Here is a 57,671-nt window from a genome sequence, read left to right as displayed (position 1 = left end):
GTAGTGCGAACAAGTGCAAACCGCAACCTGTTTGCGCCAACGGGACGGAAACGTGGCATTGACCTGCGATGTTCGATAACTACATCGACGTAACTGCAAAGATTCGGCCGACTGCGACGTATGGACTTTGCACCTGTTTGCACGCCAACATGTAGACGTGACCGAGAACAGTGGAACCCGCAAAGACTGGCCGTTTGGGCCAGAGCTGAAGCGGCATCGAGAACGCGCCGGGCTGTCCCAGCGCGAAGCATCGCGGCGCACCGCGCCGCCGGGTTCAGATAAGCCGGCAGTCAGCGCAGGGCGCTGGGCTCAGCTGGAAACGGGATGGCAGATAAACAAAGGGACGCTCATCCCCATAGGGACGACGGCCGCGACGGTTGCCGCGGCGGCCAGGGCGGTGCAGTGGGACGTGGACGATGCCCTGCAGATTGCGGGCTTTCGGCGGGAACACCTACCTGCGCCGCCCCCAGAGCCGACGATCGCCCGCTACTCAGATGACGAACTGATATCCGAAGTAAACCGACGCCTGAAGGAGGCACGGAATGTCATGGAAACTGCATCGCAGACGCGAACACCGCGCGAAACGCGTCAAGACGAGGAGGTAGACCTAGGTGCCAGGACGAGTGAGTCGACGGATGCGGGCGAGACGCGGGGGCGCGACACAGCCAACGAGATCCACGACAGGTTTCGGCGAGCTGTCCGCACGAAGGCTGGCGAGCACCCGCCGCGCCTGCATGAGTGACCAGGTGGTCGGCGGGCGAGTGTCCAACTCGGCAAGGATCAAATCGAGTGTGGCGCTTAGCTCGTCGTCTTCCATCTTCCGGTCCCCTCTGATACTGCGATGTTGCTGTGAGTCGAGAGGGTAGATGGTTGCTCCGACAAGTTTTTGACGACCCAGCAAATTACAATAGGGTGATTTGAACGCCTGGTTAATCCCGTCTGCCACTGGCGAAGAACCCCAAGTTAGCGATATCAGCAAAACAGCGGGGGGGGGGCGTCCAGGCAATCTCTTCCCACTGACCATCCGCAGATGCAGGCCGAAAATCGCCAGCTAACACCCGTCGGCGGTAACCCTGTTTCTCGCACGCACCCACACCTGGAAGCAGGGTTGCCGGGCACCATGGCAGCGAAGAGTGAGCCGCCGCGCGGTCAGCCTCCCCGCCTCGTTGACGCGACCGTTACGGCAAACGTCCACAGGCAACCCACAGTGACCATAGGATCACGTCCATGACTGAGGGGTCCGCGCGCATATCTAAGCCCGCAATCGTCGGGATAGCCTTCGGAGTGGTGATGTTGGTGGCCATGATCGCCGGGGGTGTCTACTACTTCACCCGCGGCCCGTCCGAGGAAGACGTTGCGGCTTTCGTCAAGACGGACATGCAGGGCTACTTCGACAGTGACCCGCAGATGGCCAAGTACCACTTCCCCATCACGGTCAAGCGGGTCGACCTCATTCACACGTCCGGCACGGAGTACAAGGGCATCGCCACGGTGCGCGCCAAGGGGGCCGACCACAACGTTGCGATCACGGTAAATTACGACGGTGAAAAGGGTATGTGGCAGGCAGACCGCGGCGCGTTCCTGTTCCTCTTGACCGGCTGAGCGCGGGGTCTGTATCGGGGGGTGGCGTGGTCACAGTCAGGCCATCTTTACTCATCGTTTATTCATCGCCAATGATGCCACCGACCGCCATTTTGCGCCCTAGCGTTCCCGGTTGATAACACCGTTACAGCAGGTCACAGCACCTGTGGCCACTTCGGTCCATGCCACTCCACGCGTCCTACTTAGAAGCGGTTGGTCGCAGGTTCGATCCCTGCCGGGGGCGCAATCTGTCTTCGCAGCTGAAGCGAGCTGCGAAGATGCACTAACGGCGTTGCCGCCAACCCATGGCCGGGTGCGTGTGCCCACCGGGTACGCACTCGTGCAGCATCGAGAATTCAGCTGCTGCACCCGTACCGGTCACCGGTACGCGGCTTCGGTCCGGTCGTCGCGGGCGCGGAGCGCCCGCAGGCGCCCGTCAGCGCGCGCACGGCGCGATGTCCATGTGACGACGTCGAAAAGATCGTTGGCCCAGATACTTTCGAGAGTCGCCGAAAGCCGGCGCACGTCCGCAGGTTCGACACCACATTTTCCCTTGCCGCAAGACCGGTGTGAACCGGCCTGACACGCGTTAATGTCCTGGTTGTCCTCGCAAACCGGCAGCTTGGAGACGCCATGAGCACCTATCGGACGGTAGTTGTCGGGACCGACGGCTCGGACTCGTCAATGCGAGCGGTTGACCGTGCCGCCCTGATCGCCGCGCAAGACAACGCGAAGTTGATCGTCGCGAGCGCGTACCAGCCCCATGTCGAGAAGGGCGGCTGGTCACGACCGCCGTCCCACGATCACGTCGATGACCCCCGCGCCGCTGACAGCCTCCGCGGCGATGGCTACAAGATGCACGGAGCAGCCCACATCTACGAGATCCTCCAGGAGGCGCGCGACCGCGCGAAGGCGGTCGGGGTCCACGACATCGACGAACGGGCACTCGAAGGCGCGCCGGTCGACGCACTGGTGAAACTTGCCGAGCAGACGAAGGCCGATCTGGTTGTCGTCGGAGACGTCGGGCTGGACTCGGTGGCCGGGCGTCTGCTGGGCTCGGTGCCTGCCAACGTCGCCCGTCGAGCCAAGGTCGACATTCTCATCGTCCACACCGCGGACTAGGACGCGTCGCACGGGTGACCGTGCGCGAGAATCTCGCTCTGACATGAGCACACCCCCGAAACGAGATGACGTTCGTCAGCGGCTCGCGCAGCGCTACCGGCAGTTGGCCGAACTCCGCAAGGAGGGCCTGACCGCGGCGGTCGCCTCCCGCTATCGCGAGATCGACGGCGGGACGCTGGGCACACTCGTGTCGGTCCAGTTGTTCACCACGGTCATCCCCTTGATGATCATCGGATTCGACTACTTCGCCGGCTTCGCCGAAAACGCCAGCCCGGGCGTCGTTTTCAGCCGCGAGGTGGGCCTGGTGAGCCCGCTGACCGACCGGGTGCGCGCGGCGTTCGGGGACTCCTCGGCATTCCGGTCGAGTTGGACGTTCATCGGGGTCGCCGGGTTCCTGGTCTGGGGAATCCCGATGTCCATCACCATCGCCAGCATCTTCGCCAAGGCCTGGCGCCGGGAACAGTTCGGGCTGGGGCAACGGCTGCTGCGCGGCGTCATCTGGTTCGTGCTGTATCTGACCATGCTCGCCGTGCGCGGGCTGATCGCGCTCGACCACGACCACCCCGGTTCGTTCCGGCCGCTGCTGTTCATGATCGCGCTGGTGCCGGTGTGGATCTTCTGGTCGCTCACACCGGTTCTGCTCGTCCGCGACGGCGCGCGGGGCATGCGGTACCTCGCCCTCACCGGACTCGGTGGAGTGCTCATCAACGGAATCGCTCTGCCGCTCGCCGCCCGGGTCGCGTTCCCGCCGTTGCTGCGCGGGTGGGAGGGCTTCGGCCCGATCGGCGTGGCGATGGCCTTGATGACGTGGTGCGGGGTCAGCGGCATCGGGTGGGTGTTGACGGCGTGTGTGGGCGCGGTGGTGTGGGAGCGCGCCGCCCCGGCCGACACCGTCATCGCATCAGAGGTCGACGTCGACTCGGAACTGGCGGAAGACGCGTAGAGCCAACGCTCCCGACCGGGTAGCGTGCCCACCCGTGCATGCCAATGGACTGGACCCCGACGACGAGTACGACCTCGACGAGGATGAGGCGAAGCTGTCCGAAGAGGACTTCAACGCCCACACCCTGGAAATCCGCCGCGCTGACGGCACCGCGGTGGTGACGCTGTCGGCGTTGGGTTCGGGACAGCAGTGGGCCGTGTACATGCAGCCCGGCGGCACGGTGCAGAACGCCTATCTGGGTGAGCCCGGTAGCCCCAGCCTCTGGGTCGACACGAACGACGCCGCGGTCACCCGCGACGACGACGGCACCTACGTCATCACCATCGATTAGTCAGCAAGCTCGTCATCTGCGCCAGAACAAATGGTGGGTGACGCCACTGGGGCTCGGCACGATGTCGTGGTGGAACCGGTCGTCCAACTCCTCCGGTGCGCACCACAGGCGGGAGCCGCCACCCAACTCGATCGGGGACACCGCCACGTGCAGCGTGTCGACGAGGTCGGCATCGAGGAACTGTCGGATGGTGGCGGCACCGCCACCGAGTCGCACATCCTTGCCTTGCGCGGCATTGCGTGCCTGATCCAGCACGGTGGCCGGGTCGGCGTCGACGAAGTGGAACGTGGTGTCGGAGAGGCGCAACGACGGCCGCTGGTAGTGGGTCATGACGAAAACCGGGGTGTGGAACGGCGGCTGCTCGCCCCACCAGCCCTGCCAGTCATGGTTCTCCCACGGTCCGCGGTACGGGCTGAACTTGTTGCGGCCCATGATTTCTGCGCCGATGTTGTTGGCGAAGTCGCGGGTCATGTAGTCGTCCAGACCGCGACTGCCTCCCGGGTCCGTGCGATTGGGCCAACTGGCCGTGGCGCCGGCCCAGGAAAACATGGTTGCGGGGTCGGCATGGCCGAACGGCCGCTCGCGGCTCTGATTCTCACCGGCGCCGAAACCGTCGCTGGAGACGTTGAAATTCTGAACTTTGAGCAGTTGCACCACGCGTTCACTCCCGATCGGTCAGTAGTCGATGTGACTGTGACCCGCGATGGCCGGAGAACTCATCGCGGGCGGCTCACAGAAGTGCTCACCGGAAGGTGAGCTTGAGATGGGCGACCAGGGCTGCACCGTCCACCCGACCACGTGACACGTAACCGACATAGCCGTCCGGTCGGACGACGTACATGGTTGGGTCCGCCGCCGCGTAGGCGCGTGCGAAACCCCCTGCGCTGTCCCAGACCAGCGGCAGGATCGTAGTCTGCGCAGCCGCATCGGGGTGGGCGATCAGGTACGCGTCGACGAGTCCGTGGCAGGCCTCTGCGGCGTCGGCGACCACCTGCTCGATCGCAGCGATGACGTCGTCGTCGCACCGCGGCCCGACATAACAGAGCAGCGTGTGCCGGGGCCCGGCCAGCAACGTGAACAGCCGTTGCGGGGGTACGACCGCCTCGCGCGTCAAACCGCTCGCATCGGGGGCCCGGGTGCCGGGTCGCGGTATCGAAGCGTCGTCGCCGGTGCTGACGATCGGACTGCCTCCGTAGTCGATCAGCAATTGCGCCTCACGTCGCATGACCTGGTCGGGATCGGCGGAGTCCGCACCGATGCCCTGCCGGGCGTGACGGACGGTGCGGCCGACCACCTCCTCCCCCACCGGGCGCCGTTCGGCGTCATAGCTGTCCAACAACCCCTCGGCCGCAACGCCTGACACCGCCAGTGCGAGTTTCCATGCCAGATTCTGCGCATCCTGAATGCCGGTGTTCATGCCCTGCGCCCCGGTCGGCGGATGGATGTGTGCCGCGTCGCCGGCCACGAACACCCGGCCGCGGCCGTAGGCGTCGACGATGCGATGGCTGATCCGGAACACCGACGACCACCGCAGGTTCCTCGCGGTGGTGGGCTCCGGTGCGAGCCGGTCCAGCACCGCCTGGAGGTGAGCCAGCTCCGGGGTGCGCTGCCCCTGAAACCCGTGCTGCACATCACCGTTCGGCGCGACGGCGAGTTCATCGGGAACCAGCATCGACATCCGGTAACGCTTGCGGCCCGGCAGCGGAATGCAGACCAGCAGATCGTCGGTCTGACCGGCGGTCTGGTGCATGGCCCGCACGGTGTATCCGGGCGGCATGGACCAGTCCACCTCGACATCGCCGAGCATGTACTGTTCATCGAACGCCGCGCCCTCGAATGTCAGACCAAGTTGCTTGCGCACCAACGAATGTGCACCGTCCGCGCCCACCAGATAGTGTGTCCGCACGCTCTGCCGGTTCCCGGCGGCGTCCGTCAGTGTCGCGGTGACACCGTCGGCGTCCTGCTCGAATCCGGTCAGTCGCAGGCCCCTTTCTACCGCGACGCCGCGGGAAGTCAACTCCTCGCCGAGGATGCGTTCGGTGGCGTACTGCGGTAGCCCGATGAATTGAAAGGGCACATCGTCAGGAAGGGTCAGGTCCAGCCGCCCGACCTGCTCACCGTTCACATAGACGAGTTGACCACGCAGCTGGACAGCAGCGTCGAGGATCTGCCGCAGCACACCCATCCGCTCGAACAGTTCCAGCGTACGGGGCTGGATGCCAACGGCTTTCGCATACTGCGGCGGTTCCAGCAGCGGGTCGACGATACGACATCCGATACCGTTGCGGGCCAGTTCGATCGCGGCGCTCATGCCGATCGGCCCCGCTCCGGCGATCAGCACATCGGTGTCCTTCACGCCGAGATTATGCTGCCCCCGTGGGCCCGGTATCGGCGATTACCGGATTTCAGCCCTCACGACAGTGCGCGCTGCGGCTGACCGCTGTATTCGCTCAGCGGCCGGATCAGGGCGTTGGAGCCGGCTTGCTCGATGATGTGGGCGGTCCATCCGGTGATCCGGCTCATCACGAAGATCGGTGTGAAGCTGGGAATGTCGAAGCCCATCAGGTGATACGCCGGGCCGGTCGGGAAGTCCAGATTCGGCGCAATCCCGGTGGCGGCACGCATGTCCTGCTCGAGCCGCTCATAGATGTCGAGCCACCGCTGCCCGTCACGGACGGCGGCGACCTGCTGCAGAGCCGTCTTCATGGTCGGCACCCGGGAGTCACCGTTGCGGTACACCCGATGACCGAAGCCCATCACCTTCTTCTTCCGGGACAGCTTGTCGTGCAACCAATCCGCCGCGCGATCGGCGGAGCCGATCTCCAACATGTCGTGCATGACCGCTTCGTTGGCCCCACCGTGCAGGGATCCCTTGAGCGCCCCGATCGCCGCGGTCACCGCACTGTAGATGTCGGACTGCGTCGAGGTGACCACGCGGGCCGCGAAGGTCGACGCGTTGAAACTGTGTTCGGCGTAGAGGATCATCGACTGCTCGAAGGCCTTGACGACCACGGGATCAGGGACGTCCCCGAAGCACATGTTCAGGAAGTTCTCGGAGTAACCCAGGCGTGACTGCGGGCCGATCGGCTCAAGCCCGCGCCGCCTGCGCATGTCGGCTGCCACGATCGTCGGCAGCATCGCGAACATCCGGAGTGACTTGGCATAGTTGGCAGCGGCACTGCTGTCGTCTTCGTCGGGGTCCTCGGCGCCGAGATAGCTGATGGCGGTCCGCACCACGTCCATCGGGTGGCAGTTGTCCGGGAGCTTGTCCACCAGCGACAGCAGCGAGCGGTTCAACCGCCGGGATGCCCGCTCCCGCTGCTCGAACAGGGCCAACTCCCGATCCGAGGGTAGTTCACCGTGCCAGAGCAGATGCGCCACCTGTTCGAAACTGCAGTGCGCGGCGAGATCCTGCACGGGGTACCCGCGATAGGTCAACGTGTTGGTCTCGGGCACCACCTTGGAGATGGCGGTGGTATCGACCACCACTCCCGCCAGTCCCTTGTAGACCTTGGGCTTGCTCTCTGTGCCAGTCACCGCGTTGTCCCTTGCAGCGAGAAGTTGTAGACGTCGGAGTCGAATTGGCTGTACTCGGGGTAGCGCAGCAGCTCGTAAAGCCTGCTGCGATGCTGCATCCGGTCGAGCAGGCCGGATTGAGTACCCGCGGCATCGATTTCGCGTAGACCTGCCTCGACGGCGTACATCGCCAGCCGCAAGGTGGTGACCGGATAGATGACCATGTTGTAGCCGATGTCGGCCAGCTGACGCGCGGTCAGCAGTTCGGACTTGCCGAACTCGGTCATATTGGCCAGCAGCGGGGTGTCGACGGCGGCGCGGAACTGCTCGAATTCGTCGGGCGTGCCGAGTGCTTCGGTGAAGATCAGATCGGCACCGGCATCTGCATAGGCCTTGGCCCGGTCGATGGCCGCGGACATCCCCTCGAGTCCCGCGGCATCGGTGCGCGCGCAGATCACGAAGTTCGGGTCACGCCGGGCCGCCACCGCGGCCCGCAACCGCTTGACCATCTCGGCGGTCTCGACGACGGCCTTGCCGTCGAGGTGACCGCACCGTTTCGGATTGACCTGATCCTCCAGGTGCAGCCCGGCGAGACCGCTGTCTTCGAGTTGCGTGACGGTGCGCGCCGCACTCATCGGTTCACCGAACCCGGTGTCGGCATCGATCAGCGTGGGCAGATCCGTCACCGACGCGATCTGTGCCCCACGTAGGGTGACTTCGGTCAACGTGGTCAGGCCGATGTCGGGCAACCCCAGGTCGGCCGAAAGCACCGCGCCCGAGACATACACGCCCTCGAATCCGATCTCCGTGACCAGCTTGGCCACCAGCGGCGAGAACGCGCCTGGAAAGCGTTGCAGTTTCCCGGATTCCAGGCCGGCGCGAAAGCACGCCCGTTTCTCGGCTGCCGAACTCGCCGATGCCAGCAGGCCGCTCATTGGAAAATCCCCGAGGGCACCGTCGGCGCCTTCTCCAGCACCCGCGCATCGACCCGCACGTTGAGTGCGTTCAGGCCGCCCGGCTTGATTTTGGCGATGCCGTCGACGGCAGACAGGAACCGTTGTTGTTCTTCAGGTTCCACCACACCGTCGGCAAGCTCGGCGAACTTGGCCACGTACTGCTCGCGTTCGAAGGGCCGTGCGCCCAGCGGATGCGCGTCGGCGACGGCGAGTTCGTCGACGATCGTCTCGCCGTTCTTCAGTGTCACCACGGCCCGTGCCCCGAACGCTTTTTCGGCGGGGTCGGTGGAGTGGTAGCGCCGTGTCCACTCCGGATCCTCGACCGTGCTGATCTTGCGCCACAGTTCGACGGTGTCGGGCCGGTGTGCCCGTTCGGGGGCATAGGATCGCTCGTGATGCCAGGTCCCGTCCTGCAGCGCGACGGCGAAGATGTACATCACCGAGTGATCCAGGGTCTCGCGGGAGGCGTCGGGATCGAACTTCTGCGGATCGCCCGATCCGGTGCCGATCACCACGTGGGTGTGGTGGCTCGTGTGCAGCGTGATGGACGAGATCTGGTCGAGATCGCCGATGCGCTCGCGCATCCGGCGCGCCAGGTCGATCGGCGCCTGGCTCTGATACTCCGCGGAATGTTCTTTGGTGTAGGTGTCCAGGATGGCGCGCTTGGGCTCGCCGGGACCGGGCAACGGCACCCGGTAGGTGTGTGCAGGGCCCGACAGCAGCCAGGCGATCACGCCGTCCTCGCCCTCCCAGATCGGGGCCGGCGAACCCTCGCCGCGCATCGCGCGATCAACCGCTTCGATGGCGACCTTGCCCGCCCACGCCGGCGCATACGCCTTCCAGCTGGAGATCAGACCCTTACGGGATTGGCGGGTGGCGGTGGTCAGGTGCAGGGCCTGGCCGACGGCTGCGTAGATGGTCTCCGGGTCCAGCCGCAGCATGGTGCCGAGACCGGCGGCCACCGACGGTCCGAGATGGGCGACATGGTCGATCTTGTGCTCGTGCAGGCAAATTCCCTTCACCAGGTCGACCTGCACCTCGTAGGCCGTCGCGATACCGCGGATCAGGTCCGCTCCGCGCACCCCGAGCTGCTGAGCAACGGCCACCAGTGCCGGGATGTTGTCACCGGGATGCGAGTACTCGGCGGCGAGGAAGGTGTCGTGGAAATCCAACTCCCGCACCGCCACTCCGTTGGCCCAGGCCGCCCATTCCGCCGACACCGTGCCGTCGACGCCGAACACCGCAGCACCCTGGCGGGTCTGGTGGGCCAGGGCCTGGGTCCGCGCGACGGTGACGGGCCGGCGGATCACCGATGCGGCTGATACTGCGGCGTTGTCGATGATGCGGTTGATCACCATCGCCTCGGTCTCCGGCGGCACGTCAACCGGGTCGGCGGCAACCTGGGCGATTTTCCAGGCGAGGTGTTCGTTGCGGGGAAAGTCCTCGGCACTGCGCCGGGTGCGGACGTCGTGAACAAGCATGATCCGCACGGTACGCAGGGCGCTGAACTCAGAAAAGTACCTGTAAATGCGTAATTTTGTGTCCTTGGCAGACGAATTTTGCGAATGTTGTGTAAGGGCTTCGCGGTAGCCTGAGGGCGGTGGCGAAGACATTCGCGGGCGCCCGACTCAGACGGCTCCGAGACGAGCAAGGCCTCACGCAGGTCGCGCTGGCACGCGCGCTCGGCCTGTCCACCAGCTACGTGAACCAGCTGGAGAACGACCAGCGTCCGATCACCGTCCCCGTACTGCTCGCGCTCTCCGAACGATTCGACCTGCCGACGCACTACTTCGCACCCGACGCCGACGCGCGACTGGTTTCCGACCTCCGCGAAATCCTCGTCGACGCGACGGCCGCGCAGATCGAAGAGCTCGTCGCCCGGATGCCCGACGCCGCCCAAACCATGGTGAGTCTGCATCGGCGCCTGCACGACGCCACCGCCGAATTGGAGGCGATGCACGACCGGACGAGCCTCGATGTCCAGACCGGCACCCAGCAACCCATGCCCTTCGAGGAGGTACGCGACTTCTTCTACGACCGTCGCAACCACATCGACGCGCTCGACCGCGCGGCCGAGGAGCTGTTCGCCACGCACCGCTTGCACATCGGCGGGCTCGACAGCCAGCTGGCCGAGCTGCTGTCCGCCAAGTTCGGCATCACCGTGGTGGTCGACGACGGCGGGATCTTGGGCCCCAACGTAAAACGCCGGTACCAGGGCGATGCCCGCACCCTTCACGTGGCGCGATGGCTGCTGCCGGGTCAGCGGGCATTCCAGCTGGCGACGCAGATCGCGTTGCTGTCCCACTCAGATCTCATCGATGCCATCGTCGCCACCGATGACCAGTTGAGTTCTGAGTCAAGGGATGTGGCACGGATCGGGCTGGCGAATTATTTCGCAGGCGCCCTACTCTTGCCGTACCGGATGGTGTTGTCGGCCGCCGAGGAACTCCGGTACGACATCGACCAACTCGCGCGGCGATTCGAAGTCGGATTCGAAACCGTCTGTCATCGTCTTTCGACGCTGCAGCGGCCGGACGCGCGCGGCGTCCCGTTCATCTTCGTCCGCACCGACAGCGCCGGGAACATTTCAAAACGACAGTCCGCGACGGCATTCCACTTCTCTCGGGTGGGCGGGAACTGTCCGCTGTGGGTGGTGCATCACGCCTTTTCCCGACCGGGGCAATTCCTGACGCAGGTGGCCCAGATGCCCGACGGCCGTAGCTACTTCTGGATCGCCAAGACCTCGACGTCGACACCGAGCCGATACCTCGGTACTCCCAAGAGTTTTGCGATCGGCCTGGGTTGCGATCTCGCGCATGCGCACAAGCTGGTGTACTCGGTGGGCGTCGATCTCGACGATCCCGAGGCGACGGTGCCGATCGGTGCCGGCTGCCGGATCTGCGACCGCCCCGCCTGCCCGCAACGGGCCTTCCCGTACGTGGGTCGCCCCGTTCAGATAGATCCACAGACCAGTAGCAATCTGCCGTATTCGGGCACCCTCTAGGGTCGCACGTGACTGCCCGGCCGCCGTGCCGCCGACGAACGTGTTCAGCGGCGACACGACGGCCGGCAGGTCCGAATCAGCTCGATCGCAGCGCCGCGGCCGCAGCGACCATGTGCCGCAGCGAAGCCATCACCTCCGGCGTGGTCCGGGTCTTGAGGCCGCAGTCGGGGTTCACCCAGAGGCGTTCTGCGGGAACGGACTCCAGTGCCTCACGCAGTGATGTCGTGATCTCGTCGACTCCGGGCACCCGCGGCGAGTGGATGTCGTAAACGCCGGGGCCGACACTGTTCGCGAATCCGACATCGTTGAGGTCGGCGAGCACCTCCATGTGCGAACGTGCTGCCTCGATGGATGTCACGTCGGCATCCAGGTCGGCGATCGCGCCGATCACTTCACCGAACTCCGAATAGCAGAGGTGCGTATGGATCTGGGTCGAGTCGGCAACACCTGAGGTCGACAGCCGGAACGCCTCGACGGCCCACCGCAGATAAGCCTCCTTGTCTTTCGACCGCAACGGCAGCAGCTCGCGCAGCGCAGGCTCGTCGACCTGGATGATCGCGATGCCCGCAGACTGCAGATCGACCATCTCGTCCCGGATCGCCAGGGCCACTTGAGCCGCGGTCTGGGCGAGCGGTTGGTCGTCGCGGACGAACGACCAGGCCAGGATGGTCACCGGACCGGTCAGCATGCCCTTGACCGGCTTGTCGGTCAGCGACTGCGCAAACGTGATCCACTCGACCGTCATCGGATTGGGCCGGGCCACATCGCCGTACAGGATCGGCGGGCGTACGCACCGGCTGCCGTAGGACTGCACCCAGCCGTTCTGGGTTGCGAAGAACCCGTCGAGCTGCTCGGCGAAGTACTGCACCATGTCGTTGCGCTCAGGTTCGCCGTGCACGAGGACGTCCAGGCCCAGCTGCTCCTGCAATGCGATGACGCCGGCGATCTCGGCCTTCATGCGGCGCTCGTACTCCGCCGCGTCGATCTTGCCGGACCGCAGGTCCGCGCGCGCCACCCGAATGGCCGAGGTCTGCGGGTAGGACCCGATCGTCGTGGTGGGCAGGGCCGGCAGTTTCAACCGGTCCTGCTGCACCACCCGGCGCTCGTCGGCGGGAGCACGCTTGGCGCCCGACGCGAGAAGGGACGAGATACGCGCCCGGATCTGGCCGTTGTCGAGCCGTGGATCGGCGGTGCGCGATGCGATCGCGGCGTCGGACGCCGCGATCTCCGCGGCGATGGCCTCACGTCCGTTCTTCAGCCCGCGGGCCAGGGCGGCCACCTCGCGGACCTTCTCGGCCCCGAATGCCAGCCAACTGCGCAATGCCGCGTCGATGCCGTCCTCGGCCTCGAGGGTGTACGGCACGTGCAGCGTCGAGCATGACGTCGAGACGGCCACTGCACCAGCGCTTTCCAGCATCCCGACCAGTTTGCCGAGGGCAGCGTCGAGGTCGGTGCGCCAGATGTTGCGTCCGTCGACGACGCCGGCCACCAGCAGCTTGTCGGCGAGTTCCGGCACGGCGGCGACGGGTGCCGAGTCTCCGGCGCTCAGGTCGAAACCGATCGCCTCGATCGGAGTGCGGGCCAACGCCGGGAGAGCATCGGTGAGCTCACCGAAGTACGTGGCGACGAACAACGCAGGCCGGGTGGTCAGCGCACCGAGCCGGGCATAGGTGCGCTCGGTCAGCTCTGGTGCGTCGGGCAGGATGTCGGTCACCAGGATGGGCTCGTCGAGCTGCACCCAGGGGACGCCCTTGTCGGCGAGCAACTCCAGCAGTTCGGCGTACACCGCGACGAGCTCGTCGAGCCGGCCGATGGGGGTGGTGCCACCGTTCACGGCCTTCGACAGCGCCAAGAACGTGATCGGCCCGATGATCACCGGCCGCGCCGGAACGCCTTGCGCAGCAGCCTCTTCCACCTCGCCGAGCACCTTGGCCGGGTTGAGTTCGAAGGCGGTGCCCGGCCCGATCTCCGGGACGATGTAGTGGTAGTTGGTGTCGAACCACTTCGTCATCTCCAGCGGCGCGATCTCGTCGTTGCCCCGCGCGGCCGCGAAGTAGCGGTCCAGGTCGTCAGCTACGCCGGCCACTCGGACCGGTAGTGCACCGACGAGCACGGCGGTGTCGAGCACCTGGTCGTAGTAGGAGAAGGTGTTGACCGGGACGGAGTCCAGCCCCGCCGCGACGAGCGATGACCAGGTGTCGCGACGCAGGGTGGCGGCGACGGAATCGAGTTCTGCGCGGTCGATGCGGCCCGCCCAGTATTTTTCGACCGCGCGCTTGAGTTCGCGGTTCGGGCCGATGCGCGGCGACCCGAGAATGGTGGCGGTGAAAGGTGAAGCGGTTGTGCTCATGACGGCGTCCTTGGGCGTGCGACGGGATGGTCACCGCCAGGAGGCGTCGAGCCGAGCACGGTCGCCCGCCACGAGCGAGCCGCGTTCGGCCACTGCCCATTCCGCGAGGCGATGAACCACCGGGCGCGGCGCGCCCGGTACGGCTGGCAGGTCTTCGGACTCGCAGGCTCGCACGAGATCTCGTGCACCTAGTGGCCGTCGCTTCCCAGCCGCAGTTACCTGCGTGCCAGTGCTGATGACGGCGGTCGTTCCTGCATACCGCTGCGGGACAGTCCCGGATTCCCACCGGGTTCCCTCTCACGTCGCACCTGTCTGAGCGTGCGGCGTTCGATGTCGGCACGGGCCTGGGCCTGTGTCGACAAACCAGCTGCGTGACTCAGACTACCCGTTGCCTGGTCGTGAGCCACCGCTCATCGAGGCATCGCGGCCTTGATCTTGTCGACGATGTCAGCGGCCTGGGTGACCGACGAGCCGTCCGGCTTGCAGGCCTGAATGTCCATGACCAGGTTGGAGGCGGCGGCCAGGGCGCGCTGACAGGCCCGGGTCTGGTCGCCGTTGACGCGGGTGAACGGCATGGTGAGCTCGGAATCGGTCTTGGTGAGGTCGCCGCTCGTCCACCTGGGCAGAGGTTGCCCGTTGAGGGTGATGTTCACATGGTGGTTGGTGCATTTCGACCAGCGGTCCGCGGATTGGTTGAGGAAGTCGGTGGCGTCCTGCGTCGACGGGAAGATGACCACCGACTGCACCACCAGGTTGTTCCAGTCATCGGTGTCGGGCGCACGCAGCAGCACCTGCCGCATGGCGGTCCACTTGGTGCCGTAGATGGCCGACTCGTCAACCTGCCACGCGCCCAAGCAGTTCAGATTGGGCAGCAGGTTGCGATGGTCACCCATTTCGGTGACCGGCGGGTGCGCCACCATCCCTTGGGTTCCCATGAGCGCGTTGATCTGGTCGGTGCTGAGCAGCAGCCCCTCAAGCGCGGACGCGGGCACGTCCTTCGGCGGGCCTTGGGTCTTGTCGCCGTTGCCGGCACAACCTGTTGCCAGCAGCACGAGCATGAGCAACGAAATCGCAAGCCGGATCACGGTTGTCCTTGCTGAAGGCGCGCGTGAGCGCGCTGGGTGAGTACGTGTCGAACGTGGCGAATGCCGGCGGAGAAGCGTGTGTTGGATGAACGCCGTCAGGCGTGCGTGCCCGCGGCAGCGCAGGCCATCTGAGCATTGGTGGCGTCGTTGTTGAGTTGCGTGGCCGTGTCATTCAGCGATTGGCCGCCGGTGCGCAGCCCCATTTTCAGCAGCAGCTTCGTGGCCCCGAAGGACCATGACCGCATCGGGTTGGCGATGTCCGGCGAAAGTCCCGGTGTCCCAGCGGCACTCATCGCCGTCGCGGCTGCTTCGCGCAGGGCGGTCCGACCGCTGGTGTTGGTGGTACTGATGGTCGGGTCCCCGTAGTCAGGACGCTCCAGACCTTCGATCGAATCGGCGAAGTCGCCGTAATACGTCGACGCGGAGTCCAGCGCGTTGGCGAACTGCGAGCAGGCCGCGACGGCGGGCGCGCCAGGGTCATCCGTCGTGGCGACGGGCATGGACACCGGACCCGCGGCCGGCGCACCCGCGGTGACCGGAGGCAGCTCGGGAACGGCGGGAGCCGCGGGTCCCGGGGCACCCGACGCATCTCCAGGGTCCGCGACGGCAGCGGGCATGCCGGCCAACCCAATGCCGAACGCAATGAGCAGCGCCGCAAACCCTCTCTCGTACACCTGAGACGACCTCAAAGCTTCCTCCGTCAATCCGTTGACAATTTGCCCACATTCGGCGTCCGCGCGTCATCGACACGTCAGCCCTACCCCCCGGACTCCCTCACGGTCGGTGGTTCACATGTCCAAAAGGTGAACAGTCGGGTAACCGATCAAATCGAGATGCCATCCATCCCGTGCCGCGGGTGTCGAACTCCGACGGCCGCCGGTAGACCTTCCTTCTAACTGCGCTGTTCCTTATATATCTGTTGCCTGGCTGGCGGAGGGGTGTTGCGGGATGCCCACTAGATGGGAACGAGGCCCGAATTGTTGGCCGCTCGTTCACCGTTTCGAAACTCGACCCGTCCATGATTCGACGCGACAGATCCCCGGCAGTACCGGGATCCGAAGCATCATGTCGTTCCCCGGATTTCAACCACGAGAGGCGCATAAACCCGCATGTTGAATCGTTTCGCCACCCTGGCTGCTGTGTGCATGTTGGCCCCGGTAGCGGTGACGCCCCTCGCGTCGGCCGACCCGCCCCCACCACCGGATCCCGCCGCCCCGTCGCCGACGCCGCCGCCCACCACCACCCCGGCCGACACCGGCGCCGTGCCCTCCTCACCCCCGGAGTCCTCGACACCCCGACGGCTGGCACGTCACCGTCGTCGGATCCAACGAAACCCTGCTCCCGTCGCCCCGCTGACCACCGCGGTGTCCTCCCGCGAATACCTCGTCGGCGGCACCTTCACCGGCAACGTCACCGGCTCGGGCAAAACCAAACTCACCGGCGGCACCCTGGAAGCCGGCGCCCAGATCGGCTGCGGCATCATCACCGACGAAACCGAAATCAACCCCGGCATCAGCTTCACCCCCGGCATCAAAATCCCCTTCACCGGATCCGCCAGCGACATCAACGCCGGCACCGGTATCAGCCTGCAAGGCAAGGTGTACCTCAAACCCGGCACCGTCACCATCGTCCCCATCGACAAAAAGTCGTTCAAGGGCAAGGGAACCCGCGTCACCATCACCGGAGTGCGCATCAAATTCGACCAGTGCGCCGGACAATCGTTCATCCGCACCTACTCGACACTGACCAGCTCCACCGACAACACCGACGACGTCGTCACCTACCTCGGCGTGACCAAGGCCGTCTAAACACCGGCCCCCACGACACCGATGACATCCACCGATCCCTGCCCGGTTTCGACACCCACGAGAGGCACAAGTTCCCGCATGTTGAATCGTCTCGCCACCCTGGCAGCAGTGGCCCTGTTGGCCCCGGTCGCCGTGGCGCCCCTCGCCGCCGCCGACCCACCACCCCACCACCGGCCGACCCGCCGCCGACGGCCCCCCACCGGACAACGGCCTGGTCGCCTCCGCCGAACCCGGCGTCGTCACCACCCCCGACGGCTGGAAACTCACCGTCGCCGCCAGCAACGAAAGCCAACTGCCCATCGCCCCGCTGACCACCGCCGCGTCCTCCCGCGAATACCTGGTCGCCGGCACCTTCACCGGCACCGTCACCGGCGGCGGCTCCACCACCCTCACCGGCGGCACGCTCGACACCGGCTACCAAATCGGCTGCGGCATCGAACTGGGCCAGGTCCGCCTTATTGGGTCGATCGGCCTGAGCACCTCCGGATCCACCCTGGCCGGCATCATCCCCACCGGCGTGAGCATGCCCCTCTCAGGCACCCTGGAAATCCACCCCAAACCCGGCACCGTCACCAACGTCTCAGTGGACAAGAAATCCTTCAAAGCCGCCCCCGTACGCGTCACCCTCAAAGACGTCCACATCAAAGTCGACGGCTGCGTCGGACAATCCTTCCTCCGCTCGTATGCCACCCTCACCAGCTCCACCACCGACACCGACGACGTCGTCGCCTACTACGGCGTCACCAAAGCCGTCTGACGACCTGAGTGAAAGCGAAACACGAAGGCATGAGCGAGAACTCGGTCAAGAACACCATGGCCACCCTCGCCGCAGCCGGGCTGTTCGCGGTCGGCGCGGCGGTTGCCTGCTCGGCAACCGCCGCCGCCGACCCGGCACCGCCACCGGACGTTCCCGGTCCTCCCGCGGTGGCCGCCCCGGCCCCGGCCCCCGAGCCGCCACCCCCGCCCGGACCAGAGGTTCCGATCGTCGGTGCACCGCTCGGGCCGAACGGGCTGTCGGTTCTGGCCCAGAATGGCGATGAGTCGGCACCCGGCAAACTGGGCCTTCCCAACGGAATCGACATGAGCCCGGGCGCCCTGCTCGGGCAGTACACGGTTCCTTCGGCGCCCGGCGCGGGGCCGCCCACCAACGCGCCAAACCTCCGGGCGTTCAACAACGGGAACTTCTTCCCGCAGAACGAGAAACCGTCGGCACCCGGCCAGGGCACCGTCGTCGGCGTCGCTCCGGGTCAGGAGAACGCTGACATCTCCGGGCTCGACTGGCTGCGAGGGATCCACACGCTCTACCGCAACGGCAACCTGCATGGCGGCATGCTCGGCCAGGTGCCCAAAGAGCAACTGGGCGAACCTCTTCCGGGTACCGCACCGCCACCGGGGACCAACATTCCGCAGGGCCTCGGCGAGAATCTGCCGGACCCCGCGAATCCCGCAGGGCCGCCACCGGCCCCGGGCGCACCGGAGATCCCGCCGCCGCCCGGCGCACCGCCGGCCCCATGACACATTCGGGCAGCGTTCGGTGATATCCGGACGCTGCCCGAACGTTTATGCTGGATAGCGCATACGCAGTCCAGCTGTCGGGAGGCCGCGATGTCGGTTCGACCGAAACGCGCTCTGTTCGCGATAATCGCTGCCACCCTTGGCATCTCGCTCGGCTACGCCGCCGGCGCTGCTGCTGACCCTCGCGCAGGTACCCAGTCGGCCGCCGACACCATCGCCGATCTCACCGCCCAGGGCTACAACGTCCAGATCAACTGGGTCAGCGGTGTGAGCAACGAGCCCCTCTCACGCTGCAGGGTCACCGCGGTGCACAACCCCGACCGCTCCCCCGGCACCGTGCCAGCCAATACCACTGTGTACGTGGATGTTTCGTGCCCGAACGAACCCGATGACTCCGGCCCCTGGGGCGGGATCGGTATCGGGTTCGGCTGAGCTGACGTCAGAACGCGGCGCCGTTGGGCGCTGTCGTGGTCTGGTAGGGGTTCGACATCGTGGTCGTGGCGGGAGCGGTGGTCGTCGCCGGCGCCTCTTCCACCGGCGGTGGAGCCTCGACCGGCGGCGGTGGCGGGGTATCGGATGTGGCCACCACGCCCGACGGGCGCGGGTACGACGAGCTCGTCGATGACGTGCGTGACGGCGTCGGCGACGTTGCGGCAGTGGTCGATCCCGGCGAGTCGACAGGTGCGGGTGGCTCGCTGGAGTGCTGCGCGGTCATGACAACCGCCACGATCAATGCCACTATCGCGACAATCCCGCCGAGACCCGCCAGCGCGACCGCAGTAGGGCGCTCGTGCCACGGCGTGGTTTCCGCTTCGCGGTGGTGATTCGTGTCCAACACGGTCAGGAAATTCCATCCGCGACGCGGACGTCGTTGTCGGCCAACATCGTTTCATTATCGGGTAGGAACCTCCGGCGTCGACTACTCGGGGTGCACAAGGGCTACGCTCACGCCATGGCCGAATCCGTGCTGCTCGATATCACCGACCGCATCGCGCTCATCACCGTCAACGACCCCGATCGCCGCAACGCGGTGACGTTCGAGATGTCGGCGGCCCTGCGGGCAGCCGTCGATACCGCCGAAGCCGACCCGGGCGTGCACGCCGTCATCGTCACCGGGGCCGGTAAAGCCTTCTGCGCCGGGGCTGATCTGACCGCTCTGGGCGCCGCCACCGAGGACGGTTTGCGCAAGATCTACGACGGTTTCCTGGCCGTCGCGCACTGCACGTTGCCCACCATCGCGGCGGTGAACGGTGCCGCTGTCGGGGCAGGCCTGAACCTGGCGTTGGCCGCGGATGTCCGGATCGCCGGGCCCGCGGCACTGTTCGATCCTCGCTTCCAGAAACTCGGCATCCATCCCGGCGGGGGCGCCACCTGGATGCTGCAACGAGCGGTCGGACCCCAGGTGGCACGGGCCGCGCTGCTGTTCGGAATGCGGTTCGACGCCGACTCGGCGGTGCGCCACGGCCTGGCGCTGAGCATCTCTGGCGATCCGGTGGGTGCGGCCAGGGAACTCGCGGCGGGCCCCGCAGCGGCACCGCGAGACGTCGTCATCGCCACCAAGGCGTCGATGCGGGCCACCGCCAACCCGGGTGCCATCGACATCGAGCAGCATCGGATCGCCGTCGACACCGAACTGGGACCGCAGGCAGCCTCCATCGAATCACCCGAATTCGCCAGTCGGTTGGCGGCAGCGAAGCGCAAGTAGCGCGGTCTACAGGTCGAGCAGCGCCAGCTCCGGCGTCTCGATCAGGCCCCGCAGCTCGAGCAGAAACGCGGCCGCTTGCGCCCCGTCGGCGATCCGGTGGTCGAAGGCACACGTCAAGGTCATCGTCGGACGGGCCGTCACGGCTCCATCGACGACCACCGGCCGCGGCTTGAGCGACCCCATGCCGAGAATCGCCGCCTCCGGGAAGTTGATCACCGGAACTCCGTCGTCGAGCCCGAGCGCACCGTAGTTCGACACCGTGAATGTCGATCCTGTGAGTTGCTGCGGCGTCAGCGATCCGGCCCGCGCACCGTCGATGAGTCGCGAAACCGTCTGGGCCAGTTCTCGTGTGGTGAGACGCTGGGCATTGGCGACGACGGGCACCAGCAGGCCCCGCGGTGCGGCGACGCCGAACCCGAGGTGCACGGCGGGGTGCTGATGGATGCGGGGACGTTCGTCGGTGGCCACCCACGTCGAGTTCAGGATCGGATGCCGGCGCAGAGCGATCACCAACATCCGCAGCGTGAGGACAAACGGCGTGACGGGCAGTTCCTTGTCCGCGGCGACGATCCGGTCCCGCAGCGCAAGCAGCGCAGTGCAATCCACCTCGACGCTCGCGTGCGCATCCGGTATCTCACTGTGGGCCAGCATCATTCGTCGTGCCATCTCGGCCTGCACGCCGCGCACGTCGAGTAGTTCGGCGCCGTCGGCCGCCGCAAGCACATCGTCGCGGGTGATGATGCCCTCGGGACCGGATCCCGGGGCCAGCGCGGTGAGGTCGACGTGCAGTTCGGCGGCCAGCTTACGCACCGGCGGTTTCGCCCGCGGCCGTCCGGATTCCGGCGCGGGGGCCCGGCGCCGGCTGGCATCCATCGAATCGTCAGTGCCGTAGCCGACCAGGACGGCCTTACGTGTCGTGCCGGTGCCGTTCGTCGGAGTGCTTGCCGGGGCGGATTCGCTGGTCTCGATCCTCGCCAGCAACGCGCCGACGGCCAACGTCTCGCCTGGCGCCCCGCCGAGTTCGAGCACCTGCCCCGCATAGGGGCTGGGAATCTCGACCTCGGCCTTGTTGGTCTCGACCGTACACAGCGTCTGGTTCAACGCGACCGTGTCGCCGATGGCCACGTTCCAGCCGGTGATGGTGGCGTCCTGAAGCCCTTCCCCGAGATCGGGAACCAGGAATTCCCGGTTCACGGCTGGGCCATCGCACGCTCGACGCAATCGAGCAGCCGGTCCACCCCGGGCAACCACAGCTTCTCCAGCCGGGCCGGCGGATACGGCGTGTCAAAACCGGTGGCGCGCAATACCGGTGCCTCGAGGTCGTAGAACAGTTCCTCTGAGATGCGGGCGGCCAGCTCTGACCCGAACCCGAGGGTGCGTGGACCCTCGTGCATCACCACGGCACGCCCGGTCCGGCGCACCGAGTCGGCGATCGTGTCGAAATCCAGCGGGTTGAGCGTCCGCAGATCGACGACCTCCAGGCTCCAGCCACGTTCGGCGGCCAGATCCGCGGCGCTCAGTGCGGTGGCGACCAACCCGCCGTAGGTGAGCACCGTGACGTCGGTTCCGGTGCGCCGCACCGCCGACCGCCCGAGAGGCAGCCCAGGGGTGGCCGTGTCGACGGTTTCGCGCGCCCAGTACCGACGCTTGGGTTCCAGGTAGATGACCGGGTCCGGACAGGAAATGGAGTGCCGCAACAGCCAGTACGCATCCGACGGTGTGGCGGGCACGACCACCTTGAGACCGGCGGTATGCAGCCAGTAACTCTCGGTGGATTCGGAATGGTGCTCCACCGCACCGATCCCGCCGAACGACGGGATGCGGATGGTCACACCCAGATTGACGTCGCCGTGGGTACGCATCCGGTACTTGGCCAGGTGACTGACGATCTGATCGAAGGCCGGGTAGCTGAAGCCGTCGAACTGGATCTCCGGCACCGGGGTGAACCCGCGGATCGCCATGCCGATCGCCAGGCCGACGATGGCCGACTCGGCCAGCGGCGTATCGAAACACCGGTCTGCACCGAAGGTTTCGGTCAAACCCTCGGTCACCCGGAATACCCCGCCCAGGGTGGCGACATCCTCGCCGAACACCAGCACGTGATCGTCGGCCGCCATCGCATCGTGCAGCGCACGGTTGATCGCCTGCACCATCGTGAGTTCGGTGGTCGCCGGCACCGGCCGGAGGATCGGTCCCCATGGCTCGTGCGAATCACCTTGCGCGGCGGGCCGGTCAATGATCTGAGTCATTTTGCTCCTCGCGTCCGCGGTGTCATCGTTCACGCCTCCTTCGCCAACTCCGCCAACAGCTCGTCGCGTTGCCGCGCGAGCTCCGGCGTGATCTCGGCATAGACGGTGTCGAACAACTCGGCGGGGTCGTGATCAGCTCCACCGACGATGGCGTCGCGCAGCTCGGCGCACAGCCGGTGCGACCGCGCGGCAACCCGCTCTTGCAGGCGCTCACTGAACACCCCCACGGATTCCAGATAGGTGCGGTAGCGGGCGATCGGATCGCGGGCCAGCCAGTCCTGCACCTCGTCGGCGGACCGGTAGCGGGTCGGGTCGTCGGATGTGGTGTGCGGACCCATCCGGTAGGTGACGGCCTCGATCAGCGTGGGGCCGCCACCGTGGCGCGCACGTTCGGCAGCCTCGGCCATCACCGCGTAACAGGCCAGCACGTCGTTGCCGTCGACGCGGATACCGGGCATGCCGTAGCCGACGGCCCGGTGGGCGATGGACGGTCCCGCCATTTGGTGGCCGACCGGGACGGAGATGGCCCACTGATTGTTCTGGATGAAGAACACGCACGGCGCCTTGGACACCGACGCCATGTTGAACGCCTCGTGCGCGTCGCCCTCGCTGGTGGCGCCGTCACCCATGAAGGCGACCGTCACCGAGTCCTCACCGAGCCGCTCGGCGGCCATTGCCGCACCCACCGCGTGTAGACCGTGGGTGCCGATCGCGATCGCGATCGGGGCGACGCAGTGGTTGGTGAATTCGAGGCCGCCGTGCCAGGCACCCCGCCACACCGCACCGATCTGCCCCGGGGTGATGCCGCGCAGCAGGAAGGCACCGATCTCGCGGTACTGAGGGAACAGCCAGTCGGTTTTGCGCAGGCAGGCTGCGGCGCCGATCTGAGCGGCCTCCTGGCCCCGGCACGACGCGTACAGCGCGAGTTCGCCCTGGCGTTGCAGGTTGATGAACTCGGTGTCCAGGTCGCGTGTGACGACCATGGACTCGTAGAGCCAGCTCAGCGTTTCGGGCGGCAGATCGCGGCTGTAGCGCGTCTCGGATGTCGGTGACCCGTCGGCCTCGACCAGCCGCACCGGATCCAGATCGACGCTCTGTGGCGTCGCATATGGCTCAGCCATACCGCCTCCTGTTCGGTGACGGCATGTTCCGCCGTCGGTCCGCGAGGTGCTCAGCGCGGCGGCGGTACCAACAAAACCCCTGGTGAGAGGCCGCCAGCTAGTCGCCTGGGTGTGGCGCTAGCTGGACGATCGCTCGGACGTCGCAGCGCTGGGGCATCACCGCCATTATGCGCCCGAATCAGATGTGGTCGCGGTCAACGCTGATAACGGATTGGAGGCGTGTCGGCTACGGCATGCGGGTCGTCCGTCCCCAATGTCTGCTGCGGACGCTGTGACGAGCGTGCAGCTCGACGACGTGACGGAGTGCAAATGCCACAGCAAGCTGCACACTCGTCACAGGGTCTGGATCAGGACATCACATCGGAGCCAGGGCGGCGATGCGCTCCGCGCGCCGCAGCACGGGAGCGTCGACCATGAGACCGTCGTGCTGGAAGACACCGCGTTCGCTGGCCACGCGATCGAGGACGGCCCGCGCCCACTCGATCTGCTCATCGGTCGGGGTATAGCCGGCCCGGATCACCGCGACCTGCGATGGATGGATCGCGACCTTGGCGTCGAAACCGACCGCGACCGCGTCGTCGACTTCCGCCCGCAGTCCGTCGAGATCCTTGATGTCCAAATACACCGAGTCGAGCGCCACCTTGCCGAACGCCTTGGCCGCCAGCAGCGTCTGTGATCGGACGTGCTGGGCCACGTCGCGATAACTGCCGTCGGGCCAGCGGTTGGCGGTGCCACCGGTTACCGCGAACAGGTCCTCGGCGCCCCACATCACCGCGAACGCGTTGTCGGCCTGCACGAGGTCGACGACGTTGAGCGCGCCCAGTGGCGTCTCGATGAGGACCACCACGTCCAATGGCGCCAGCGCGCGCACCTGGTCGACGTGCTCGGATTTGGCCAGCATCACCGTGGTGTAGTCGGTCGCGGCCACGGCCTCGAGGTCGAGTTGGTGGTCGGCGGTGGTGGCCGGGTTGACCCGCACCACGGTGCGAGCCGGGTCCAGTCGGGTGTCGAGCAGCGCCTGCCGCGCGGCGGGGCGGTCTTTGGCCGCGACCCCGTCCTCAAGGTCGAGGATCACGACATCGGCAGCCGCAGCGGCCTTTTCGAATCGTTCGGGCCGGTCGGCCGGGCAGAACAGCCAGCCGGGACCGGCACTTGCGATGCCCACTAGGCCTCCTCTGCGGGACGCATACGGACCATCGTCTTGCGCGACGCGGTCGCCACGATGTCACCGTGCTGGTTGCGCCCGGTGTGTGCCAACGTGACGATGCCCTCCCCCGGACGGCTCTTCGACGCGCGTTTCTCGGTGATCTCGGTCTCGGCGTACAGCGTGTCACCGTGGAAAAGCGGTTTGGGGAAAGCGATTTCGGAGAACCCGAGATTCCCGACGATGGTGCCCTGGGTCAGCTGCGCAACCGAGAGACCGACCAGCGTCGACAACGTGAACATCGAGTTGACCAGCCTGGCATTGAACGGCGGCAGCGCATCGGAGAACGCCGCATCGAGGTGTAGCGCCTGGGTGTTCATGGTCAGCGTGGTGAACAGGACATTGTCGGCCTCGGTGATGGTCCGGCCCGGCCGGTGCAGGTAGCGCACCCCGATCTCGAACTCCTCGAACCACAGCCCACGCTGCTCTATGGTCTTCTTGTCGGTCACAGACCGGCCTCCCGCGCGATCAGCATGAGCTGCACTTCGGTTGTGCCCTCACCGATTTCGAGGATCTTGCTGTCGCGGTAGTGCCGCGCCACCGGATATTCGTTCATGAAGCCGTAGCCACCGAACACCTGCGTGGCGTCGCGGGCGTTGTCCATCGCGGCCTCACTGGCGACCAGTTTGGCCACGGCAGCGGCCTTCTTGAACGGCTTGCCCGCGAGCATCAGTGCGGCGGCGTCGTAGTAGGCGGCCCGGGCGGTGTGCGCGCGGGCCTCCATGCGTGCGATCTTGAAGGCGATGGCCTGGTAGGTGCCGATCGCCGCGCCGAAGGCCTGACGTTCCTTGGCGTACTTGACACATTCGTCGACACACCCCTGTGCGACACCGACCGAGAGCGCGGCGATCGCGATGCGGCCTTCGTCGAGGACGCGCAGGAAGTTGGCGTAGCCCCGCCCGCGTTCCCCGAGCAGATTCTCCGCGGGCACCCGGACATCGTCGAAGCTCAGCGGGTGCGTATCCGAAGCGTTCCAGCCGACCTTGTTGTAGGCCGGTTCGGCCGTGAAGCCCTTGGTCGGCACCGGCACCAGGATCGACGAAATCTCCTTCTTACCACCGGGCTTCTCGCCTGTGACCGCGGTGACCGTGACGAGTTTGGTGATGTCGGTGCCGGAGTTGGTGATGAACTGCTTGGAGCCGTTGATCACCCAGGTGTCGCCGTCGAGCTTCGCGGTGGTCTTGGTGGCTCCCGCGTCGCTGCCGCCGCCGGCCTCGGTCAGGCCGAACGCGCCCAGCGCCTTGCCGCTCGCGAGCAGCGGCAGCCACTCCTGCTTCTGCGCGTCGTTGCCGAAGCGGTACACCGGCATCGCGCCCAGGGACACACCGGCCTCAAGCGTGATGGCGACGCTCTGATCGACCTTGCCGAGTTCCTCGAGCGCGAGGCACAGCGCGAAGTAGTCCCCGCCCATGCCGCCGTACTCCTCGGGGAACGGCAGGCCGAACAGTCCCATGTCGGCCATGCCGTCGATGACCTCGTAGGGGAACGAGTGTTCCTCGTCGTGCTTGGCGCTCACCGGTGCGACCACGCTCTGGGCGAAGTCGCGGACCGTCTTGGCCAGCTGCTCGTAGTGATCGGGCAGGGTTCCGGTGGACAAACTGATGTTCATGCGCGATCCGCCTTCGCTACTCGCTTGCCGGTCATGATTGGGCCTCCTCGATTGCAGCGGTGATTCGGGCCAGCGGCTGACCCACTTTGACCTGGTCGCCCACGGCGACAAGTAGTTCCACGGTGCCGTCGACCGGGGCGGTCAATGCGTGTTCCATCTTCATGGCCTCGACGGTGACCACCATGGCGCCCGCGACGACCGCGTCGCTGTGGTTGACGCCAACGGCGACAACCGAACCCGGCATCGGGCTGGTCAGCTCGGCGTCGCCACTGTGCTCGTCATCGGGACGCACCGGCGCCTCGCGCACCTCCTCGACCGTCCAGACACGCCCGCCGCCGGTCAGCCACAGCCGACCGTCGGTTGCGGCGACCAGGTATTCGGTGCGCAGGCCATCCAACGTGACGGCCAGCAAGCCACCGTCGAAAGCGGCACTGACGGTGTGGTTTCCACCGTTCTCGACGGTCGCCGTGGCGCGGTCCGGGGTTCCGGTGAGATAGACGTGGTCGGTGCGGCCACTGGTCTGCAGCCGGAACGCCGCGGCTGCGCGGCCGCCGACGCGCCAGCCCGACGGCACCTGCCAGAGGCTGTCGCCCGCCTCCGACCAGTGCCGCAGCCACAGGTACGCCGCAGCCGCGATCATCTGTTCGTCTCCGACGGCGGCCGGGGTGAAATCGGGTGCGCGGCGGTCCAGCAGGCCGGTGTCGAGCCGGCCCGCAACCACATCGGGGTCGGCCAGCAGGAAACGCAGGAATTCGGTGTTGGTGGTGACGCCCAGAACCGCGGTGTCGGCCAGCGCCCGGTCCAGCGTGTGCAGCGCCGCGGCGCGGTCGTCGCCGTGGGCGATCACCTTGGCGAGCATCGGGTCGTAGTCACTGCCGACCACGGTTCCGGCCGTCAAACCGGAGTCCACGCGGACACCGGCTCCGGTGGGTTCGCTCAGCCCGAGCACCGGTCCGCCGGTCGGCAGGAAGCCGTTGGCGGGATCTTCGGCGTACACCCGGGCCTCGACAGCGTGCCCGGTCATCACGATGTCGTCCTGACTGAGCATGAGCTTGTCGCCTGCGGCGACCCGAATCTGCTGTTCCACCAGGTCGATACCGGTGACCATCTCGGTGACCGGGTGTTCGACCTGCAACCGGGTGTTCATCTCCATGAAGAAGAACTCGTCGGGCTTGTCGGCCGAGACGATGAACTCCACGGTGCCCGCGCCGGTGTAGTCGACGCTGCGTGCGGTATCGCATGCGGCAGCGCCGATCCGGGCCCGGGTGGCGGGATCCAACAGCGGGGACGGCGCCTCCTCGATGACCTTCTGGTGGCGGCGCTGCAGGCTGCATTCACGCTCGCCGAGGTGGATCACGTTGCCGTGGCCGTCGGCGAGTACCTGGACCTCGATGTGCCGGGGCCGCAACACGAACCGCTCCAGGAACAGCGTGTCGTCGCCGAATGCGGCGGCGGCCTCGCGGCGGGCCGACGCCAGCGCACCCGGCAGTTCAGCGGCCTCGTGCACCACCCGCATACCCTTGCCACCGCCGCCGGCGGAGGGCTTCACCAGTACCGGGAAGCCGACGTCGGGGGCGCCGCCGATGAGGTCGTCGTCGGTGAGTCCCGGACGCGAGATACCAGGCACGACAGGGACTCCGAACGCCGACACCGCCGCCTTGGCGGCGATCTTGTCGCCCATGGTGGCGATCGCGGTGGCCGGCGGCCCGATGAACACGATGTCGGCCGCCTGCAGGGCGGCGGCGAATTCGGCGTTCTCGGAAAGGAATCCATAGCCCGGGTGCACGGCCTGCGCTCCGGTGCGCCGGGCGGCGTCGACAACAGCCGCGATGTCGAGGTAGCTCTGCCGTGCCGCCGCCGGGCCGATGCACACCGCGACATCTGCTTCGAGGACATGCCTGGCCCCGGCGTCGGCCTCGCTGAACACGGCGACCGAGCGGATTCCCATTTCGCGCAGGGTGCGGATGACCCGCACCGCGATCTCGCCGCGGTTGGCGACCAGCACTGTGTCGAAAGTCGTCATCTCTGCCTCACATCCGGAAGACGCCGTAGGAGACCGGCTCGAGCGGAGCCTGGCCCACAACCGAAAGGGCAAGTCCGAGCACGGTTCTGGTGTCAGCGGGATCGATCACGCCGTCGTCCCACAGTCGCGCCGTCGAATAGTAGGGATTGCCCTGGTGCTCGTACTGGGCGCGAATCGGCGCCTTGAATTCTTCGGCCTGCTCGTCGGTCATCTCGCCGCGCACCGTGGCCAGCACCGACGCGGCCTGCTCGCCGCCCATCACCGAGATGCGGGCATTGGGCCACATCCACAGGAAGCGCGGCGAATACGCCCGGCCGCACATGGAGTAGTTGCCTGCACCGTACGAGCCACCGATCACGACGGTCAGCTTCGGCACCCGCGCGCAGGCCACGGCGGTCACCATCTTGGCGCCGTGCTTGGCGATGCCGCCTGCCTCGTAGTCGCGGCCCACCATGAAGCCCGAGATGTTCTGCAGGAACAGCAGCGGCGTCTTGCGTTTGTCGCACAGTTCGATGAAATGCGCACCCTTGAGCGCGGATTCGCCGAACAGCACACCGTTGTTGGCGATGATGCCGACGGGGTGGCCGTGGATGCGCGCGAAGCCGGTGACCAGCGTGGTGCCGTATTCGGCCTTGAACTCGTTGAACCGGCCGTCATCGACGATCCGGGTGATCACCTCGTGCACGTCGTAGGGCACCCGGGGGTCGACGGGTACGACGTCGTAGAGCTCGGTCTGATCGGCGACGGCGTCGACGGCGGGCTCCACCGCCCACGGCGGCTCCTGGGCCGGGCCCAGTGTCGAGACGATGTTGCGCACGATGCGCAGCGCGTCCCGGTCGTCATGGGCCAGATGGTCTGTGACGCCGGAGATCTTGGAGTGCAGGTCGCCGCCGCCGAGGTCCTCGGCGGTCACGACCTCGCCGGTCGCGGCCTTCACCAGCGGCGGGCCACCCAGGAAGATGGTGCCCTGGTTGCGGACGATCACCGCCTCGTCACTCATGGCAGGCACGTACGCGCCGCCTGCGGTACACGATCCCAGCACGGCCGCGATCTGGGCGATGCCCTTGGCGCTCATGGTGGCCTGGTTGTAGAAGATCCGGCCGAAATGCTCCCGGTCCGGGAACACCTCGTCCTGGCGCGGCAGGAACGCGCCGCCGGAGTCCACCAGGTAGATGCACGGCAGCTGGTTCTGCAGCGCGATCTCCTGTGCCCGCAGGTGCTTCTTGACCGTGATCGGGTAGTACGTCCCACCTTTGACGGTTGCATCGTTGGCGACGATGACGCATTCGCGGCCGGACACCCGGCCGATGCCCGCGATCATCCCGGCGCCCGGGCATTCATCGTCGTACATGCCGTTGGCGGCCAGCGGCGCGATCTCCAGGAACGGGCTGCCCGCGTCGAGCAGGCCGTCGACCCGATCGCGCGGGAGCAGCTTGCCCCGGCTGACGTGTCGTTCCCGGGCCCGTTCCGGTCCGCCGAGGGCCGCGGTGGCGAGTTTGGTGCGCAGCTGCGCGACCAACGCCAGATGGTCGTCTGTATGCGATGACAAGGCAGCTCCATTTGAGTTAATGACGACTAACTCGTGGTATGTTAGTCACGATTAACCGAGTTGTCTACCCCCGGAGGCGCCATGCCGAACAGCGCCGTCACCCGACGCAGCCAGGCCAAATCCGATCGCCGCAGCCAGCTGATCGCCGCCGCGGAACGTCTGGTGGCCGAACGTGGCTACCTCGCGGTCCGACTCGAGGACATCGGCGCAGCCGTCGGTGTCAGCGGGCCCGCGATCTACCGGCACTTCCCCAACAAGGAAGCGATGCTGGTGGAGCTGCTGGTCGGCATCAGCACCCGACTGCTCGCCGGTGCGCGCGACGTCATCGCCAAAGACGACGATGCGCGCACGGCACTGGACGACCTCGTCGACTTCCACCTTGACTTCGTGTTCGACGAACCCGACCTGATCCGCATCCAGGACCGCGACCTGGCCCACCTGCCCGATACCGCGGCGCGCCAGGTCCGCCGCTCGCAGCGACAATATGTCGAGATCTGGGTGTCGGTACTGACCCGGCTCGACCCGCAATTGGCCGAGGACGACGCCCGGGTGATGGCGCACGCCGCGTTCGGGTTGCTCAACTCCACCCCGTACAGCGTGAAACCCGCTGCACCCAAAGCGCGTTCACGTGAGGTGCTGCGCCGGATGACGCTGGCGGCGCTGCACGCCACCCGTTAGCCGGCGAACGCCGCGAGCAGCCACTTCGTCATCGCCTCGCCCAGCACGGCCCGGTTCTCCCGTTTGACGATCTCGTGGCCGTCGTCGTCGAACATCAGCAGTTCCACCGTGCGCCCCAGTGCGCGCAGCGCGTCGTACATCTGCTCGGACTCCCCGACCGGCACATTGGTGTCGTGGGCACCGTGCACCAACAGCAGCGGTGCCGTCAGCGCGGGTGCCCGCACCAACGGCGACAACCGCTCCAACAGGTCGCGATCGGCCACCGGGTGCCCGTACTTGGGATGCGCCGCGGCGGCGATCCACGGTTCGGTATTGCGGTAGAAGGTGTTCAGATCGCTCATCCCGCAGATACTGATGCCCGCGGCGAACAGTTCGGGATGAAACGTCAACGCCGCCTGCGTCAGATAGCCGCCGTAGGACCAGCCGCTACATGCGATGCGGTCGGCCCGCGCATGTCCGCGCTCGACGAGATAGCGCACGCAATCGGCCACATCGTCGATGGCTGCGAAACGCAGTTCCCTGTCGTCGGCGTGCATGAACGCCCTGCCGAACCCTCCGGATCCGCGCACGTTCGGCGTCAGCACCGCGATACCGGCCTCGAGCAGCCTCGGATAGAACTCGTTGTAGTCGGGCCGCGCCTGCCCCTCCGGGCCGCCGTGCAGGAAGATCATCGCGCCGATCGGCTCCCGGTCGGGCCGGTACAGCCACGCGTTGAGTTCCAGGCCGTCGCGCGCGGTGATCCGCTCCAAAGTCGGTGTGCCGGTGAGCGGTCCGAGGCTGGGCTGACGGTCGATACGTTCCCATTCCCTCGTCCGCGGGTCGACCAGTTCCACAGTCGGCGGCAGGGACGGCCCCTGCACGGTCATCGCGACCATGGAACCGCCTGCGCTGATGCTCAATTCGCTGGCCACCATGCCGGGCAGCGGGATCGGTTCGGACAGCGTTTCGTCGGCGTACTCCAAGATCTGCAGTTCGCTGCAGCCGTCGATGTTCCACAACATCGCCACCGTCGACAGGTCGTCGCTGACCACGAACTCGTCGAGCTCATAGCCGGGCCGTTCGGCGACGACGTGATACGACACGCCTTCCGCGGTCACCGTGACCTCCATCAGCCGCGCGTGAGACGCGCCGTTCTCACTGCGGATGAGCGCCCGCACATAGCCTTCCGAGCTACCCAACGGATAGTTCTTGGCCGGCTCGATCAGCGCGGTCTCACCCTCCAGACCGCTGCGCATCCGGCGCGGCTGATGATCGTCGAGAATGACGCCTGCGTCAGTGGTGGACCCGGGGTCGAACGGCAGCAGCGCGATCTCCCGCTGACCCCACAGCATGATGAGCTCGCGGTACCCGCGCGGCCCGACCCGCACCAGCGACGCGCCTGCCCAGGAGTCGACGAGACGGCCTGCGGACCGCCGGTCGAGCACAGTGGTGTCACCGGTCGCCGGGTCGATCAGGCACGAGCTGCCGACGCCGTCGTCACCGGTGAGAATCGCGGCCACCTGCGTGCCGTCCCAGCCGATCAGTTCGGCGGTGCCCTCCGGGGCGTCCGGCGGCCAGATGTCGACGCGGCGGGCATCACGGTCGTCAGGATCGGTTGTCACCACCCAGATCTGGCTGCGGGTGCCACCTTCAGGCGCGACCTCACAGGCCAGCCAATGCCCGTCGGCCGAGTGGATGACCCGCGTGACGGGACCCACGATGGGCAGTTCCACGTCACGAGACGAGCTGGCCCGCCAGCCGCGCAGGAACCTCTGCACCGCGCGCGGATAACCACCGTCGTCGACCAGGTGGGCGAACGCCGTCGCATCCGGCGACAACGACGCGCCGTAGTTCACCCGAACGTGCCGCTCCACTCCCCGTACTCCTCTCCGCCACTGTCCGTGCGAGCACACTGAGCGCCCGCACAGGTACCCTGCTGCCATGAGGTGGGCATGACCGATTCACCACGCCGCGAGGGTTCTGATCCGACCCAACCGCTCGGCAGCGGATACCCGGTGGACTATCCGGAGCCGGCCTACGCCGACCAGCCTCCGTACCAGCCACCCGGTTACCCGGCCGGGCCGAATTCGATGTCGAATCCGACCCAGCAACTGCCCCCCTACCCTTCCTATGGGTACGGCCCCAACGCAACCGGCCAGTACGGGACGGGCTACCCGCCGCCGGGTCAGCCGCCTGAGCAGGAGCCCGATGACGATGGGCCGCGGATGTGGCTGTGGATCCTGGCGGCGGTGGCGGTGCTGCTCGTGGTCGGCCTGGTGATTGCCCTGGTCATCATCAACAGCTCGCAGCAGGAAACCGTCGTTGCCCCGCCGGTGAGCCCGCAGCCCAGCGCGACCACCACCCGCAGCACGCCGACCACGACGTCGCACATCCCGAGCCCGACCGCGGCACCACCGATCACCACCCCGACCTCGCCCACAACGTCGTCGGCGCCCGGCGCCACCGACACCGTCACCTACTCGGTCACCGGGGAGGGCCGGGCGATCAACATCACCTACATCGACACCGGCAACATGCTGCAGACGGAGTTCAACGTGATGCTGCCGTGGAGCAAGCAGGTCGAGCTGCCGCAACCGGCCTCCCAGACCGCGAGCGTCACGGTCATCAACTTCGGACCGGAGATCAGCTGTTCGGTGACCGTCAACGGGGTGCAGACCCAGCACCGCACCGGGACCGGCCTGACGGTGTGTGCCGGCGCGGCGCCCTGACGCGCTTACACCGCGTTGTGCACATGCTGCGGCGTGCGCACGGCCACCATGGCCGCCAGGCCGATCGCCAGCACGAGGCACAGCCCGCCCATGCCTGCCCGGTCGGCGCCGAACGCGTCGATGAAGGTGAAGAACAGCCACGGCGCCAGGAACGACACCGCACGCCCCGTCGTCGTGTACAGGCCGAACGCCACACCTTCCTTGCCCTCGGCGGAGATCCGCAACATCATCGTGCGCGCTGACGACAGCGTCGGTCCGATGAACAGGCACAGCATCAAGCCGCACACCCAGAAGGCCACCGGTCCCGACAGCGACAGCAGGGTGAGTCCCACCGCGATCAGACACGCCAGCGAGCCGACGATGACCGGCTTGGAACCGACCCGGTCGTCGAGCATGCCGCCGACGACCGACCCGAATGCCGCGATCACGCACGCACTCATGCCGAACAGGAGCACGTCGGCCTCGGACACGCCGTAGGCGTTGACGCCGAGCACCGCGCCGAACGCGAACACGCCGGCCAGCCCGTCGCGGAACACCGCGCTCGCCAGCAGGTAGTAGACGACGTTGTGATCACGACGCCATTCGCTGCGGATCTCGTCCCACAGCTTGCGATAGGCCCCGAAGAGCCCCACCCGTTCGACCGGTAACGCATCGGTCACTCTCGGCACCACCACGAACACCGGCAGCGCGAACAGCACGAACCACGCCGCAGTGAGCAGCATCACCGCCCGCACGTTCTGACCATCCTGCGCCGGGATGTCCAATAACCCACGGGTGTCGCCGTTACCGGCGATGAAGCCGACATAGGCCAGCAGCAAGAGCAGGACGCTGCCGCCGTACCCCAGCGCCAGGCCCAGTCCTGAGATCCGCCCCGAGGTTTCCGGGGTGGACAGTTGCCGCAGCATGGCGTTGTAGGGCACCGTGGCGAGCTCGTTGCAGGCCGCCGTGCACGCCAACAACACCAAGCCCGGTAACAGGTAGCGGTTGTCGTCGCGGATCAGGCTCATCGCCGACGTCAAGATCACCGCCGCACCGGTCATCACCGCGAGCACCCGGCGCCTGCGCTGTGGCGCGTCGACCCAGATTCCGGTGGCAGGCGCCAGCAGCGCCACCACCAGACCCGCGACCGTCATGGCCCGGCCCAGCCAGCTCGCCGGCGTCGTGTCGCCAGGCAGGCCCGCCCCGACGCTGCCGGTCAGGTACACGGAGAAAACGAAGGTGACGACGATCGCGTTCAGGCCCGTCGCGCCGCAGTCCCACAAGGCCCACGCGACCACCCGCGCCCGCCTGGGGTTGATCATGACCGACACTTTATGGCTCCTGGCTACTTCTAGGATGAGCCCCATGCCAGTTCCCGCACCCAGTCCGGACGCCCGCGCCGTCGTCACCGGCGCCTCGCAGAACATCGGCGAGGCGTTGGCCACCGAGCTCGCCGCCCGCGGACACCACCTGATCATCACCGCCCGGCGCGAGGACGTGCTGAACACGTTGGCGCAGCGACTCACCGAGCGCTACGGCGTGACCGTCGAGGTGCGCGGTGTCGACCTCGCCGACCCGGCGGCCCGGGCGACGCTGTGCGATGAGTTGGCGTCCCGGGAGATCTCGATCCTGTGCGCCAACGCAGGCACGGCCACGTTCGGGCCGGTGGTCAACCTCGACCCCGCCGGTGAAAAAGCGCAGGTTCAGCTCAATGTCCTCGGCGTGCACGACCTCGTCCTCGCTGTTCTGCCGGGCATGGTCAAACGCGGAGCCGGCGGAATCCTGATTTCCGGTTCGGCGGCAGGCAATTCGCCGATTCCCAACAACGCTACCTACGCGGCCACCAAGGCCTTCGCGAACACCTTCAGCGAGTCGTTGCGCGGCGAGGTCAAGGGCTCCGGTGTGCACGTCACCGTGCTCGCACCCGGCCCGGTACGCACCGAACTGCCCGATCAGTCCGAGCAGTCACTGGTCGAACGGCTGATCCCGGATTTCCTGTGGATCTCCACCGAGTACACCGCGAAGCTGTCGCTGGATGGCTTGGAGCACAACAAGATGCGCGTCGTCCCCGGCGTCACATCCAAGGCCATGTCGGTGGCCAGCGGCTACGCTCCGCGCGCCATCGTCACACCGATCGTCGGTGCCGTGTACAAGAAGCTCGGCGGCGACTAGCTTCTGCGGCTTTTCGCCGGCCGCCGGTTTCGCCGGAACTGCATTCCCGGTCGTTAAACGTCGCGTTTGACGACCGGGAGTGCAGTTCCGCGGCGGCAAAGGGCGGCGGGCGAAGGCTAGCGGCGGCGGCCGACCCCGAAGATGCTGCGGGTGATTTCCCGCCCCGCGACGGTGGCCGCCGACCGCAACGCGCTCTTGAAGGCCGAGCTCGCCAGCACCTGCTGCACGATGCCCGGCTCGGCACGCTGAGCCGGCGCGGGCATCGGTTCCACCTCACCGGACGCCTCGACGCCTGCGAAGCCACCGGCGTCGCCTTCCTCCGGCGCGGGCGCGGCGTTCAGCTTGGCGTTGAGCAACTCGTACGCCGACTCGCGGTCGACGGTCTGCCCGTAGGTCGCCTGCAGCTGGCTGGCCTGCGCGGCCGCCTTGATCGCGTCGTCGCCGATGGCGGCCATCAACGAGCGCGGCGCTCGCATCCGGGTCCACGCCACCGGCGTCGGCGCGCCCTGCTCGGAGAGCACCGTCACGATCGCCTCACCGATGCCCAGCGACGTCAACGCCTTCTCCAGGTCGTAGACATCGGTCTTCGGATAGGTGCGCACCGTCTTGGACAGCGCCTTCTGATCGTCGGGGGTGAAGGCCCGCAGCGCGTGCTGGACGCGGGCGCCCAGCTGCGACAGCACATCGTTGGGCACGTCGGTGGGCAACTGGGTGCAGAAGAAGACGCCGACGCCCTTGGAGCGGATCAGCTTGACGGTCTGCTCGACCTGCTCCAGGAATGCCTTCGACGCGTCTGCGAACAGCAGATGCGCCTCGTCGAAGAAGAACACCAGCTTGGGCTTGTCGACGTCACCGATCTCGGGCAGTGTCGTGAACAGGTCGGCCAGCACCCACATCAAGAAGGTGGAGAACAGTGCCGGACGCGCCGCCTGCGCGCCCAGTTCCAGCAGCGTGATGACGCCACGGCCCTGGGCGTCGACGCGCATCAGGTCCTTCGGTTCCAGCTCAGGCTCGCCGAAGAAGGTGTCGCCCCCTTCGGCCTCCAGGTTCACCAAAGCTCGCAGGATCACCCCGGCGGTGGCAGGCGACACCGCGCCGAGCGCCTTGAGTTCGGGCTTGCCCTCGTCGCTGGTGAGGTACTGGATCACCGCCCGCAGATCCTTCAGATCCAGCAGCGACAGCCCCTTCTGATCGGCCCAGTGGAAGATCAAGCCGAGAGTCGACTCCTGAGTTGCGTTGAGGCCCAACACCTTTGACAGCAGGATCGGGCCGAAGCTGGTCATCGTCGCACGCACCGGCACGCCGAGACCCGACGTGCCCAGCGACAGGAACTCCGTCGGGAACGCGGTCGCGGCCCAGTCGTCACCGGTGTCCTTGGCGCGCTGCGCGGTCTTGTCGTTGGCCTCCCCTGGCTTCGACACTCCCGACAGGTCACCCTTCACATCGGCCATCACCACCGGCACCCCGGCCGCCGACAGCTGCTCGGCGATCACCTGCAGAGTCTTGGTCTTGCCCGTGCCCGTGGCACCCGCGATCAACCCATGCCGGTTGATCGTCGCGAGCGGGATGCGGATCTGGGCGCCCGGGTCGACGGCCCCGTCGACAACCACGGCCCCGAGCTCCAACGCCTGTCCCCCGACGGCGTAGCCGGCGGCGATCTGCTGCGCGGGGGTTGCTGTCGATTCGGTGGTCATGCCGCGGTCCTCCCGTATGCGCGAACGAGCCAATCGGGACCTGACACTACTGGGCAATCCGCCCGCGCGGTGGGTGCGGGCGACCGCTTGTCGGGTTTGGGCATACTGTGGACCTTCGTGCGAGACGAACTGGTGTGGATCGACTGCGAGATGACCGGCCTCGACCTCAAGAATGACCGGCTCATCGAGATCGCGGTGCTGGTCACCGACGCGGACCTGAACATTCTGGGTGACGGCTTGGACGTGGTCATCCATACCGACGACGCGGCGCTGGACTCAATGGTGGACATCGTGACCCAGATGCACACCCGGTCGGGGCTCATCGAAGAGGTACGCGCCTCCACCGTCGACGTGGCGACCGCCGAGGAAATGGTGCTCGACTACATCCGCGGCCACGTCAAACAGGCCAAGACCGCACCGCTGGCCGGCAACTCCATCGCGACCGACCGCGGCTTCATCGCCCGCGACATGCCCAAACTCGACGATTACCTGCACTACCGGATGATCGACGTCAGCTCGATCAAGGAGCTGTGCCGGCGCTGGTACCCGCGGATCTACTTCGGCCAGCCCGAGAAGGGGCTCGCACACCGCGCGCTGGCCGACATCCACGAGTCGATCCGGGAGTTGAAGTACTACCGCGCCACGGCCTTCGTCGCCCCGCCCGGGCCGTCTACCAGCGACATTGCAGCCGTGGCCAGCACGCTGGGACCAGATTCAGACAACGCCGGAGATAACGATTCGGCACTCCAGCGTCCGAGCGGCTAGTATCTACGACGCCGCGTGTGCCGAAAGGCGAAAGCGGCGATGGTGGCTGTAGTTCAGTTGGTAGAGCACCAGGTTGTGATCCTGGTTGTCGCGGGTTCGAGTCCCGTCAGCCACCCCGACAGAACGCCGTCTACGCAAGTAGGCGGCGTTTTTCGGTGTCGGGACCGGTAGGTGCCCGGCACCCGGGGCCCCGCAGTTTCCCGAAAGTCAGTTCTGAGAGGACGCGCGAAGCGGGATGCTTGACTGCTGACCGGTACGTCGAGCGGGTCGGGGACGGTGATGGCCGAGAATCTTGAGGTCGACATAACGGACCTACAGCAACTCGCCGGTGCACACGACAAGGCAGCTGCCACCTTGATCGGCACCCCCGCGCCCTCCTTAGCCGGGTCGCCGGTATGGGCAACCACAAGCGCTGTCAGACCGGGCACAGCCTGGTTACCGCCGCCGCGGCCACCCTGGCCAACCGCTCCCGCGCGACCGGCGCAAAGGTCCGTACGCGAGCGGCTCCTATGCCCTCGTCGATGAGGACTCGGCGAACCACGTCACCGAAGTCGGCCAGACCATGCAGGTCTGATGACTGCTATCACCGGGGCCACGACCCTGACGCGTGCTGATGTCGAAGCCCTTGACGTGGCCCACCTCGAGACCCCTGACAACCATTGGTCCACCACCGCACAACGGTGGGAGTCCACTTTCGAGTCTCTGCACACCCAGACCGTCGGCACCATGTGGGAGGGTGCGGGATACGATGCCGCCGCCGCCCGCGCTTGGGACGATGTCGTCACAGTGCGCGGTGCGGCCGACTGCCTCCACGCCGCCGCCTCCGCCGCTCGCCACGGTGCTGGGGACCTGATATGGGCCAAACGCCAGGTTCTCGACACCATCGAAGAAGCCGAGGCGACAGGCTTTACTGTCGGACAAGATTTTTCGGTCACCGACCAGTCCTGGACCATGCTCCGCGCAGCGCAGACTCGACAGGCCCAGGCCAAGGCGTTCGCCGCCGAAATCTCCGAACGGGTGCAAAATCTGGCCCGAATCGACGGAGAAACCGCCGCCAAGATCACCGCCGCACTGGCCCCACTCGACGGGTTCAACTTCCACGAAGCACCGGAGACCAGCACGGTGCGTTCCGTGGACTTCAAGACGGGTCCTGCCAACCCAGCGCAGCCACTGTCAGAAGCGCGGCGACGTGCCATTGAGTACGCCGACCGCTGGGCCGGAAGCGCTGCTGATCCACACCGGGCGAACCCCGACTATGAGAACTTCGGCGACGGCGGCGGGGACTGCACCAACTTCGCCTCTCAAGTCATGCGCGCCGGGGGCTTCAAAGATGTCGGGGACGGGATCGATGATTGGCACCGCGGCGACGCTGACGACTGGTATTACAACAATGGTCTCCACTTTCCGGGCAACGACCGGTCCAACACATGGTCGGTGGCGCAAGCCAATCGCGACTTCATCGTCAACTCTGGTCGTGGCGAGGTCGTCGGAACGTCACCGATGCCCACCCGAGCCGCACTCGACCCCCTCGCACCATCAAAAGCCGGGTTAGTGCCTGGAGACCTCATCTACTACCACGACGAAGCCACTGGAACGATCAACCACACCGCTGTCTACGTCGGCCAAGAAATGCAGAACAGCAGGCTGGTCGACGTTGTAGACCAACATGCGAACGGCGACAACAACTTCCATAACGACTGGATGCCGGACGGTCCCGGTTTCACTGGCGGATCAGCGAACGTTGAGTTCGTCCACCTGCACTACCCCGGAGAGTGAACATGCCAGTCAACAAGAACATCCGACGAACCGTGACCGTAGCCGGCGTTGTCGCCGTGATCGTTGTAGGTGGGGCCGTCACATGGTTCTGGTACTGGCACATCGTCGATAGCAGAAACCCCTACGGAAGTCACAACTCATACGGGATGAGGGATTACACCCCCGCTATTCAGCAAAAAGCCGCCGAGGCCATCGTCTCAGGACTCAACACCAGGAATCCCGACAACGTTGACCTCCTCCGATTCCATGGCCACCCAGAAAACGATGTCACCAACAAGACGATCGCCGAGAACATCACGGCAGTGCTACCGCCACCTGCGTGCCAATACGCCCTCGTCAGTGTCGAAGACAAAGGCGACCAAGAGCATCCCGCTACCCTCGTGCCCTGGTACGGCGACGCTGTTGACCATGCCCGCGCCTTCGACATGAAACTCCAACAACTCTGCCCCGGACAACAACCGACACCACGCACCATCCGTGTCATCGCCATACCGTCAGGAATGGGTGGCTACTGGGCCGAAGCGGCGCTTGAGAAGAGGGACTAGCTTCCGCGTAGGCAGGCGGCAGCACACCGGCCGCGACCCTTGCTTCTGGAAGCGAGACGGATACGCGCAGAAGGTGTGCGCAAGCGCAGGCGAGTGTCTCCGACCGTTCCCGTCAGCCACCCCGACAGAACGCCGTCTACGCAAGTAGGCGGCGTTTTTGGGGTCAGCCCCGATGATGCCCGGCAGAACCTGGTATCCACGAAGTAGTGGACAACCAACCGTGGAACATCAACATTCACTACGACGGGCTGCTCGATTCGAAGGTCCCGCAGGATGCCCACACCGTTCTCGACGTCGGGTGTGGCGATGGCTTCCTGGCCGCCCGGCTGGCCCAGCGGGTGCCGGACGTGATGGCAGTGGACATCGATGAGCCGGTGCTCGACCGCGCCCAGATCCGCTTCCCCGCGGCGCCGGTCAACTGGATCCACGGCGATGTCATGTCGACAGACCTCCCCGCGCACGCCTTCGACGCGGTGGTCTCCAACGCCGCCCTGCACCATTTCGACGACACCGGGGCCGCCCTCACCCGGTTCGCGTCCCTGGTACGTCCCGGCGGGACGGTCGCGGTGACGACGTTCGTGAAACCGTCGCTGCGCGAAATCGCTTGGCACGTCCCGGCCTGGACCGCGTGTGCCGTCGTCAACCGCGCCAAGGGCAAGTGGGAGCACTCGGCCCCCATCAAATGGCCTCCGTCGGAAACGTTCGGCCAGTTGCGCGCCAAGGCCCGTCAGGCACTTCCCGGCGCAACCGTGCGGCGGCTGCTCTACGGCCGCGTCCTGATCACCTGGCGGGCACCGGTCTAGCCGTCAGTGTGCCGCTTCGGATTTCGCCGACCGCCGGATCCTTGGTGCCAGCTGCACGAATTCCGGCACCACACTGGGGTTTTCGTGTGCGGTGCTGACCAGCGACACCAAGGTGTTGGCGACGTCGCGCAGTGCCGACATCCGCTTGGGCAACTGCCCGTGCTCGACCCACGAGTCGTACAGCTGGGCCAGCAGATCACGGTCGGCACCGCGCAGGATCTCGGTGTCCTCGGTCGGGCCGATACCGACCCGCAGGATGGAGAGCTCGGGATGCTCACTGCGCCAGGAGTGCAGGATCTCGTCGAGCGCGGCCTTGCTGGCGCCGTAGGCGGCCACCCCAGCGCGTGGCCGGCCCACGTCGTGGCTCGAGGCGATCAGGATCACGCCGTTGTCGGACAGATGCGGCAACGCGGCCCGCAGCACGTTGTTGGCACCGACGGTGTTGACGCTGAACGCGTGCAGCCAGGTGGCGACATCGGTGTCCTCGACATAGGCGAACGGCACCACGGTGCTGGTGAACACCACGCCGTCGAGACCGCCGAGGCTCTGCGCCGCGGCGTCGACCACGCGGGTGATGGCTCCGGAGTCTTCGACGTCGAGCTCGAACGCCGAACCACCGATCGAGTCCGCCAGCGAGGTCAGCAGTTCGACGCGCCGGGCCGCCACCGCGACCTTCGCTCCGCGCGCGGCGGCGCTGATCGCGACGGCATGACCGATGCCCGAGGAGGCGCCGACGACGAGAAGTCGCAGCCCGGCAGTATCGGGTTGGTGGCCGCTCATCCTGGTTGCCCCCGCTTTCTGAGATGTTAGGTAACCCTTCGCCGTCGGACAGTACCGTGCGCGATGAGTTCCGGACGCACGGCGGGTCAGTACGAGAGACCGGCGTCGTGTAAAGCATGTAGCGAAGGAGCATCCGATGACGACAGCCAAGCCACCCGTGGTCGACGAGCAGACCTGGCGCAGCGCGCTGGGCGATCTGCGTCGTCGCGAGAAGGCCGCCACCCGCGAACTGGACGCGATCGCCGCCGAGCGGCGTCGCCTCCCCATGGTGAAACTGCCCGAGTACACGCTCGTCGGCGCCGAGGGGCCCGTCGGGCTGGCCGACGTGTTCGCGGGCCACTCACAGCTCATCACCTACCACCACATGTGGAACGACGGGGCCGAATGGCAGTGCGGTGGCTGCACCGGGTTCACCTCTCAGTTCACCCGGTTGGAGTTCCTCGACAATTACGACGCCCGCTTCGTGATCGTCACCAACGGGCCCATCGAGGAAGCTCTGGCCTACCGGGACAAGGTCGGCAACAAGATGCACTGGTATTCGTCGTCGGAGAGCTCGTTCGGCACCGACATGGACGCCGCTCCCGGTGACGGCTTCGCGGTGAATGTGTTTCTGCGCGACGGGGATACCGTCTACCGGACTTGGCACACCAACGGCCGCGGCACCGAACAGCTCAGCCACAGCTTCGCGCTCATCGACCTGCTGCCGTGGGGCAGGCAGGAACAGTGGCAGGACTCCCCCGAGGGCTGGCCGAAACGGCCCACCTATTCGGGGTGGCTCGACAGTCCCGATATCGCCCGCTTCTACGGAGAGGATTCCCAGTGACCGAACCCGAGCGCTACGTCGTCACCCACACCATCGCCGCCGCACCCGGTGCGGTCTTCGCCGTCCTGTCAGATCCGGCCCGGCACAAGGACACCGAACCCGGAGACTGGGTGCGCGACGCGATCGATCCACAACCCATCACCGGCACCGGGCAGATCTTCGCGATCAACATGTTCCTGCCGCAGGCCGGCGGACACTACGTCATGCACAACCTGGTCAGCGAATTCGACAAGAACCGCACCATCGCCTGGATTCCCGGTCAGCTCGATGAGGCCGGCAAGCACAATCCGGGCGGTTGGTGGTGGCGCTATGACCTGGCCCCCAACGGCGAGAACACCGACGTCACCCTGACCTACGACTGGACCGGTACGCCGCAGAGCTTCCGCGATCAGGTCGGCATGCCCCCGTTCGACAAGGAGTTCCTCGCCGAATCGCTTGCCGCGCTGGACCGTTCGGTCAAGTAGGTCACGTTCCGGCGTTGCCGGCGCGCCATTGGTCCCAGGGGATGTTCCAGTCGCCCAGGCCTTCGGTGCCCGGCAACACCGGACCGACGGTGTTGGCCACCTCGACGATGTCACCCCGTTTGGTGTTCTCGTAGAACCAGCGGGCGTTGGCGGTGCTCACGTTCAGGCATCCGTGGCTGGTGTTGCTGTAGCCCTGGCTGCCCACCGACCACGGTGCCGCGTGCACGTAGATGCCGCTGTAGGACATCTGGGTGGCGAAGTCGACCTCGGTGCGATACCCGTTGGGCGAGTTGACCGGAACGCCGTAGGTCGACGAGTCCATGATCAGGTGACTGAAGCGGTCGCCGATGATGTAGGTGCCGTTGTTGGTCGGCGTGCTGTTCTTGCCCATCGAGATCGGCATGGTCTTGACGACCTCGCCGTTGCGCCGGATGGTCAGGGTCTTGGTGTTGTCGTCCGCGGTCGCGATCACCTCGTCGCCGATGGTGAAGTGGTTGGCGACGTTCTTCTGCCCGAACAGCCCGTCACCCAACCGCACACCATAGGTGTTCACCGTCACGTCCACCGCAGTGCCGGGCTTCCAGTATGTGGCTGGGCGCCAACGCACCTCGCGATTGCTCAGCCAGTAGAAGGCGCCCTCGACGGGCGGATCGGTCTTGACGGTGATGGCGCGCTGCGCGGCCAGCCGGTCGGTGATGTTCTCGTCGAACCGCACCGCGATCGGTTGGCCGATGCCGACGACCTCGCCGTCGTTGGGCAGCACGTAGGGCATGGTCAGGTTCGCCGGGGAATGCGTCTGAAAGGTGATGCGCCGGTTGGCCACCCCACCGAGACCGAGTGATTGAGCGCTGAGGGTGTACCGCTCGTTGAAGTCGAGCGGATCAGTGCTGGACCACGTCAGGCCGTCGGCGCTGAGCTTGCCCGCCACCGGGGTGCCGTTGGCGTCGGCCATGCTGACGCTGCCAAGCACGCCGTTCTCCGCACTCACGGTCACCGGGGCGTCGACCGCCACGCCGACCGCTCCGTCGGCCACCGAGGCATTCACCCTCGGCACCAGCAGATCACCGAATGGCGTGCCCTTGTCGGCGATCACAGGCGGTGGGGGCGCCGAGACGGCACCCGTGCATGCCGATATGCCGAAGATCACAGCCGGAGCCAGGGCAACGGCCGCGCGGCGGAGCCGTTTTCGCCCCGGCCGGGTCAATGCCTGCACCTGCCACATTTCTCGTTCCACCTCACATGACGTCAGCAAACCGACGAATTCTGGCAATAGTCTAAGGGAACGTCTGATCGAGGACTTACGCACGGTCTCGAACGAGCGACACGGGCCAGCGGATTTCACCTTGGGCGCATGGCCTGTTATCGTTCCATGCGCGCGCCGTTAGCTCAGTTGGTAGAGCAGCTGACTCTTAATCAGCGGGTCCGGGGTTCGAAACCCTGACGGCGCACAAACGAAAAGCCCCAGTGATCCTGGGGCTTTTTCGTTTGCGGACATCAGCCGGCCTGATAGCGCTCGCTGATACTCTGCTCGGCTTCCTCAAGCAGCATTTCCACAGCGCCGGCGAGATGGGCTGCGGCATAGCCGCGGTCGCGATACTGCTCACTCTTGAAACGATTGAGCTCTCGGCGTAGCTCATTGAGGGTTTCGTCACTCACGTGCGCCATGTGACCTCCAGGTGGGTGGGTGAACGACGACTCGCACCGGCACCACTGGCGCACCGATGCGAGTCGTCAGAAGGTGTCAGAAGACGGTCAGCGAGCCTCGACCTTGGCCTGACCGTCGGTATAGGTGATGGTCCCGTGTTGGAACTGCGACTGCCATCCGCCGGGGATCGTCGCCTCGTCCGATGTGGGATACCCCAGGCGGCCGCCTGCGCCGCCGTCGCGCTCCCACGCGTCGCGGATACCGCCCCAGACGATGTGTGCCCCGGTCTGCGGCGTCCAGTAGATCGCACCGCCATTGAAGGTGCTGAACTGACCGCCGTTGGGCGCGGCCGCCTCGCTCGCGGTCGGTAGACCGAGCGGGCTGCTCGCGCCGCCGGTCGCGTTGTACTTCTGCAGGATGATGCCCTGCACGACGAAGGAGCCGTTGGGCGTGACGATCGTCGTGCTGTCCGCAGGACCGGTATTCGGCGCACCGGGTGCGGGGCCGCCGGGGGCGCCAGGTTCGCCAGGGACACCGGGAGCGCCCGGCTCACCGGGAGCACCAGGGGCACCCGGAGTTCCTGCATTGCCTGGCGCGCCGGGTTCGGCGGCGGGCGCACCTGGGGTGGCGGTCCCGTCGGCACCCGGGGCAACCGACTCGCCCGGAGTTGCACTACCGGATTCCGCTCCGGTGGTGGCTTCGCTGGCAGGTCGGCTGGTCTCGCTCCCCGAACCCGTCGAATTGTTCGAACACCCGACGCCAAGAGCGCCAGTAGCGGCAAGTGCGATGATGCCGGCAAATCTCAAATATGTTTGCTGCATTGCAGATCTCCCCTTGTCACACGGCAGGCCCGTGTTGCGATTCCGCTCGAATCCCGGCGCGTCTCCCCCGGCCAAGATCCGCTTTTGACCTTAGCCTCGATTTTTCGTCCAAGGTGATTGCGGTGGAGCGTTGGGGCAAGATGGGCCGTGAGGTGGCTTCTGCGGTCACGGGGCGTGGCGGGGTGGTCCCTTATCGCCGGGCTGGGCGGGCTTTCCCAGGGCCAGTGGGCCTTTCGTCAGTTGGATCAGATGAGCTGTGGATCAGTCGAAGGCGGTGCGGATGTGCTGCCAGGCGGTCGCGATCTGGGCGGCCCATCGCCAGGTGGCGTCGAGACGTAGGCATGTTTGGCGGGCGCTGCGGGTGATGCGGGCGGCGACGTGGAGGACCCGGTAGCGGAAGGTGGCGATCTCGGTGCGGGCCAGGCCCGGGTGGGTGCGGAATCCGATGAGTCGGCACCAGGTGACCAGGTCGGCGGCGGTGAGGGCGATTTCCAGCCATGCGGCGTTGGCCCAAAATGAGTGGCAGGGCAGGTTGCGCAGGCCGGTGGCTTTGAGTTCGCGGATGCGGTCTTCGACGCGGGCGTGCTGACGGTGGCGCAGTTCCAGGCCGGCGACCTGTCCTGACACGACGCCGGGTGGTGTGTCGGTGATGAACGCTGTGATCCGCATCCCGTCGGCGTCGGTGAATCGCAGCTGGGCGCCCGGATGCGGCCTTTCTTTGCGCAGGATCAGCCGCGTGCCCGGTGGCCACGACGACAGGTTGACCAGGGTGGTGGCTTCGGCGATCCAGGCGCCGTCGCGGAGACCGCCGGCGGTGCCGATCGCCGGGTACCAGCCCTCGGCGAGGTTGAGGGTGTCCACCGCGTCTTGGACGCGCCAGTCGACGGGGTAACCGAAGGAGAACCCCACCCCGGCGGCCCGGCAGGCGTCGGCGAAGGTGTGGGTGGCTCCGGCGGTGTCGCAGCGCACCAGCACCTTGGGCTTGTCGGGATGATCGCCAGCCCTGGGGTCGGGTCGCCAGGCCGCGGGCAGCGCTGCCAGCGCTTGGGCCAGCACGATGACGTGGTCGCTGGCGGTGTTGGAGCCGGCGTTGCCGGTGCGTAGCAGCCCGGCCAGGGCTTCCCCGCCGGCGATCTCGGGGCGGTCCAGAAATGCCAGCAGCGGATGGTGCCCGAACGACTTCTTCCAGGTCGGCGTCGCACCGCCTTTGTTGTCGGAGTGATCGATCACCAGGGTGGCGTCGATGTCGATGTGCAGCCAGTCACCCGGAGCGGGGCGGCACCGGCGGCCCAGGCCGCCGCCCGCGCGCCCGCTCGGGCCGCCCGCACCGCGGGTAGGTGTGCGGCGTCGATGCGCTCATCGACCAGCCGCCACATCGTGGTCGTCGAGGCTTTCGCACCGAAGGCGTGCTCACGGTCGCCGCAGAGCTGGCCGACCCCGTCGATGCAGTCCGCCCCGTCAGCAACCGCAGCCGCCAGATCAGCGAACACGTCTCCGGGCGCATACACCCACGGCCCGCGGTAGGTGTCGGCCAAAGCAGCCGTGACCTGCGCCGATAACCCGGTCCGATCGGCCAGTTCACGTAGCAGGCCCATCCCGGCATGCGACACGACGCCATGGCCGTCGGCCGACACTTTCACCCGCGATGCGGCCGCGATATTCTTCACCTGCGAAGTGCCTTCCCGTCAGGATCTTTGAACCGTAGAGAAGTCCAATTATCCCTTGCAGGACAGGCACTTTCGCTTATCTACACACCGCCAAAGGCAACATTCCGCGAAAAATTCGGGTTAGCTGGCGACCCATGCGGTAGCAACCACTTGGACAATAAGAGCCGTTCACGACACACCCTGGGTTCAGTTCGAGAGCCTCACGCCGTTCGCCGGAGAATCAGCGGAATTACCTTGCGCAGCAGCGGAAATACAAATTGACGCTGCCGGTTCACGTAGCTGACGGATCAATTCTGAACCCGAGCATCAGACCCAGAGCAATCTCACAGCAAAATCGATCATGATGCGCCAATCGGTGGCCAGATCAGGTCCGACGCCTGCGTGCCAGTTGTCAGCAATCAGCCGACGATTGCGAATAGCGACATACCACGAGCCTCCATCTGATGCCCTTGCCGGCATCGCAAATGTGCTATCGCGCGGAGAACATTACCTAGCGGCGCTCCATACAACCGAGTGTTGACGCTGGCGATAGTTACTGTTTGACAATCGGCAGTGCGCTGATTCGCTGGTCAGAGGGCGAGAATGCTGCTAGCCTGTAATTAGCTGAACTGCCGACATCACGAGACATCGGCGCAGATTGCGAGAAAGCGAGGTGTTAGCTATGCCCACGAGTGCCGGTGCGGACAATGCCCACCCCTCGCATCGTTCCGATGTTGCTGCGCAACGTCCCCTGATGGTGCATAGCTGCAGTCGCCTCGGCCGCACCGCCAATCCGCCGGGTTTTTCGTTGGCAGACTGGCTCCTCCCGGGCCGCCGCCGCTGAGCGGCGAGTTAGCTTTGGGCCGCTGAGCGGCGAATCGGCTTGAGCCGAACTCCCGCACCGCCACGCGGTGCGTCAGCCGGGCCGCAAGGCGTCAGCGGTTCTTGACCCGGCGGATGACGACGAAGACCACCAGTAGGCCGGCCCCGGCCAGCGAAGCCGTCACGGCGGGCTTGCGCAGGAATCCGATCACCGCGGCCTTGGCATCGTCGGCGAGCCGTTGCGGATTGGCCCGCTCGGCCAGGGAGTCGACAGTCAGCGCCAACTGATCGCGAGCCTGATCGATCTCGCGCTTGATGCTCTCCGGGTCCCGGTTCGCCACTGTGCTCCTCCAAGCCGCTCCGTGTCGTGCTGCCCTGCCGAACTACCCTAGATCAGCCTGCTCCATATCAACGGCACCGGTCGACCAGAAGGGAATTTCGCGCATGCCGCCAACCCCGCGTCTCGAGGTGGGTGCCACCGCCCCCGCGTTCAGCCTGCCCGACGCCGATGGCAACATCGTCAAGCTTTCCGACTACAAGGGCCGCAAGGTCATCGTGTACTTCTACCCTGCCGCGTCGACGCCAGGCTGCACCAAACAGGCCTGCGATTTCCGCGACAGCCTCGCCGAGCTCAACGGCGCGGGTCTCGACGTGATCGGGATTTCGCCGGACAAACCCGAGAAGCTCGCGAAGTTCCGCGACAACGAAGGCCTCACCTTCCCGCTGTTGTCGGATCTGGATCGCAAGGTGCTGACCGAGTGGGGCGCGTACGGCGAAAAGACCATGTACGGCAAGACCGTTCAAGGCGTGATCCGCTCGACGTTCGTCGTCGACGAGAAGGGCAAGATCGCCGTCGCGCAGTACAACGTGCGGGCGACCGGCCACGTCGCCAAGCTGCGCCGTGACCTATCGGTCTAGCTGACCGAGCCGCTCCAGCAGCAGCGCCTCGGCGGTGGCCGCCTTCTCGAACACGCCGAGGTGCAGGCTCTCGTTGATGCTGTGGGCCTGGGTGCCGGGATCTTCGACTCCGGTGACGAGGATCGTCGCGGCGGGGAACGCCGCGGCGAACTCGGCGATGAACGGGATCGAGCCACCCATGCCCATGTCCACCGGATCGGTGCCCCAGGCCTGCCGGAACGCGGCGCGGGCCGCGTCGTACACCGGGCCGCTGGCGTCGATGGCGTACGGCTGCCCGACGTCACCGGGTGTGACGGTCAGTTGCGCGCCCCACGGGGTGTGCTGCTGGAGATGACGCGTCAGCGCATCGAGGTGCGCACGGGCGTCACCGCCGGGCGCCACCCGCATGCTGATCTTGGCGCGGGCGCGCGGGATGAGGGTGTTGGAGGACTTGCCGATCGGCGTGGTGTCGATACCGATCACGGTGATGGCGGGCTTGGCCCACATGCGTTGGACCACTGAGCCCGAACCGATTTCGGATACGCCGTCGAGCAGTCCGGATTCCTGGCGGACCCAGCCCTCGCCGCGGTCGACGTCCGCGGCGGACGCCTCGTGCAGGCCGGCGACTGCGACGTTGCCCGCGTCGTCGTGCAGGCTGGCCAGCAGCCGCACCAGCACGCTCAGCGCGTCTGGCACCACTCCGCCCCACAGGCCCGAATGCAATCCATGGTCCAGGGTCGCGACCTCGACGACGCAATCCGCAAGCCCTCGCAATGACACCGTCAGGGCCGGGGTTTCGGTGCTCCAGTTGTCCGAGTCGGCGATGACGATGACGTCGGCGGCCAAGGCATCACGATGGGCCTCCAACAGGGCACCCAATGACGGGGAACCCGATTCTTCTTCCCCTTCGACGAACACGGTCACACCGACCGGCGGTGTGCCGTCGAAGGCTCTGATCGCGGCCAGATGCGTTGCGATACCCGCCTTGTCGTCGGCGGTACCGCGGCCGTAGAGCCGGCCGTCGCGCTCCTGCGGTTCGAACGGCGCGGAGTTCCATTGAGCGGGATCGCCTTCGGGCTGCACGTCATGGTGGGCGTACAGCAGGACCGTGGGCGCTCCCGCCGGGGCCGGGTAGTGGGCGATGACGGCCGGCGCGCCGCCTTCGCTGACGATCTTGACGTCGGGAAAACCCGCATCGGACAACAGCTTTGCGACGGCTTCGGCGCTGCGGGCGACCTCGTCGCGGCGGGCCGGGTCAGCCCACACCGAGGGAATGCGGACCAGATCCTCCAGATCGGCCCGCACCGACGGCAATACCTGTTGCACCCGCTGCACCACGTCACTCATGGTGATGACACTAGCGTCACCGTCGAGCCCAGCGAGCGTGCGCGAAATGCTGACCAGGCACGGCGTGTCGGGCAACAGACGCGCACGCTCGCGGTGCTGAGGTGGTGCTAGGGCTCGAGCTCCTCGATGATCGCGACGGCGGCGGCGGTGTCCGCCTCGTGGGTGAGCGACACGTGGATGGTCGTGTTCTCCAGGTGCCGGGCGATCTCGCCCGACAGCCGGACCTTCGGACGGCCCCACATGTCGGTCACTACCTCGATGTCGCGGTGGATGTCCTCCGGCAGCACCGGACGCTTGGAGAACCGCGACCCCGACCAGGCCTTGATCACCGCCTCCTTGGCGGCCCACCGGGCCGCCAGGTGCCGGGCCGCCGACGAACTCTTGTCCGCGGCGTCCCGGCGCTCACCTGGCGTGAACGTCTCGGCGAAAACCGTGCCTGGCCGATCAACCTGCTCAGCGAAATCCGGTATGGAAACCAGATCGATGCCTACTCCGACTACCGCCACGCAGCGACCTTAGCGGACATAGAGATCGCCATCGCCAAGTCGGGCATCTGCGTCGAGCAGCATGGCCGCTTCCTGAGGCTTCTCCGGCCCGTCGTGGTCGAACCGGCGGTCGGCGGGCTTCTCGTACATCGGACGCCCACCGGCGATGGCCGAGGCCAACCGGCGCTGACCTGCCAGCGTGCGCTGCTCGGCCCGCTTACGGTAGCTCTCCCGCTCAGCGGGATCCATGGACGCGATGAACGCCTCCGGGTGGACCAGCGCGACCAGGCCCGACACGTGCCCGAACCCGAGACTGGTCACCAGACCGGCCTTGAGCGGGAACTTGCCGCGCAGGTCGAGGGGCTCGCGCACCCAGACGAAGTGGCCGGAGGTGGCCAGCTCGTCGTCGACGCAGTCCAGGCTGCGGTTCGGCGGAATGACGCCGTCGCGCAGGATCTGGCACAGACCCATCATCTGGAACACGGCCGCGCCGCCCTTGGCGTGCCCGGTCAGCGACTTCTGGCTGACGATGAACAGCGGCGCACCCGCCGAGCGGCCCATCGAATCAGCCAGCCGCTCGTGCAGCTCGGTCTCGTTGGGATCGTTGGCCAACGTCGAGGTGTCGTGCTTGGAGATCACCGCGATGTCGTCGGCACCCACACCCAGCTTGGCCAGCGAACGCGACAGCGCCGAGTCCTTGCCGCCACGGCCCGCACCCAGGGCACCCAGGCCAGGGGCCGGGATCGAGGTGTGCACACCGTCGGCGAAGCTCTGCGCGTAGCCGACCACGGCCAGCACCGGCAGACCCATCTTGGCGGCCAGGTCACCGCGAGCCAGCAGGATGGTGCCACCACCCTGCGCCTCGAGGAACCCGAGCCGGCGCCGGTCGTTGGCGCGGGAGAACTTCGAGTCGCTGATGCCCTTGGCCCGCATCATCTCGGTGTCGGCGGTGGCCGCCATGTCACCGAAGCCGATGATGGCTTCCAGGGTCAGATCGTCGAAGCCGCCGGCCACCACCAGGTCGGCCTTGCCGAGGCGGATCTTGTCCACACCTTCCTCGACCGAGACGGCCGCGGTGGCGCAGGCGCCGACCGGGTGGACCATCGCGCCGTAACCGCCGACATAGCTCTGCATGACGTGTGCCGCAACAACGTTCGGCAGCACCTCCTGCAGGATGTCGTTCGGCTTGGCCCGGCCCAGCAGGTTGCCGTGGTACATGGTCTGCATCGAGGTCATGCCGCCCATGCCGGTGCCCTGCGTGGAGGCCACCAGGCTCGGGTGCACCCAGCGCATCAGCTCGGTCGGCGTGAAGCCCGAGGACAGGAACGCATCCACGGTCGCCACGATGTTCCACAGCGCCACCCGGTCGATGGAGCTCGCCATGTCCGGGGTGATGCCCCACACCGTCGGGTCGAACCCGGTGGGGATCTGGGCGCCGACGGTCCGCGACAGCTTGGTCTTGCGCGGTACCCGAATCTCGGTGCCCGCCTTGCGGATCACCTGCCAGTCACCGGAGTCCGGCACCGGCCGGGCCACGGTGTGCTCGGGGTCGAAGGACACGAACGCCCGGGCGTCGGCCTCGCTGGACACGACGAACGAGAAGTCCTTGTCCAGGAAGACGCTGACCAGCAGCGGCGAGGCGTGATCGGGATCGATCGCACCGTCGTCGACGAATTCACGGATGCCGCAGCGCTCGACGACGGTGTCGTGGTAACGCTCCACGATCTCCGATTCGTCGACCAGCTCACCGGTTTCGGTGTCGTACCAGCCGGCCTTGGGATCGTCCTCCCACTTGACCAGTCCGGTCGTCCACGCCAGTTCCAGCACGCCTGCCGCCGACAGCTCGCCGGAGACCTCCATCTCGTAGCGGGTACGCGAGGAGCCGTACGGGCCGAGCTCGGCACCGCCGACGATGACCACCAGATCAGCCGGGTCGACGTCGAGGTCTTCGAAGACCGGCGCGGGTGCCGGGGCGTATCCGCGCGGCGGCGACGGCAGTGCGGCGATGATGCCCTCGGCCGTGGCGTCGTCGGAACCCGCTGCGCCCGAGGACATTTCCTCGCGAGCCTTGGCAGCCAGCTCGGCCATGTCGATCTTGATGTCGCCCAGGCCACCGGTCAGGTCGACCTTCACCGGCGAATTCGCCGCAGCCACCTTGGATTCCACCGTGCACAGGTCCAGCAGCATGGCCGCCATCTCCGCAGTGGTGTAGGTGGTCACGCCTGCCTCTTCGACGGCGCTGACGATGGCGTCGTTGTGACCCATCAGGCCCGTGCCCTTGGTCCAGCCGATCAGCGCGTGCGCCAGGGTGACCCGTTCGGCCCACGACGTCTCGGCGCTCCAGCGGTTGACCAGCGCGTCGAGTGCCGCCTTGGACTCGCCGTAGGCACCGTCGCCGCCGAACATGCCGCGGTTGGGCGAGCCCGGCAGCACCACGTGCAGGCGCGAGGCGATGTCCCGCTCGGCACCGATCGTGGAGAGCCCACCGATGAGCCGCTGCACGGCCCACAGCAGCACCTTCATCTCCATCTCGGACCGCGAACCGGCCTCCGACAGGTCACCGGCCACACGTGGCGCGGCGAACGGGAACAGCAGCGTCGGGGTCTGCGCGTCCTTGAGGTGGATGGATTGCGGCCCAAGGCTTTCGACCTGATCGCTACCGACCCACTCCACCAGCTTGTCGATGTCGGAGTAGGACGCCATGTTGGCCGGGACCACCCACAGCGTGGCACCGAAGCGGGCGTTGTCGCGGTAGAGCTTCTTGTAGAAGGCCAACCGGTCGTCGTCCAGACGCGAGGTGGTGGCGATGACGGTGGCACCGCCGTCGAGCAGCTGCCCGACCACCGCGGAGGCGATCGAACCCTTCGACGCACCGGTCACGACCGCGATCTCGTCGCGGTAGCGGCCCACGCCCGGGTTCTCGGCGCCCGCCGCGATGCGACCGAACAGCGACGCATGCACGTTGCGGCCCGCGGCCAGGGCCTTGCCCTGCCACCAATTCGCCTGCGTGCCAACCACATGCCCGGCACCTTCGAAGCGCTCGGATAGTCGCGGCCAGTCCGCGTCGATTTCGTTCTCGTCGGCCAGCCACAGCTTGACCAGGTCCTCACGGGCACTGGCCCACCGGTCGTCGAACACGACGGCCTTCTTGGCGTCGAACGCCGGGGCCACGAGTCGCGGCCAGTCCGAACCGAGTTCGGTGGTCACGAGGTCGATCAGCTCGGCGTCGGTGGCCGCCTCCGGGGCGGTGACGGCGTTGTCGAGCCCGAGCTGCCCCAGAATGGTCCGGGCCGTCGAGGCCAGCACGCCGTCACGTCCGGTGACCTTCTCGGCGAATTCGCTGAGCGCGGCCGAATCCACCACGCCGCCACCGGCACCGCCGGCCGACGGCAGAGACACCGGCACACCGCGCCGGGCACCGACCGCGGCCACGGCCGCGTCGATCACCTTGTCGACACTGGCGGCGTCGGCCAGCGCACCCGGGTGCAGACCACCCAGATCGCCACCGCGCACGCTGCTGCCCTCGCGGGTTCCCAGCGCGACCTCGACGGTGACGTGCTTGGCCCAGCCGGCACCCAGCTCCCAGGTCTTGGTGACCCGCTCGGTGATGTAGGCCGGACGCTTGCCCGACGGCCCGAACACGGTCCGCAGCTGGTCGTTGATGGCATCCGAGAGCACCGGGCCGAACGGCTTGTAGGTACGGGCGAGCTTGCTCACCTGTCCCTTCAGCGCGCCCAGGTCGGCTTCCGCGGCGCCGTCGATGGCGCCGAGGTTCAGCTCGGAGCCCAGGTCGACCAGCAACTGGTTGCGGCGCGACGAGGCACCGTCGGTGATGTGCTCGATGGAGTCCAGCGCCTCGATCTGGTCGATGCGCATCTTGGCCGAGAGCGCGATGAGCGCCACGGTCGCATCGGAGGCATCGAACGTGATGTCGTCGGGACGCGGACCACCGGATGCGGCGACCGGAGCCGGGGCTGCCGCAGCGGCCGCGGGAGCCGCCTCGGTGGCGGCCGGAGCCGCGGGGGCCTCGTCGACCTCAGGTTCCGGTTCCGGATCGGTGTCGGTGGCGAACAGCACGGCCGCGTCGCGCTCGCTGTTGAGCACCTCGACGGTGCTGTGCGAGTACTCGGGCAGCTTGAGCGTGTTGGTGGCCAGGCCGGCGACCGTCGGGGCCGACTTCACGCCGATCTCGACGAACCGCTCGACACCGAGACCGCCTGCGGCCTCCTCGATGAACAGCAGGTCCTGCGTCTCGATCCAGCGCACCGGGCTGGCGAACTGCCAGGCCAGCAGCTCGATGACGATCTTGCGGCACAGCTCCTTCGGCTTCTCGTTCCGCCAGGTGTCGTAGTCGGCGAGGATCTCGTCGAGCGGCTCGGCCGGGACCAGGTCGCGGATCTCCTGGATGAAGTCCTTGTCCAGGGTGAACGGCCGCGGCACCAGGTTCGGGATGTACTTGCCGACGATCAGCGACGGATCCTTGTCGCTGGGCATCACGCGCTCGAGGCTGCGACGGAAGTCGTCGACGCCCACCCGCAGCACGCTGGAGTGGAACGGCACGTCGATGCCGGGCACCAGGATGAACGACCGGCGACCGCCCGAAAGCTCGCGACGCCGCTCGACCTCTTCCTCCAGCGCTTCCAGACCGCGCACCGTACCGGCGATCGCGTACTGCGAACCACGGAGGTTGAAGTTCACGATCTGCAGGAATTCGCCTGTGCGCTCGGCGATCTCGGCGACGAAGTCCTTGACGTCTGCGTCGTCGAGGTCGATCTGCGACGGCCGGATGGCGGCCAGTCGGTAGTCCGACCGGCCCTGCGCGTCACGCTCGACGATGTCATGCATCTTGCCGCCGCGGGCGAAAACCACCTCAAGCAGCGCCTCGAGCTCGTACACGCCCGACACGCACGCCAGCGCGGTGTACTCACCGACGGAGTGACCGCAGGCGATCGCACCCTCGACGAAGGCGCCCTGCTCACGCATCTCGGCGACCTGAGCCGCCGCCACCGTGGCCATGGCCACCTGGGTGAACTGCGTCAGGAACAGCACGCCGTCCGGGTGGTGGTAGTGCACGCCGGAGGCGATCAGGCTGGTCGGGTTGTCCCGCACCACGTGCAGCACCGAGAAGCCGAGGGTCTGGCGCGTGAACTTGTCCGCCGAGTCCCACACCTTGCGGGCCGCCTTGGACCGGGCCCGGACCTCCATGCCCATGCCCTTGTGCTGAATGCCCTGGCCGGGGAATGCGTAGACGGTCTTGGGCGCGGCCAGCCGTGCGGTCGCCGACATCACCAGATCGGAGCCGATGCGCGCCTGCACTTCGAGAACCTCTGCGCCGACGTCGATTCCGACCCGGTCGACGCGGAAGTCGACCTGGTCACCGGGCTTGACCATGCCCAGGAAGCGGGCGGTCCAGCCGACCAGCTTGGCCGGCGGAGCCGGCTTGCCGTCGGTGGCGGTGGCCACGTGCTGAGCCGCGGCCGAGAGCCACATGCCGTGCACGATGGGCGATTCCAGCCCGGCGAGCAGGGCGGCGGCCCGATCGGTGTGGATCGGGTTGTGGTCACCGGAGACCACGGCGAACGGCCGCATGTCGACCGGTGCGCCGATGGTGATGTCGCGGCGACGGCGACGCGGGGTGTCGGTGGCGTTGTCGGAGATCGCGCCGCCGGCCTTGATCGGGTCCGTCAGCTCGGCATCACCGGTGCGCCCGCGGATGGCGAAGCGCTCTTCGAGCGTGGCCAGCACGGTTCCGTCAGCCGACTTCACGACCACCTCAACCGGGACAACCCGGCCGACCTCGGTGTCGTAGGCAGCCAAAGCCGTTGCAGAGACGGTCAATTCGGCGTTCTCGGTGGGCAGCGCAGCGAGCAGCTGCGCGGCGTGGTCCAGATGCACCAGGCTCAGCAGGCCCTCGACGACCGGGAATCCGTCCTCGGTGACCGCCGATCCGATGGCGGCGAACACCGCGGGCCAGCACCGGCCGACCAGTGCGTCGGGAACCACGGTCAACGTCGGGGCCAGCGGGGCGCCGAAAGTGGCGGTCACACCGGTGTGGTCGGCGACCGTCTCCGGATCCCAGGCGACCGTCACGGTGGCGGTCGAGTCGACCACCGGCGGCAGCGCGTCGGGGCCGCTGACCCCGGCAGCGATGGCCAGCACCGACCGCATCGCGGTCGAGGCGTCCTCGACGGAGACGATCGGCGCGCCGCCGCTGCGCACGGCGTCGGTCAGGCTGAACTTGATCTCGATCCAGGTGCCCGAAAGCGGCACCGAGAGCACGACGTGCGTGTCGTCGAGGACCTCGAGCCGGGCTCCGGTCGAAGGATGCGAAGCGGAACGGTTTGCAGACCCTTCGCGGACCTGCCAGTCGGCGGGCGGGGCGATGCGGTGCACCGGGTTAGTGGCGGTACGCCCGGCCCACAGCACGTCGGGGGCGTCGAGCAGGACGGCCAGCGGGCCGCTGACCCCGGCCCGACGGGCCCGGCGGGACAGCACCGGCACCGGCTGGACTCCGGCGGTCAGCGCTTCGTCGACGGCGGCCTGCTCGAAGCGGTCCAGCAGCTCGCCGACGGGCTCGTCGACGCGGGTGATGCCGGCGACGGCTGCGGTGCCGGGGATGACGCACACCTGGTCGGCCGCGTAGCGGGCGTCATGCGCCTGCCACAGCGAGTCGCTGCGCCACCAGCGGCGCACGTCCTTGTCGATGACCGGCACGAAGTTGACCGGCTTGCCCAGCGTCTTGCACAGCTCGGTGAAGAACGGGACGTCGGCGGGGTGCAGCTGCACCGACGCGGCATCCGGGTAGGCGCCGACGAGAGCGGCCAGCGCACCCTTCGGATCCTCCAGCAGCTCCTCGTTGTCGAACAGCGTCTCGATCGGACCGAAATCCTGTGCGTGCAAACGTGCCTCGGCACGCTTGAGCATCTGCTCGAAGCGGTCACGCCAGGTGATGTCGAGCCACGGCGAGTGATCGCGCTTGGTGTCGGCGGTGCTGTTGCCGTCACCGATGGCCAGCTCCACGTAGCGGCGCAGCCACTGCAGGTAGGTCATCTCGGCGACATCGCCGAAGTAGGGCTTGGCGGTGTCGGCCATGGCCGCGATGATCTCGTCGCGGCGGGCCGCGACGGCGTCGGCGTCACCGGCGACCTCG

47 protein-coding genes, 2 tRNA genes, 3 pseudogenes and 1 riboswitch (1 of these 53 cut by a window edge) are annotated in these 57,671 nt (G+C 66.9%); of the genes and pseudogenes, 23 read left to right on the top strand and 29 right to left on the bottom strand.

The features are described 5' to 3' along the window. Window positions 1–157: 157 nt before the first annotated feature. The 5 genes from BTO20_RS11270 to BTO20_RS11250 all read left to right on the top strand — a co-directional run bounded on the left by BTO20_RS11270 (window position 158) and on the right by BTO20_RS11250 (window position 3,977). Entirely contained in the window at window positions 158–742 is a 585-nt protein-coding gene (locus tag BTO20_RS11270) for a helix-turn-helix domain-containing protein (protein ID WP_198344337.1), read from the top strand. A gap of 485 nt (window positions 743–1,227) precedes the next feature. After that, a complete protein-coding gene (locus BTO20_RS11265; protein ID WP_087075876.1) occupies window positions 1,228–1,602 on the top strand; it encodes a hypothetical protein in 375 nt (124 codons plus the stop codon). 612 nt (window positions 1,603–2,214) lie between these two features. Next, complete coding sequence (locus BTO20_RS11260; RefSeq protein ID WP_087075874.1) at window positions 2,215–2,703, top strand: universal stress protein; 489 nt, start codon at window positions 2,215–2,217, stop codon at window positions 2,701–2,703. Window positions 2,704–2,746: 43 nt separating this feature from the next. Beyond that, window positions 2,747–3,646, top strand: a complete 900-nt coding sequence (locus BTO20_RS11255) for a hypothetical protein (RefSeq protein ID WP_087075872.1) — start codon at window positions 2,747–2,749, stop codon at window positions 3,644–3,646. Window positions 3,647–3,680: 34 nt separating this feature from the next. Then, entirely contained in the window at window positions 3,681–3,977 is a 297-nt protein-coding gene (locus BTO20_RS11250) for a hypothetical protein (protein WP_087075870.1), read from the top strand. Window positions 3,978–3,989: 12 nt separating this feature from the next. On the opposite strand, the gene BTO20_RS11245 is transcribed toward BTO20_RS11250, so the two are convergent. The 5 genes from BTO20_RS11245 to prpD all read right to left on the bottom strand — a co-directional run bounded on the left by BTO20_RS11245 (window position 3,990) and on the right by prpD (window position 9,930). Next, complete coding sequence (locus BTO20_RS11245) at window positions 3,990–4,634, bottom strand: dihydrofolate reductase family protein (protein WP_087075868.1); 645 nt, start codon at window positions 4,632–4,634, stop codon at window positions 3,990–3,992. Between the two features lie 85 nt (window positions 4,635–4,719). Next, a complete protein-coding gene (locus BTO20_RS11240; RefSeq protein WP_087075865.1) occupies window positions 4,720–6,333 on the bottom strand; it encodes an FAD-dependent monooxygenase in 1,614 nt (537 codons plus the stop codon). Window positions 6,334–6,389: 56 nt separating this feature from the next. Continuing rightward, window positions 6,390–7,514: a bifunctional 2-methylcitrate synthase/citrate synthase gene (locus BTO20_RS11235; RefSeq protein ID WP_087075863.1), complete on the bottom strand. Its 1,125-nt coding sequence runs from the start codon at window positions 7,512–7,514 to the stop codon at window positions 6,390–6,392. After that, window positions 7,511–8,428 (bottom strand): methylisocitrate lyase, encoded by a 918-nt coding sequence (gene prpB / locus BTO20_RS11230; RefSeq protein ID WP_087075860.1) that lies wholly within the window; start codon window positions 8,426–8,428, stop codon window positions 7,511–7,513. Before prpB ends, BTO20_RS11235 begins: the two co-directional genes overlap by 4 nt. Next, window positions 8,425–9,930 (bottom strand): 2-methylcitrate dehydratase PrpD, encoded by a 1,506-nt coding sequence (gene prpD / locus BTO20_RS11225; RefSeq protein ID WP_198344336.1) that lies wholly within the window; start codon window positions 9,928–9,930, stop codon window positions 8,425–8,427. The genes prpB and prpD overlap by 4 nt, the downstream gene beginning before the upstream one ends. A gap of 110 nt (window positions 9,931–10,040) precedes the next feature. Between prpD and BTO20_RS11220 the strand changes: the two genes are divergently transcribed. After that, the gene (locus BTO20_RS11220; protein ID WP_198344497.1) at window positions 10,041–11,453 is read left to right on the top strand and encodes a short-chain fatty acyl-CoA regulator family protein; all 1,413 of its coding nucleotides are present in this window, start codon (window positions 10,041–10,043) and stop codon (window positions 11,451–11,453) included. 76 nt (window positions 11,454–11,529) lie between these two features. Here BTO20_RS11220 and metE read toward each other — a convergent pair whose 3' ends face one another. From metE to BTO20_RS11205, 3 genes are all read right to left on the bottom strand, one after another. Then, window positions 11,530–13,803: a 5-methyltetrahydropteroyltriglutamate--homocysteine S-methyltransferase gene (gene metE / locus BTO20_RS11215; protein WP_087075854.1), complete on the bottom strand. Its 2,274-nt coding sequence runs from the start codon at window positions 13,801–13,803 to the stop codon at window positions 11,530–11,532. Window positions 13,804–13,931: 128 nt separating this feature from the next. Beyond that, window positions 13,932–14,130, bottom strand: a riboswitch (cobalamin riboswitch). An 83-nt stretch (window positions 14,131–14,213) separates the two neighbouring features. After that, complete coding sequence (locus tag BTO20_RS11210; protein ID WP_087075852.1) at window positions 14,214–14,888, bottom strand: sensor domain-containing protein; 675 nt, start codon at window positions 14,886–14,888, stop codon at window positions 14,214–14,216. Between the two features lie 95 nt (window positions 14,889–14,983). Next, a complete protein-coding gene (locus BTO20_RS11205) occupies window positions 14,984–15,505 on the bottom strand; it encodes a hypothetical protein (protein WP_232491107.1) in 522 nt (173 codons plus the stop codon). A gap of 492 nt (window positions 15,506–15,997) precedes the next feature. On the opposite strand from BTO20_RS11205, the pseudogene BTO20_RS11200 reads away from it, so the two are divergent. From BTO20_RS11200 to BTO20_RS11185, 4 genes and pseudogenes are all read left to right on the top strand, one after another. Continuing rightward, window positions 15,998–16,696, top strand: a pseudogene (locus BTO20_RS11200) (MspA family porin). A gap of 78 nt (window positions 16,697–16,774) precedes the next feature. Continuing rightward, window positions 16,775–17,453, top strand: a pseudogene (locus BTO20_RS11195) (MspA family porin). Window positions 17,454–17,482: 29 nt separating this feature from the next. Next, complete coding sequence (locus tag BTO20_RS11190; protein ID WP_087075848.1) at window positions 17,483–18,211, top strand: hypothetical protein; 729 nt, start codon at window positions 17,483–17,485, stop codon at window positions 18,209–18,211. A gap of 90 nt (window positions 18,212–18,301) precedes the next feature. Further along, window positions 18,302–18,643 (top strand): hypothetical protein, encoded by a 342-nt coding sequence (locus BTO20_RS11185; RefSeq protein WP_087075845.1) that lies wholly within the window; start codon window positions 18,302–18,304, stop codon window positions 18,641–18,643. Window positions 18,644–18,650: 7 nt separating this feature from the next. Here BTO20_RS11185 and BTO20_RS39250 read toward each other — a convergent pair whose 3' ends face one another. Continuing rightward, complete coding sequence (locus BTO20_RS39250; protein ID WP_157680184.1) at window positions 18,651–19,049, bottom strand: hypothetical protein; 399 nt, start codon at window positions 19,047–19,049, stop codon at window positions 18,651–18,653. 114 nt (window positions 19,050–19,163) lie between these two features. On the opposite strand from BTO20_RS39250, the gene BTO20_RS11175 reads away from it, so the two are divergent. Further along, window positions 19,164–19,916 carry an enoyl-CoA hydratase gene (locus tag BTO20_RS11175; protein ID WP_087075841.1) on the top strand — a complete coding sequence of 251 codons (753 nt, stop codon included), beginning with the start codon at window positions 19,164–19,166 and terminating at the stop codon, window positions 19,914–19,916. A 6-nt stretch (window positions 19,917–19,922) separates the two neighbouring features. On the opposite strand, the gene BTO20_RS11170 is transcribed toward BTO20_RS11175, so the two are convergent. The 8 genes from BTO20_RS11170 to BTO20_RS11135 form a co-directional block, all read right to left on the bottom strand. Further along, complete coding sequence (locus tag BTO20_RS11170) at window positions 19,923–21,110, bottom strand: dihydrolipoamide acetyltransferase family protein (protein ID WP_087075838.1); 1,188 nt, start codon at window positions 21,108–21,110, stop codon at window positions 19,923–19,925. Further along, window positions 21,107–22,165, bottom strand: a complete 1,059-nt coding sequence (locus BTO20_RS11165) for an alpha-ketoacid dehydrogenase subunit beta (RefSeq protein WP_087081947.1) — start codon at window positions 22,163–22,165, stop codon at window positions 21,107–21,109. The genes BTO20_RS11170 and BTO20_RS11165 overlap by 4 nt, the downstream gene beginning before the upstream one ends. A 29-nt stretch (window positions 22,166–22,194) precedes the next feature. Beyond that, window positions 22,195–23,286 carry a pyruvate dehydrogenase (acetyl-transferring) E1 component subunit alpha gene (pdhA, locus tag BTO20_RS11160; protein ID WP_087075836.1) on the bottom strand — a complete coding sequence of 364 codons (1,092 nt, stop codon included), beginning with the start codon at window positions 23,284–23,286 and terminating at the stop codon, window positions 22,195–22,197. Window positions 23,287–23,641: 355 nt separating this feature from the next. After that, window positions 23,642–24,451, bottom strand: coding sequence for an HpcH/HpaI aldolase/citrate lyase family protein (locus BTO20_RS11155; protein WP_087075834.1), 810 nt, complete (start codon window positions 24,449–24,451; stop codon window positions 23,642–23,644). Further along, a complete protein-coding gene (locus tag BTO20_RS11150; protein WP_087075833.1) occupies window positions 24,451–24,939 on the bottom strand; it encodes a MaoC family dehydratase in 489 nt (162 codons plus the stop codon). Before BTO20_RS11150 ends, BTO20_RS11155 begins: the two co-directional genes overlap by 1 nt. Then, window positions 24,936–26,099: an acyl-CoA dehydrogenase family protein gene (locus BTO20_RS11145; protein ID WP_087075831.1), complete on the bottom strand. Its 1,164-nt coding sequence runs from the start codon at window positions 26,097–26,099 to the stop codon at window positions 24,936–24,938. Before BTO20_RS11145 ends, BTO20_RS11150 begins: the two co-directional genes overlap by 4 nt. Window positions 26,100–26,130: 31 nt before the next feature. Beyond that, on the bottom strand, window positions 26,131–28,122 hold the full coding sequence (locus BTO20_RS11140; protein ID WP_087075829.1) for an acetyl-CoA carboxylase biotin carboxylase subunit: 1,992 nt from the start codon (window positions 28,120–28,122) through the stop codon (window positions 26,131–26,133). A gap of 7 nt (window positions 28,123–28,129) precedes the next feature. After that, window positions 28,130–29,692 (bottom strand): carboxyl transferase domain-containing protein, encoded by a 1,563-nt coding sequence (locus tag BTO20_RS11135; protein ID WP_198344496.1) that lies wholly within the window; start codon window positions 29,690–29,692, stop codon window positions 28,130–28,132. A gap of 60 nt (window positions 29,693–29,752) precedes the next feature. Here BTO20_RS11135 and BTO20_RS11130 point away from each other — a divergent pair, with 60 nt between their 5' ends. Continuing rightward, on the top strand, window positions 29,753–30,349 hold the full coding sequence (locus BTO20_RS11130; RefSeq protein ID WP_087075825.1) for an SACE_7040 family transcriptional regulator: 597 nt from the start codon (window positions 29,753–29,755) through the stop codon (window positions 30,347–30,349). On the opposite strand, the gene BTO20_RS11125 is transcribed toward BTO20_RS11130, so the two are convergent. Continuing rightward, entirely contained in the window at window positions 30,346–32,202 is a 1,857-nt protein-coding gene (locus BTO20_RS11125; RefSeq protein ID WP_198344335.1) for an alpha/beta hydrolase family protein, read from the bottom strand. The genes BTO20_RS11130 and BTO20_RS11125 overlap by 4 nt on opposite strands. Window positions 32,203–32,280: 78 nt before the next feature. Here BTO20_RS11125 and BTO20_RS11120 point away from each other — a divergent pair, with 78 nt between their 5' ends. Beyond that, window positions 32,281–33,057 carry an MmpS family transport accessory protein gene (locus BTO20_RS11120; RefSeq protein WP_198344334.1) on the top strand — a complete coding sequence of 259 codons (777 nt, stop codon included), beginning with the start codon at window positions 32,281–32,283 and terminating at the stop codon, window positions 33,055–33,057. A gap of 5 nt (window positions 33,058–33,062) precedes the next feature. Here the strand turns inward: BTO20_RS11120 and BTO20_RS11115 are convergent, their stop codons facing one another. After that, a complete protein-coding gene (locus tag BTO20_RS11115; protein ID WP_087075821.1) occupies window positions 33,063–34,358 on the bottom strand; it encodes an MFS transporter in 1,296 nt (431 codons plus the stop codon). A gap of 43 nt (window positions 34,359–34,401) precedes the next feature. On the opposite strand from BTO20_RS11115, the gene cmrA reads away from it, so the two are divergent. Beyond that, complete coding sequence (gene cmrA / locus BTO20_RS11110) at window positions 34,402–35,208, top strand: mycolate reductase (RefSeq protein ID WP_087081945.1); 807 nt, start codon at window positions 34,402–34,404, stop codon at window positions 35,206–35,208. 116 nt (window positions 35,209–35,324) lie between these two features. On the opposite strand, the gene BTO20_RS11105 is transcribed toward cmrA, so the two are convergent. After that, on the bottom strand, window positions 35,325–36,902 hold the full coding sequence (locus BTO20_RS11105) for a helicase HerA-like domain-containing protein (RefSeq protein WP_087075819.1): 1,578 nt from the start codon (window positions 36,900–36,902) through the stop codon (window positions 35,325–35,327). 117 nt (window positions 36,903–37,019) lie between these two features. Between BTO20_RS11105 and orn the strand changes: the two genes are divergently transcribed. From orn to BTO20_RS11080, 5 genes are all read left to right on the top strand, one after another. After that, window positions 37,020–37,667 carry an oligoribonuclease gene (gene orn, locus BTO20_RS11100; RefSeq protein ID WP_083163917.1) on the top strand — a complete coding sequence of 216 codons (648 nt, stop codon included), beginning with the start codon at window positions 37,020–37,022 and terminating at the stop codon, window positions 37,665–37,667. Between the two features lie 42 nt (window positions 37,668–37,709). Then, window positions 37,710–37,782 (top strand) — tRNA-His (locus tag BTO20_RS11095). A gap of 611 nt (window positions 37,783–38,393) precedes the next feature. After that, window positions 38,394–39,443, top strand: a complete 1,050-nt coding sequence (locus BTO20_RS11090; protein WP_157680183.1) for an amidase domain-containing protein — start codon at window positions 38,394–38,396, stop codon at window positions 39,441–39,443. A gap of 2 nt (window positions 39,444–39,445) precedes the next feature. Next, on the top strand, window positions 39,446–39,988 hold the full coding sequence (locus BTO20_RS11085; RefSeq protein ID WP_087075815.1) for a hypothetical protein: 543 nt from the start codon (window positions 39,446–39,448) through the stop codon (window positions 39,986–39,988). A gap of 206 nt (window positions 39,989–40,194) precedes the next feature. Further along, window positions 40,195–40,791, top strand: coding sequence for a class I SAM-dependent methyltransferase (locus BTO20_RS11080; RefSeq protein ID WP_087075813.1), 597 nt, complete (start codon window positions 40,195–40,197; stop codon window positions 40,789–40,791). Window positions 40,792–40,794: 3 nt separating this feature from the next. Here BTO20_RS11080 and BTO20_RS11075 read toward each other — a convergent pair whose 3' ends face one another. After that, window positions 40,795–41,571 carry an SDR family oxidoreductase gene (locus BTO20_RS11075; protein ID WP_087075811.1) on the bottom strand — a complete coding sequence of 259 codons (777 nt, stop codon included), beginning with the start codon at window positions 41,569–41,571 and terminating at the stop codon, window positions 40,795–40,797. A 136-nt stretch (window positions 41,572–41,707) separates the two neighbouring features. On the opposite strand from BTO20_RS11075, the gene BTO20_RS11070 reads away from it, so the two are divergent. Both BTO20_RS11070 and BTO20_RS11065 read left to right on the top strand, forming a co-directional pair. After that, window positions 41,708–42,394 (top strand): DUF899 domain-containing protein, encoded by a 687-nt coding sequence (locus tag BTO20_RS11070; protein WP_087075809.1) that lies wholly within the window; start codon window positions 41,708–41,710, stop codon window positions 42,392–42,394. Next, on the top strand, window positions 42,391–42,858 hold the full coding sequence (locus BTO20_RS11065; protein WP_087075805.1) for an SRPBCC family protein: 468 nt from the start codon (window positions 42,391–42,393) through the stop codon (window positions 42,856–42,858). The genes BTO20_RS11070 and BTO20_RS11065 overlap by 4 nt, the downstream gene beginning before the upstream one ends. Window position 42,859: 1 nt before the next feature. Here the strand turns inward: BTO20_RS11065 and BTO20_RS11060 are convergent, their stop codons facing one another. Next, entirely contained in the window at window positions 42,860–44,080 is a 1,221-nt protein-coding gene (locus tag BTO20_RS11060) for a L,D-transpeptidase (RefSeq protein WP_087075803.1), read from the bottom strand. Window positions 44,081–44,233: 153 nt separating this feature from the next. On the opposite strand from BTO20_RS11060, the gene BTO20_RS11055 reads away from it, so the two are divergent. Further along, window positions 44,234–44,306 (top strand) — tRNA-Lys (locus BTO20_RS11055). A 46-nt stretch (window positions 44,307–44,352) separates the two neighbouring features. On the opposite strand, the gene BTO20_RS11050 is transcribed toward BTO20_RS11055, so the two are convergent. The 4 genes and pseudogenes from BTO20_RS11050 to BTO20_RS11035 all read right to left on the bottom strand — a co-directional run bounded on the left by BTO20_RS11050 (window position 44,353) and on the right by BTO20_RS11035 (window position 48,133). After that, a complete protein-coding gene (locus tag BTO20_RS11050) occupies window positions 44,353–44,514 on the bottom strand; it encodes a hypothetical protein (protein WP_087081938.1) in 162 nt (53 codons plus the stop codon). A 96-nt stretch (window positions 44,515–44,610) separates the two neighbouring features. Continuing rightward, a complete protein-coding gene (locus BTO20_RS41080; protein ID WP_087075801.1) occupies window positions 44,611–45,324 on the bottom strand; it encodes an LGFP repeat-containing protein in 714 nt (237 codons plus the stop codon). Window positions 45,325–45,585: 261 nt separating this feature from the next. Then, window positions 45,586–46,991, bottom strand: a pseudogene (locus BTO20_RS11040) (IS1380 family transposase). 914 nt (window positions 46,992–47,905) lie between these two features. Further along, window positions 47,906–48,133 carry a DUF3618 domain-containing protein gene (locus BTO20_RS11035; protein ID WP_029371977.1) on the bottom strand — a complete coding sequence of 76 codons (228 nt, stop codon included), beginning with the start codon at window positions 48,131–48,133 and terminating at the stop codon, window positions 47,906–47,908. Window positions 48,134–48,236: 103 nt separating this feature from the next. Here BTO20_RS11035 and bcp point away from each other — a divergent pair, with 103 nt between their 5' ends. After that, window positions 48,237–48,710 carry a thioredoxin-dependent thiol peroxidase gene (gene bcp / locus BTO20_RS11030; RefSeq protein WP_087075799.1) on the top strand — a complete coding sequence of 158 codons (474 nt, stop codon included), beginning with the start codon at window positions 48,237–48,239 and terminating at the stop codon, window positions 48,708–48,710. Here bcp and BTO20_RS11025 read toward each other — a convergent pair. From BTO20_RS11025 to BTO20_RS11015, 3 genes are all read right to left on the bottom strand, one after another. After that, window positions 48,699–50,036, bottom strand: coding sequence for a dipeptidase (locus BTO20_RS11025; RefSeq protein WP_198344333.1), 1,338 nt, complete (start codon window positions 50,034–50,036; stop codon window positions 48,699–48,701). The genes bcp and BTO20_RS11025 overlap by 12 nt on opposite strands. 107 nt (window positions 50,037–50,143) lie before the next feature. Next, window positions 50,144–50,542 (bottom strand): holo-ACP synthase AcpS, encoded by a 399-nt coding sequence (gene acpS, locus BTO20_RS11020; protein ID WP_087075797.1) that lies wholly within the window; start codon window positions 50,540–50,542, stop codon window positions 50,144–50,146. A gap of 9 nt (window positions 50,543–50,551) precedes the next feature. Then, window positions 50,552–57,671: the 3' portion of a type I polyketide synthase gene (locus BTO20_RS11015; protein ID WP_087075795.1), read on the bottom strand. It continues 2,117 nt past the right edge of the window; only the last 7,120 of its 9,237 coding nucleotides appear in the window; its start codon lies off the right edge, out of view; it ends in the stop codon at window positions 50,552–50,554.

This window comes from Mycobacterium dioxanotrophicus (assembly GCF_002157835.1).
Taxonomy (GTDB): Bacteria; Actinomycetota; Actinomycetes; order Mycobacteriales; family Mycobacteriaceae; genus Mycobacterium; species Mycobacterium dioxanotrophicus.
Note: the sequence above shows the minus strand (reverse complement) of the source record. Positions and strands in the feature narration are given on the sequence as shown.

Excerpts from the sequence above, each read along its gene's own strand:
- BTO20_RS11265 (WP_087075876.1), top strand. The coding sequence starts at position 1,228 with ATGACTGAGGGGTCCGCGCGCATATCTAAGCCCGCAATCGTCGGGATA.
- BTO20_RS11260 (WP_087075874.1), top strand. The coding sequence starts at position 2,215 with ATGAGCACCTATCGGACGGTAGTTGTCGGGACCGACGGCTCGGACTCG.
- BTO20_RS11255 (WP_087075872.1), top strand. The coding sequence starts at position 2,747 with ATGAGCACACCCCCGAAACGAGATGACGTTCGTCAGCGGCTCGCGCAG.
- prpB (WP_087075860.1), bottom strand. The coding sequence starts at position 8,428 with ATGAGCGGCCTGCTGGCATCGGCGAGTTCGGCAGCCGAGAAACGGGCG.
- prpD (WP_198344336.1), bottom strand. The coding sequence starts at position 9,930 with ATGCTTGTTCACGACGTCCGCACCCGGCGCAGTGCCGAGGACTTTCCC.
- metE (WP_087075854.1), bottom strand. The coding sequence starts at position 13,803 with ATGAGCACAACCGCTTCACCTTTCACCGCCACCATTCTCGGGTCGCCG.
- BTO20_RS11205 (WP_232491107.1), bottom strand. The coding sequence starts at position 15,505 with ATGCCCGCTGCCGTCGCGGACCCTGGAGATGCGTCGGGTGCCCCGGGA.
- BTO20_RS11190 (WP_087075848.1), top strand. The coding sequence starts at position 17,483 with ATGAGCGAGAACTCGGTCAAGAACACCATGGCCACCCTCGCCGCAGCC.
- BTO20_RS11185 (WP_087075845.1), top strand. The coding sequence starts at position 18,302 with ATGTCGGTTCGACCGAAACGCGCTCTGTTCGCGATAATCGCTGCCACC.
- BTO20_RS11175 (WP_087075841.1), top strand. The coding sequence starts at position 19,164 with ATGGCCGAATCCGTGCTGCTCGATATCACCGACCGCATCGCGCTCATC.
- BTO20_RS11165 (WP_087081947.1), bottom strand. The coding sequence starts at position 22,165 with ATGACTCAGATCATTGACCGGCCCGCCGCGCAAGGTGATTCGCACGAG.
- pdhA (WP_087075836.1), bottom strand. The coding sequence starts at position 23,286 with ATGGCTGAGCCATATGCGACGCCACAGAGCGTCGATCTGGATCCGGTG.
- BTO20_RS11145 (WP_087075831.1), bottom strand. The coding sequence starts at position 26,099 with ATGAACATCAGTTTGTCCACCGGAACCCTGCCCGATCACTACGAGCAG.
- BTO20_RS11140 (WP_087075829.1), bottom strand. The coding sequence starts at position 28,122 with ATGACGACTTTCGACACAGTGCTGGTCGCCAACCGCGGCGAGATCGCG.
- BTO20_RS11130 (WP_087075825.1), top strand. The coding sequence starts at position 29,753 with ATGCCGAACAGCGCCGTCACCCGACGCAGCCAGGCCAAATCCGATCGC.
- BTO20_RS11120 (WP_198344334.1), top strand. The coding sequence starts at position 32,281 with ATGACCGATTCACCACGCCGCGAGGGTTCTGATCCGACCCAACCGCTC.
- BTO20_RS11115 (WP_087075821.1), bottom strand. The coding sequence starts at position 34,358 with ATGATCAACCCCAGGCGGGCGCGGGTGGTCGCGTGGGCCTTGTGGGAC.
- cmrA (WP_087081945.1), top strand. The coding sequence starts at position 34,402 with ATGCCAGTTCCCGCACCCAGTCCGGACGCCCGCGCCGTCGTCACCGGC.
- BTO20_RS11105 (WP_087075819.1), bottom strand. The coding sequence starts at position 36,902 with ATGACCACCGAATCGACAGCAACCCCCGCGCAGCAGATCGCCGCCGGC.
- BTO20_RS11090 (WP_157680183.1), top strand. The coding sequence starts at position 38,394 with ATGTGGGAGGGTGCGGGATACGATGCCGCCGCCGCCCGCGCTTGGGAC.
- BTO20_RS11085 (WP_087075815.1), top strand. The coding sequence starts at position 39,446 with ATGCCAGTCAACAAGAACATCCGACGAACCGTGACCGTAGCCGGCGTT.
- BTO20_RS11075 (WP_087075811.1), bottom strand. The coding sequence starts at position 41,571 with ATGAGCGGCCACCAACCCGATACTGCCGGGCTGCGACTTCTCGTCGTC.
- BTO20_RS11070 (WP_087075809.1), top strand. The coding sequence starts at position 41,708 with ATGACGACAGCCAAGCCACCCGTGGTCGACGAGCAGACCTGGCGCAGC.
- BTO20_RS11060 (WP_087075803.1), bottom strand. The coding sequence starts at position 44,080 with ATGTGGCAGGTGCAGGCATTGACCCGGCCGGGGCGAAAACGGCTCCGC.
- BTO20_RS41080 (WP_087075801.1), bottom strand. The coding sequence starts at position 45,324 with ATGCAGCAAACATATTTGAGATTTGCCGGCATCATCGCACTTGCCGCT.
- bcp (WP_087075799.1), top strand. The coding sequence starts at position 48,237 with ATGCCGCCAACCCCGCGTCTCGAGGTGGGTGCCACCGCCCCCGCGTTC.
- BTO20_RS11025 (WP_198344333.1), bottom strand. The coding sequence starts at position 50,036 with ATGAGTGACGTGGTGCAGCGGGTGCAACAGGTATTGCCGTCGGTGCGG.